The following is a 56,871-nucleotide window of genomic DNA, read 5'->3' on the forward strand; positions in this document are numbered from 1 at the left end:
GTCCGGTACGAAACGCCAGTGCCGGGAACACCCACCGATGTGGTGCGCTGGCCCCTCGTGTTGTACGTGACCCGAGCGCCGGGAGCACCCGCAGATATGCTCGCCGACTTGGCGTTCAGGTTGATCTTGACACCGCCGCCAAGGTTGATTGTCTTACGAAATCTTGCGCCCATACACAGAGCGTAAAGCCCATGTGTGTGAACCGACCCGGGTTTCGTGCCGCTCCTATGCTTGCGACATTTCCGGTCGGGAAGTCGATTGTTGAGCGTAGCGGGCTGCCTCGAAGGCATCGGGGCTGAGGTATCCGAAACGACTGCGGAGACGGCTGGCGTTCAAGCAGTCGACCCACTCCGTGGCGACGGACTCGACCTCCTCGACGGTCTTGAAAGGGTCCGACGTGGAAACGGGTTACTCTTCGCGATTTGCCTCGGTCTTGAACAACCCGATGGTCTCGCCGCGATGGGACTTGGCTTTGATGTCGGTGCAGGTGTAGCACTCCGGAAACACCGCGACGTGGACATTACGAATCATCCTGAACTCGGCACGTTGATCGGCTGGACCGTTGTCGCCGACCGCCGTACTCATCACAGCGGTGGTGACATTGGCTCCCGCAGCGCGCGACCATGTGCTCGACACTTACGGACGAGCCGCGTCCCACCCACCACGACCCGCACTCGCTCCCGGTCAGATCGAGCGCGCGCAACAACCACCAAAAGCGCCGCCGACGTCGTGACAACAGATCAACAACAAACGACCGGGAATCGGATTGAGCACGAATCACACGGACAGATGAGTCACTGCAGGTCACGCCGCTTGGAAGCAACATCGTCGCAGCAGTCCGAAACACGTTCTTAGAGTTTGAGTCTCACGAGGGAACCACAAACCTTGTCTGATCGGTACCTGGGTCGGAGAGTGTCTCTCACTGGGGCGCTTGCAAGGTCGTGAACACCACCGGCGGCAGCCGCAGCGACGTCATCGAGGTGGGCGGCCAACAGCTGCAGGAGCGCAAGAATCGAACGTCGACTCCGACGCGACTCAGGGCATCTCCACCGCCTGCGCGCGGCGGATCTCGTCGACGGCGCGTCCGAGATACGGCTCGGGATCGAGGTCCATATGTGCCGCGAGGTCGGCAGCCACCAGGATGGCAGCAGCAATGATCGCTGTCGGCGGGATGACCGGCGCCGGGGCGTCACGACCCTCGGGTGGCTCGACCACGCCCAACGCACCGGTCAGCACCGTCACGACTGCTTCGGGATCGATTGCCACGTTCCAGCCGCCGGCGCCGGTGACCGTCCGACGGAGTACTTCGGAGACATCCTCGCCGCTCAGGCCGTCCTGGTATGACGTTTCCAGGAGCTCACGCACCAGGTGACTGTGCACGATGCGTGCAGCATCGGCATGGGGCTCCAACTCCTCGACGCATTCGGTGAAACCCTCGAGATCGTGCGCACGTGCCGCTCGGATGCCGCGGCTGGAGGCCTCCGTGACCGTGCGAGCCGCCGACTGCCGTGTCGCCGATGATCCGAACTCGTTGCCCACTGCGCGCTCCCCTCCCGATGTCCGATGGTCAGACACACAGTGCCATGGCGTGCCGACACCCCGCCGGGCCGCCCGCAGAGGACAGCTCCTCCGGCGGCGTGACGACCGGCGGAGAGCGGCAACCCCGGCGTCCGACGGTCGTCTCCTACCGCCGAAACAGTTTGTTGCCCAACCACACCAGCGGGTCGTAGTGACGGTCCACCACCCGTTCCTTCATCGGGATCAGTGCGTTGTCGGTGATCTTGATGTTCTCGGGACACACATCCGTACAGCATTTGGTGATGTTGCACAGCCCCAGACCGTGTTCGGACTGCGCAGAATCGCGGCGCTCGGCGACGTCGAGCGGATGCATGTCGAGTTCGGCGACACGCATGAGGAAACGCGGCCCGGCAAAGTTCTGTTTGTTCTCCTCGTGGTCACGGACCACGTGGCAGGTGTCCTGACAGAGGAAGCACTCGATGCACTTGCGGAATTCCTGGGATCGCTGCACGTCGACCTGCTTCATCCGGTACTCCCCCGCCTTCAGACCGTCGGGCGGCGTGAACGACTGGATCTCGCGGGCCTTCTCGTAGTTGAACGAGACATCGGTGACCAGGTCGCGGATGACCGGGAACGTCCGCATCGGCGTGACGGTGATGACCTCGTCTTCGGTGAATGTGGACATCCGGGTCATACACAGCAGCTTCGGGCGGCCGTTGACCTCGGCCGAGCACGACCCGCATTTGCCTGCCTTGCAGTTCCAGCGCACCGCCAGGTCGGGAGCCTGGGTGGCCTGGAGCCGGTGGATGATGTCGAGCACCACCTCGCCGTCGTTCACGAGCACGGTGTAGTCCTGCAGGTCACCGCCGTCGGTGTCACCACGCCATACCCTGAACTTCGCGTCGTAGCCCATGTCAGCCCTCCTTCTCGCCCCCGGCGTCGGGATGCCCGGCGATCTCACCGGCGGTGTAGTACTTCTCGATCTCGGCGAAATCGAAGAGTTCCAGCAACTCCGGACGCATCGGGATCTGTTCTTCCTTGACCACCGTCACCTCGGGGACCGGCGAATCGTCGCCCAGATCGGCGGTGCAGACCAGTAGCGTGTTGCGCCAATTCGCATCCATCGCAGGATGATCGTCTCGGGTGTGACCACCTCGGCTCTCGGTGCGCAGAAGGGCGGCCTTGGCAACACATTCGCAGACCAACAACATGTTTCGCAGATCAACGGCGAGATGCCACCCGGGGTTGAACTGCCGATGGCCTTCCACCTGCATGCCGGGCAGCCGGCCGCGGATGCCGTCGAGCACCCGGATCGCCTCTTCGACCTCGGCTTCTTTGCGGATGATGCCGACGAGGTCGTTCATCGATTGCTGCAGATCGGTGTGGAGAGTGTACGGATTCTCGGGCTTACCGGGGCTCTTCGACTCGAACGGCGCCAAGGCGAATGCCGCTGCCCGGTCGACGTCTGCGGCGGCGACGGTGGGCCGGGTCGAGAGTGACTCGATGTACGACGCAGCGCCGAGCCCGGCACGTCGTCCGAACACCAGCAGATCGGACAACGAGTTGCCGCCCAACCGATTCGATCCGTGCATGCCGCCTGAGCATTCACCTGCCGCGAACAACCCGGGCACTCGTGCGGCACCGGTGTCCGGGTCGACCTCGATCCCGCCCATCACATAGTGACAGGTCGGTCCCACCTCCATCGGCTCGGCCGTGATGTCGACGTCGGCAAGCTCCTTGAACTGGTGATGCATCGAGGGCAGTCGGCGGATGATCTCGTCCGCAGGCATGCGCGAGGCGATGTCGAGATAGACGCCGCCGTGCTCGGTGCCGCGGCCCGCCTTGACCTCTTCGTTGATCGCCCGGGCGACCTCGTCTCGCGGCAGCAGATCGGGTGTGCGACGGGCGCTGTCGTTGTCGGCGAGCCATTTGTCCGCTTCTTCTTCGGTCTCGGCGTATTGACCCTTGAAGACGGGAGGGATGTAGTCGAACATGAACCGCTTGCCGTCGGTGTTCTTGAGGACACCGCCGTCACCACGAACACCTTCGGTCACCAGGATGCCCTTGACGCTGGGCGGCCAGACCATGCCGGTCGGGTGGAACTGGACGAACTCCATGTTGATCAGGCTGGCACCGGCACGCAGGGCGAGTGCGTGACCGTCGCCGGTGTACTCCCACGAGTTGGACGTCACCTTGAAGGACTTGCCGATTCCGCCGGTCGCCAGCACCACCGCCGGCGCCTCGAACAGCACGAACCGGCCGGATTCACGCCAGTATCCGAACGCCCCCGCGATGGCGTCGCCGTCTTTGAGCAACTCGGTGATGGTGCATTCGGCAAACACCTTGATACGCGCTTCGTAGTCGCCGGTGGCCGCGTAGTCCTCCTGCTGCAGCGAGACGATCTTCTGCTGCATGGTCCTGATCAGTTCGAGGCCGGTACGGTCTCCGACGTGCGCGAGCCTCGGATAGGTGTGACCCCCGAAGTTACGCTGGGCAATTCGTCCGTCAGCCGTCCGATCGAACAGCGCGCCATAGGTTTCCAGCTCCCAGACCCGGTCCGGCGCTTCCTTGGCGTGTAGTTCCGCCATCCGCCAGTTGTTCAGGAACTTGCCACCACGCATGGTGTCCTTGAAATGCGTCTGCCAGCTGTCCTTGGAATTGGCGTTGCCCATCGACGCGGCACAACCACCTTCGGCCATGACCGTGTGCGCCTTGCCGAATAGCGACTTGCACACCACGGCTACGGAGTAGCCCTTCTCGCGGGCCTCGATGACTGCACGCAGACCTGCGCCACCGGCACCGATCACAACTACGTCGTATTGGTGGCGTTCGGTTTCGGTCATCTAGCGATTGCTCCCAGCGTCGAATCGGTTGCGCAACAATCGTTGCGCACATGGCAACGGGTCAACCCACAAATCGGAGGTCGGAGATCGTGTCACTGGCCACCAACATGACGTAGAAATCGGTGAGAACCAATGTGCCGAGGGTGATCCAGGCGAACTGCATGTGTCGGGTGTTGAGCTTGGAGACCTGGCTCCACATCCAGTACCGGACCGGATGTGCCGAGAAGTGCTTGAGGCGACCACCGGTGACATGTCGGCACGAATGACAGGACAGCGTGTAGGTCCAGAGCAGGATGACGTTCACGAGCAGGATCACGTTGCCGAGTCCGAACCCGAAACCTCCACCCTTGCCGTGGAACGCGGTGATGGCGTCGTAGGTGTTGATCAACGAAACGATCACCGCCGCATAGAAGAAGTAGCGGTGTGCGTTCTGGATGATCAACGGAAGACGGGTCTCCCCCGTGTACCGGGAGTGTGGTTCGGCGACCGCACAGGCCGGCGGCGAGAACCAGACCGAACGGTAGTAGGCCTTGCGGTAGTAGTAACAGGTCACCCGAAAGCCGAGGAGGAACGGAAGGACGACGAAGCCGAGTGGAATCCACATCGGGAGTTCGGGGAACGGGGTCCCGAAGTGGCTCGACCCCGGCACACACGACTCGCTCAGACACGGCGAGTAGAACGGCGTCAGGTAGTGATAGTCGGCCACCCAATAGGCGCTGCGCACGAATGACCGCACGGTTGCATAGATGATGAACGCCGACAGACCCAGCACGGTCAACAGTGGCGACAACCACCATCTGTCCACTCGAAGGGTTCGCGCCAGGATGCGCGCCCGTCCCGGAGAAAAGACCCCGGTTGCCTCCCGCTCAGCCGCGGGGGCGCTCACTTCGTTCGCTCACGCGAGTGGAAGCCCAGCCCTTCGTCTTGGGCACCGAGCCACGCTGCCTCGTCTGATTTGCTGTCGGGTACGTAAACCACTTCGTCCTTGCTCACGACCGCCCGGACCACCGGTGGGGGCGCATGTTCGAAGTCGTGCAGGTCGATCTCGAGCCGGTCGAGATCGTTGGTCATCCGCCGGACGGCGTCGACATCCCCGTAGTGCGACTTCAGCGTCAGGATGTGGTGGCGCAGCACTCCGATACTGCGATGGAGTTCCTTCATCTCGGCCGTTATCATGGCGATCCCTCCAAGACCTGTGTGATATGTAACACAGTACTGGCAGGGCACAGTCAGTCAACGGTTTTGGCCGAACGTGTCGGACGACGCGGGACGACTCGACGACCCATCCGGCAGAACCCGAGCGACTGCGAACGCAACCACCTCCCACCCGAACACGCGCAGGTCATCCAGCCTTTCGGCTCGCGTTCACGCGCACGGATGCCGCCATGAGGTCGAGGATCTCGGGCATCTGATCGAGCACCTCACGCTGCCGCGACGTGAGTGCGGTGCCCGCGGCGACCGCGACGATCTCACGCCGCCGAGTCCGATCTCGCTCCAGGACTTCTCCGCCCCGGGCGGTCAGGGAGATCAGCGCACTGCGCGCATCGTCGGGGTGAGCCGCACGCGAGACGAGACCCGCGACCTCCATGTCACGGACCGTGATCCGCATGCTCTGATGCCGGACCCCCCGCTTCCGCGCCAGTGTCGCAACCGACTGGGGCCCGTCGCGGTCGAGTGCTCCGAGCACCTCGCCATGACCGGCCGGTAGCGAATCGCTGACCGACCGCACCGCGCGTACGAAGCTCCCCACCGCCCGGCGGAGATCCTCGGCAAGGTCGAGTCCCGTTGCGCCGTCGGCATTGTCCGAGTCGACAACCATGTCCCAAAGTGTACAGTCGGACTGTATTCATCGACAGCCCAACTGTGCGCCGGAGGTCTCATGCGTCTCACCAAATACACCCACGCCACCGTCACCCTGTCCAAGGGCGACAACACGCTGCTGATCGACCCGGGCACGTTCACCCCCGATGCTGCGGAGCTGCTCGCCGCCGCCGACGCCGTCCTCATCACCCACGAGCACTTCGATCACTTCGACGCCGAGAAGATCGTGGCCGCCATGAAGGACCGGGACGGGTTGCACCTGTACGGTCCCGCGTCGATCGCGGGCGCGTTGTCGGAGGTCGCGGACCGTGTGCACGCGGTCTCGACCGGCGAGTCCTTCGACATCGCCGGGTTCGCGGTCGAGACCTTCGTCGCCGACCACGCGGTGATCCATCCGGAGATCCCCCTGGTCGACAACGCCGGATTCCTGATCGATCACACCGTCTTCCACCCCGGCGACGCGTACCTGAATCCGGGCCGCCCGATCGAGACGCTGTTGCTTCCCGTCAGCGGACCCTGGATCTCCACGGAACAGGCCATCGACTTCGTGCGGGCGGTGGCACCCAAGCTCAGTATCGCCATCCACGACGTCATGCTCAGTGACACCGGAAAGGCGTCGACCGGTATGTTCCTCGGCGCGGACTCGCTGACCGGCACCCCGCTGGAGGTGCTGGCCGTCGGCGAGGACCGGGAGTTGGCGGGCGCGTAGGTCTGGTCGGGGTGGTCGGTTCGGGCTCGGGCCGGCCCTCGACCGGCAGCCGGTCCGCGTAACCTCACCTGCATGACCTTCGAGGGCTTTCCCGAGGCCGCACTCGACTTCTACGACGACCTCGAGATGGACAACACCAAGACCTTCTGGGAGTCGAACCGGGAGGTCTATCGTTCGGCTGTCGCGGACCCGATGCGTGACCTGACGGATGCCCTCGCCGACGAATTCGGCCCGGCCAAGATCTTTCGCCCCTACCGCGACGTGCGATTCTCCAAGGACAAGACGCCGTACAAGACCCATCAGGGAGCATTCGTAGGTCTCGGTCCGGCGACCGGATACTACGTGCAGATCGGCGCACCGGGCGTGCGCGTCGGCGCGGGCTTCTACGAGGCGTCCGGCGAGCGCCTCGCCGCACTGCGGGCCGCGATCGACCATGACCGCCACGGTCGCGAGCTGGAGCGGCTGCTGGAGAAGCTGGTCAAGGCCGGCTGGGAAATCGGCGGCGACACGCTCAAGACCTCCCCACGTGGGTGGGACGCCGACCACCCACGCATCGACCTGCTCCGCCACAAGTCACTCACCGTCGGCCGGGACTACGGATTCGAGAACGTGATCCACACCGCCGCCCTGGTCGATCGCATCCGCACGGACTGGCGCGCCACGACCCCGCTCGTCGACTGGGTCGTGCGGCACGGATCTCCTTAGCCGGAAAGGCCTTCGGCGTCTGGACCGGCGAGCCCGTGCCGCAGGGCGTAGAGGCTCGCGCCCACCCGGTTGGTGGCGCCGATCTTGGTGTAGGTCCGCTCGACGTGATTGCGTACGGTCTTCTCACTCAGTACGAGCCGAGCCGCGATCTCCCGGTTGGACATTCCGCGTGCCACCAGGCCGAGGATCTCGGTCTCGCGGGGAGTGAGCGCATCGTCGCGGCGGATCCGGACCCGCTTGTGTCCGGCGGCGGTCAGAACCGCCTCGACACACTCACCGTCGAGCGCTCCGCGGTCGACGCGCCGCTTGATCCGCGCGACCGCCTCCTCGTCGGACAACTCCGCACGGTACGGCCGGGGCTCGCCCGCCGACCGGAAGGCCACCGCAGCCGCCACCAATCGTTGTCCGCGGCCGAGTGCGGCGCCGCCGATACCCAGCGGATAGCCGGTGCCGTCGAGATGTTCGTGATGCGAACGCGCGATCGCCGCGACGTCGTCAAAACCGGGAATCCGCATGAGGACTCGGTCGGTGAGGTACGGGTGCATCCTGACCCGCTCCCACTCGGCCCCGGTCAAATCTCCCGGTTTCGACCAGATCTGACTCGACACACCGATTCGGCCGACGTCGTGGAGGTACCCTGCACGGCGCACGCCGTCGATCTCGACCGGCGACATCCCGAGCTGTCCGGCAGCGGAGTCCACGATCTCGGCCACCCTCCGCGAATGCCCCAGCGCAAAGGGACATTTGAGGTCACCGAAGTCCCCGATGGCCATCACCAGTGCATCCAGACCGGGCTCGTCGAGACTGATCTCCGAGTCGGGGGCGAGGCTCATCGCACTGCTCCACGGATCATCCCCGACCACCGACAGCACACCCTCGGGGTCGGTGACGAACGCATCGACGACCGCGGGATCGAAATGGCCGCCGCGACGGCTGCGTGCCATCGCGACCGCACCGTCGACCCCATAGGTCCGGTGGTGCACCTCAACCATGTCGGCCAGTTGCGCCACGCGCATCTCGATCGGGATGTCATCGGCCGACACACCGTTCGGCAGTCCTCCGCCGTCGTATCGCTCATAGGTGAAGGCGATCGCACGCTCGACATCCGGGCCCAGCCCGATGTGCCGCGCCAGGGCGGCCGCCGACATACAGTGCGAATGCACCAAGGTCGCGATCTGGCCGCGCGCGTCACGGAACAACGTCGCCATCGTCTTCACGCGGTAGCCGATCGGCTCCCCGCGCGCCACGTTACCGAGCAGGAATCGGAAGTACGGAATCCCCGACCAGTCAACGAGATACGCGTCGCTTCGCACCGCGATATCGTCGCCGAACCACCGTGCGTACTCCTGCGAATCCGCATGGCACCCGATCCACATCAGCAGGGTCGCATAGTAAGTCGTATCGCGCTGGGTCCGGTCCAGACCGAGCCGATCGGACAACCGGCAGGCGATGACCGCCGAACGCAACATGTGCTCGGCAGGCTGGCCGAGCCCGAGGTCGATGGCAACCGAGAGCCCGGCCAACACCTCCACGCGCCGCGGCAGCGGGGATCGCCCGGTCATGAGCCCATTGTCGACCTGTTGACGGTGCGATGTCAGCCGTCTGCCGTGCATCATGTGACCGGCCGATCAGACACGGTGGCGCAGGCCGGGCAGGAGCATGGGCACCCGCTTGCGGTACGCCAGGTAATCGGCACCGAACGCCCGGACCAGGTCCCGCTCCTCCAACTGGATACCGAGGAGGACGAATCCGGTGGTGGCGATGGCGAAGACGAGGTGTCCGACGGTCATCGTCGGAGTCACCCAGAACGCGATGAGGAAGCCGAGATAGATGGGATGGCGAACCATTCCGTACCAAAGCGGTGTGACGAACCGGTACGTCGGCGCCGGACGACCTCGCGCATCGGCGATCACCTGCCGCAGTCCGAAGAGATCGAAGTGGTCGATGAGGAATGTCGACGTCAAGACGAGTAGCCAGCCGGCCAGCGACACCGCGACCAGGACGCCCGACAACAGCTTTCCGGACACGTCCCAGAGCTCGGTGGTCACCGGGCACCACCACCACATGAGTGCGGCGAGGCACAACGAGGCGGCGAGCACATACGTGCTCCGCTCGACCGCGACCGGCACGATACGCGTCCACCATCGTTTGAAGCCGGCACGGGCCATCACGCTGTGCTGCGCGGCGAAGAGCGTCAGCAACACGACATTCACAAGCAGCGCGATCGCCGCTGGGACAGTCGGGCCGCCACGATCGATGGTCCGGGGAACGAGATCAGCGTCGCCGATCGAGATACGGATGTCCTCGACGAAGGCGATTGCCCAGGAGAACACCAGCAGGAAAAGAACATACACGGTTGCGCCGTATCCGACGGCGGCGATCCGCGCGGCAATCGCCGCGGCCCCGGGGGCCGGGCGGCGCATCGTCGTGGTCATGACGCAATCTCCGAACGGGCCGCGATCACATCGTCGGCCGACGGGTTCGGCGACGTGAAACTCGCCTGTCCGACAAAGAACAGACCGCGCTGGGGTAACCAGAAATCGCCGAGGGCCGCCTGGACGTCGAGCGGTCCGGGGGCACCGAGATCCTGCCCGCGATGGGAGGCCTCGGCGGTCGCCACCCGCCAGACCTGGAGCGGGGTGGCCCGGAACCGAGGTCCGTTCGGCGTCCGGCCACACAATCGCATGCGCCCCGCACCCAGCACGGCTCCGGCCATCGGCCCCATGGCAGTCAGGACCGATGGGCTGGTCATGGCCCGTAGGGGCATCATGGCACCCATCGCGGTCAAGATCCTCGTGGCCGGAGACGACGCCAGACCGATCCGCCAGTGCAGGACCCCGCCGAGAGTCACCTCGACATCGGCGTCGCCGGTCCAGGCGATGTCGATGGAGCGAACCCGCCGAACGTCCGCGGCCGCACCGAAGTAGCGGGGACAACTCGCCTCGGGATCGGTTGTCGTGTGTATTGTCCACCTGCCCCGCGGGTCTCGGTGCCAGATCGTCCGGTAGGGAGGGCCGAGCGAGCTGGCGACCATCTCGCGCAGTGCGAGATAGTGGCCCGATGCGAAGGGCATGCCCATGATGCCGTACCCGGCGAACCGTTCGTCGGTGCCACCCGGCAGTTCGGGACGTGTGCGTAAGGCGGTGACCGCTGCGTGTGGAGTGTGGGTGCTCATGGGGTCCAGTGTGTGCCGCAACCCGTCGTCGGTTCGTGGGGCAAATGCCTCAGATCCGGAGCGCGGACGAATTCGCTGAGCTCTCTTAGGAGACAACTCCGTCGACGTACACCCACTGTCCGTCGAGACGTTCGAACCGGCTGCGCTCGTGAAGTGAGCCGCGGATCCCGCCCCGCCTATGGTGCGCGGTGAACACCACCTCGCCGGTGGTGTCGAACGGCGTTCCACCGGAAGTGGATTCGATGTCGAGTCGATACCACTGCAGGGTGTCGTCGAGGTCGAGGACGCGGGGCCGCGTGCGCGGATGCCAGCTCGCCAGCAGGTGATCGCGATCGCCGACCGCGAACGCGGTGAACCGTGACCGCATCAGCGCCTCGGCGGTCGCGGCCTTCCGCTCGCCGGCGAGGATCGGCCCGCAGCATTCGTCGAGGGGCAAGCCCGACATACACGGGCACCGCTCGCTTCCCGATCGGACGTTCGTCGACATGCTCACGGTCGTGAGCCTATGCCCTCGAGACCGTCGACAGCGGATTGACAGCGTGCGCACACGCCGACCGCAGCACCGAACGGTGTGATGACATCATGATCACCACCGAAAACACCTCGACCGACACAGTTCTCGTCGTCATGGACGGCAGTACCCGCGCACATGCCATCGTTCACCAGGTCCTGCGATCGGGGCGCAACGTCGTTCTGACCGGCCCGTCGTCGCACGATGTCGTCCCGTTTGTCGATGCCGCCGTACGCGATCGCGTGTGGGCCGTCGTCTCCGATCCGTCGGATCCCGACCAGGTCGCCGCGGTCATCGAGCGCGCCACCGACATCGTCGGGCCGGTCATCATGATCGTCGACCCGAGTGGTCTGTTGTCCGACGCCCGCTCGGCCGACCGACTGGTCGCCTGACCCGACCGAACCGGTCGACAATGAACCGCCGTACCGATTGCCTGCGTCGAGTAGCTTCGGATTCGTGTCCGGCAACGCCACCGACCCCGATCCCACCGACGACGAGTTGGTCCTGCTCGCCGATGCCGACCGGCGTGCGCGGACGTGGACCGCGGGAATCGGTTCGTCGGCTCGCCGCGTCTTCCCGTCCGCAGAGTCGCTGGCCGGGTTGAGTCGTCTCGACGAGCCGCTCACCACAGCGGGCAGGCCGGCGGGCGAGACGATCGCGATGCTCGACGAGGTGGCCGGTGACTGCGTGGTCGCCTCCAACGATCCGCGCTATTTCGGGTTCGTCGTCGGGTCGACGCTGCCGGTGGCCGCAGCGGCAGAACGCATCGCTCTCGCGTGGGATCAGTGTGCATCGTCGTTCGACAACTCCCCCGCCGCGCACGTCCTGGAGAAGCAGGCGGGCCGATGGGTGCTCGATGCACTGGATCTACCGCGCGCGTCGGCAGTCGGCTTCACCACCAGTGCCACCGCAGGCGCCGTCACCGCATTGACCGCGGCGCGACGGGCGCTCCTGCTCCGCCACGGATGGGACGTCGATCAGCGCGGTCTGCACGGTGCCCCGACCGTCCGGGTCGTCATCGGCGAGTTGGCCCACATCACCGTCGTCCGGGCGTTGCGCATCCTCGGATTCGGGCTGGAGAACATCGAGCGTGCACCCGTCGACGAACACGCCCGAGTCACCGCGGCGGCGATGCCCGACCTCGACGACTTGACCCTCGTGATCCTGCAGGCCGGGGAGGTGAACACCGGCGAGTTCGATCCGTTCGCCGATATCATCCCGGCGGCACGCCGGGCGGGTGCCTGGGTCCACGTCGACGGCGCGTTCGGGCTGTGGGCACGGGCCTCCCAGACGCATCGCGTTCTCACCACCGGGATCGACGCCGCCGACAGTTGGACGACCGACGGGCACAAGTGGCTCAACACGCCGTACGACAGCGCGATGGTGATCGTCCGGGATGCCGACGCGTTGTCGTCGGCGATGAACTCCGATGCCGTGTATCTGGCCGGGTCGGCAGATGCACAGAAGAACCTGACGCTCGAGTTCTCCCGTCGGGCGCGTGGGATACCGATCTGGGCCGTACTGCGCACACTCGGCGCCGATGGTGTCGAGGAGTTGGTCGACCGCTGCGTCGATCTGGCGCGGCATGCCGCGGAAGGCCTGCGCGCCAACGGCTTCACGGTGCTCAACCGATGTGTGCTGAATCAGGTCCTGGTCCGGGGCGAGACCCCGGAGCAGACCGAGACTGTCCGGGACCGACTGCAGCAGAGTGGGCGCGTCTGGTTCGGCCCGACCGTGTGGCAGGGCGAACCGGCATTTCGCGTCTCGGTGTCGTCATGGCGCACGCGACGGGAGCACATCGACGAACTCGTCGAGCTCCTCACCGCGGAGCTCGCACGTTCGCGGTGAGTGCAGATCTGGACACCCATCGGGCTCGCCACGCTCGCATGCGACCACTCGATCATCAGCGAGAAGGGTGCCGCGTCACGATTGGCTACCGCCTTTGCCATCTCTGCGCGCCGGGTCGTCGATCGATATAGCATCGCCAGACGACGTGCACCTGTCGACATCGTCGCGACGGGCTTGGGACAACAACTCAATGGTCGAACCCAGGTACGGGCATTCTCAAGGGAGAGTCATGTCTACGAACTCGGCGAACCAGATCGTTCAGGGTGTCGGTGGACCCGGCAACATCGAGAGTCTCACCCACTGCGCGACCCGGTTGCGGTTCCAGCTCCACGACGCGTCGGGAGTCGAACAATCCGCGCTCGAGGCCATCGACGGTGTGATGGGAGCCGTCCCGCAGGGCGGTGACCGCTACCAGGTGGTCATCGGCGGCGGTGTACAGACCGTCTACAACGAGATCATGGCGCTGCCCGGGATGGGTGGCGGTGGCGCCCCGGTGGACGCAGCCGCCATCAAGGCCGCCGAGCGCGCCAAGGGGCCGCGGGGCAAGTCCGCCTGGCTCGACTCGCTTTTCGAGTACCTCTCCGACTCGTTCCGACCGATCCTCGGGGCTCTGCTCGGCGCCTCACTGTTCATCACATTCATGTCCCTGATGAGCACGCTCGGAGTGATCGGCAACTGGGCCGACCCGCGAACCGAACTGTCGCCGTCCTGGCAGTTCGTCAACCTGTGCTGGCAGTGTGTGTTCGTCTTCCTGCCGCTGATGATCGCGTACAACGCGTCGAAGAAGCTCGACGCCGACCCGTGGGTGGGGTTCGCGATCATGGCCGTCCTGATGCTGCCGACCTATACGAGCTTCGGCGAGAACGCCCAGCAGCACACCGTTTTCGGATTCGACGTCCAGACGATCGACATCTTCGGGGTTCCGCTGACGGTCTTCGACTACAGCTCGCAGGTGTTCCCGCCGCTGCTGATGGCCGCCGTCCTCGGACCGCTGTACAAACTGCTCAAGAAGGTGATCCCGGAGAACGTCCAACTGATCTTCGTGCCATTCCTGGCGATGCTGATCATGATCCCGTTGACGGCATTCCTCATCGGCCCCATCGGCGTCTACGTCGGCGCAGGCCTGGCCGACATCCTCAAGTCCATCAACGACTTCTCGCCGTTCATCTTCGCGATCGTGATCCCGCTCGCATACCCGTTCATGGTGCCGTTGGGCCTGCACTGGCCGATCAACGCGATCATGCTGCTCAACATCCAGACCCTGGGATACGACTTCATCCAAGGCCCGATGGGCGCATGGAACTTCGCCTGTTTCGGCGCCACTGCAGGCGTCCTTCTCATCGCCTGGCGCGAACGCGACGCACAGATGCGACAGACCGCGACCGGCGCTCTCGCCGCCGGTCTGCTCGGCGGCATCTCGGAGCCATCCCTGTACGGCATCCACCTCCGATTCAAACGGATCTATCCGCGAATGCTCGTGGGCTGCTTCGTCGGCGGCCTCATCATCGGCATCGGCGGTGGCGTCACCACGAACGCGTTCGTCTTCACCTCGCTGCTGACCATCCCGGCGTTCGACAGTGTCATCCTGTACTCGATCGCGGTGGCCGCCGCATTCTTCACGGCGATGGTCCTGGTGGTCCTGTCCGGCTACCGCACACCCGAACAACAAGCCGAGTTCGAAGCCGCGCGGGATGCCGGATTGCAATCCCCTGGCCCGATCCCCCTGGACGACTCGGCACACGGGGTCGCGACGGCGGCCGCCCTGGCAGATGCGGAGACCACGTCGGCGACGGCCGGTGGGGTCGCGGTCGCCGAGGCCCCGACCACCACGGGCACGGTCCGTGGCGCGATCACGGAGATCCCGGCCCCGCTCGACGGCACCGTGGTGTCGCTGAGCGAGGTCCCGGATCCGGTGTTCGCGAAAGGCACGATGGGTGGCGGCGTGGCCATCCTGCCGTCCGGCGACACCGTCTATGCCCCGGCCGTCGCGACGATCGTGGCCGCACAGCCGACCGGCCACGCCTTCGGCATGGTCCTCGACGGTGGCATCGAGTTGTTGATCCACATCGGCATCGACACCGTCCAACTCAAGGGCGAAGGCTTCGACGTCAAGGTCAAGGCAGGTCAGAAGGTCGAGGTCGGGACCCCGTTGGTCACCTTCGATCGCAAGGTCATCGAGGCCGCCGGGTATCCGCTGATCACGCCGGTGGTCGTGATGAACACGAAGAAGTTCGCGTCGGTCGAACAGATCGCCGAGGGCGAGACGAAGGTCGGAACCCCCGTCATCGCGGTCGAGGCGAAACCCGCGACGTGATGGCCCTTCTGGCGCCGGATTCTCAGGGACCGGGCCGGAGGACATTCATCGACACGAGGACGAACTGACGCACCTGACCCGCCACCTGCGAACCACACGTCGAGTGCAGTGGGTCGGACATCTGCTCGGCGAGGATCACCTCGACCGGGCCGTCCTGGCCGTCGAGTACGACGCGGATCCGGTGGTCGCCTCGCTGTACGTCCAGCGGCCCCAGCGCGTCGATCCGGTCCTCTCCGGTCTCCTGACGCACGAAATGCTGGGCCGCCTGCACCGGATGCGGCAACGAGGTCCGTCCCCGCAGGTACGCATCATCCAGCCTCCCCGCGTTGTACAACCGGATGAGGGCAGCGGGGTCGTCGCTCGAATCCACCCGCCCATAGCTCAGTCCGTGCGGTAGCACGAGCATCGTCGCAGCGAATCGATCACCGCCCAGATGTGAACATTCCCAGGTCCATTCGGGGAACTCGGTGGCGATGGCAGTGGTCGCCGCCCGGCCGCGCACCGCGCAGCACTGGTCATGTTTGCCGTGCGCGCAGATCGCGATCACCGGGTCCGGTGACGGTTCGCCGTCGGAGCCGTCCAACGCGATATCCAGATAGCCGGTCGGGTCGTCGACCTCTCCCTGCCGGATCGACTCCTCGCCCGGATTCGAGTGCACGACGAACCACCGCCAGCGCGGCGTCGGGGCACGCCTTCCCGGTCGGCGAATGGCGACTATGCGCATCCCCGTCGCCTCCACACGACGGACGACCGATCGGCCGAGCGCGGGATCGATGATCTTGGGTGAGTTGAGGAACACCGACGGTCCCCATGGGCCCGACAGCTCCAGGAGCAGCCAGGAGAATCCGGCCGAGGCCGTGCCGTACATGGGGTCGCCGCGATCCAGCGACTGATCGCTGCACGGGAGACCACCTGTCACTGCGTCGCCCCGGTTGTCGGCGGTTCGGCGGGAACCACAACGGCCTCGCGCAGCAGCCGCCGTACCAGGACGAGGCCGTCGGCGGTATCGAGTCCGGGCAGTGCGCCCGCGTGCACCGGCCACCCGCGGGCCACCGTGTCCAGGGCCTCAGCGCAGTACCCGGGAAAACTGATCGTCCGGCCATGCAGTCGCAGCTCGACACGCTCCCCGGCCCGGGACACCGATCCCACCAGACCGCGCCGCCAGCAGACCGCCGTCGCGGCGTCGAGGTCGGCGATGATGCCGAGTGTGCGCAACGGTCGAACCGAGACCGGTCGGGTCTGTTCGGCGAACCGCGCTCGCAATCGCGTGGCGGTGGCGGCACCGAGATCGGCGCTCCGGTCCCGCAGCACGGCGACGAGGGCCGCCATCGCCTTCGCCGCCATCGCCTCGGTCTCGTCCCGGTCGGTCAGGTCGATGGCCATCGGTAGCGAGGAACGGAACTCCTCGATGTGACCGAGTTCGTCGACGACCGCCCGGGCCAGGTCGACGACGGTCGTCGGGGACACCCCGACGGTGAGATGAATCGAGGTCTCAGCCTGCGCCTGTGCGGAATGAATCCACCCACGGGGCAGGTACAGCACGTCACCCGGGGTCAGCACTGTGTCGATGACCGGGTCGTCACTCGTCCGCGCCTCGATGGCCGCGCGATGATCGGTCCATGGCTGTGAGGCGAGCGGATCCCGGTGAACCGGCTCATGGACCGTCCATCGCTTGCGCCCATCGGTTTGCAGGACGAACACGTCGTGGACGTCGTAGTGCGCGTCGAATCCACGGTTGCTCGCCGGCGTGACGTACGCGTTGGCCTGCACCGGGTGGCCGAGGTCGTCGACCATGCCCCGACCGAAGTCGATCACCGGCGGCCACAGCCGATGCAGCCCCTGCAGCACGATCGTCGCGCCGGCCGCGAACTGGGCGAGAACCTGCGCGGAGTCGACCTGGTCGGGCATCTCCGCACCGAATCCGGCCGGACCCGTATAGCAGTCGCGACCGACGAGATCACCGTCCCTGGCCATCCGGATGAACGGTGTCCGCAGGCCGCGTCGGGAGATCAGTTCGTCGACATCCGATGCCGACAGCAGATCACCGAAACCGCGCGGCAGCGAGTCCGAACGGCTGAGCAGCGGCCGCCTGCCCCAGTATTCGCGCCCGAATATCGCGGGATCGACCGAGATACAGCGGCTGAGCATGGTGGCCCGGTCAGGCGGTTCCGTCGGCACCGCCGTCGTGGCCGTCGGGATTCGAACCGCCATCAGCCGTTCCCTCACCGGCACCAGCAGTTCCGTCGGCACCGCCGTCGTGGCCGTCGGGATTCGAACCGCCATCAGCCGTTCCCTCACCGGCACCAGCAGTTCCGTCGGCACCGCCGTCGTGGCCGTCGGGGTTCGAGCCGCCGTCGGCCACGCCTTCGCCGCCTCCGGAGGTCGTGATGTCATCGTCGTCGAGTGCCATCGGCTTCCTTTCGTCGTCGGAGCTCGTACGTGGCTCCTCTCCCACTATGAAGAGATCTCCCGGCAGTGTCCTGTCATTGCCAGGATCGATCCGCGACCGGCACTCATCCGATCCGAATGATTTCCTCTCACCGGGGACGACATCCGACGTCAGCGGGTGTTTTTCGGCGTAGCCTTGCCCGGTGCAACAGTGGCGCGTCCTGATCATCCTGTGCGCTGCACAGTTCATCATGGTGCTCGACACCACGGTCATGAACGTGTCCGTGTCCAGCGTCGTGGTCGACCTCGACACGACCATCACCCAGGTGCAGTTGGCGATCACGCTCTACACCCTGGTGATGGGTTCGTTCATGCTGTTCGGCGGTCGACTCGGCGACATGTTCGGACGTCGTCGGGTGTTCTCGATCGGCCTGATCGTCTACGGCATCGGTTCGTTGATCACCGCGTTCAGCCCCAACATCGGAGTTCTGCTGGTCGGCTGGTCCTTTGTCGAGGGTGCAGGCGCCGTGATGGTGATGCCGGCGATCATCTCGCTCACCGCAACCAATTACGACGGCAGGGACCGCGCCACCGCGTACAGCGCACTGGGTGGGATCGCCGCCGCCGGCGCCGCGGCCGGCCCGCTGATCGGCGGATGGGTCACCGAGGCACTGACATGGCGGGTCGTCTTCGCGGCCGAGACCGTGGTGTGTCTGGCCGTGATCGCGTGTGTGCGAGTCATCTCGGACACCGACCGGTCGGGCTCGCGGCGGATGGATTGGGGCGGCACCTTCCTCTCGGCCGCAGGTCTCGGCCTGATCGTGTTGGCGTTCTTGCAGTCCGGCACGTGGGGCTTCATCCGGCCGTCCGGGGCATTGACCATCGCGGGCAAGGAGATCACGCCGTTCGGGCTCTCGGTGGTGCCGTTCATGATCGCGACGGGGGTGTTCGTCCTCATCGGATTCTTCCACTGGGAACGTCACGTCATCTCGCGTGGTGAGACACCCTTGATGCATCCCGGTTTGCTGCGAAAACTACAGTTGCGCAACGGGCTCGTCATGATGGTCGCGCAGCAGACGATCATCGGCGGGATCTTCTTCGTGATCCCGATCTACCTCCAGTACGTTCTGCTGAAGAACGCATTCGAGACGGGTGTGAAGCTGGCTCCGATGTCGGTCGCCATGCTGGTCGCCGCCTTCGCGAGCCCGAAACTCGCTGCGACGCAATCGCCACGCCGCATGGTGCGCCTCGGTCTGATACTCGTCATCGCCGGATCGTCCGTCCTGGTGACCACGATCGAACCGCAGCTCAACGGAGTGTTGTTCGCGATCGGGATGGCGATCTTCGGGGCCGGATTCGGTTTCATCGCCTCACAACTCGGCAACGTCATCATGTCATCGGTCGGCGACCGCGACCGAGGTGAGGCCGGCGGCCTCCAGGGCACGGCGCAGAACATCGGGACGTCTGTCGGGGTCGCGCTCCTCGGCGCACTGCTGATCGCGTCGCTCAGCAGCGGATTCAACAATGCCGCACAGGCCGATCCGAACCTGTCCGAGCACAGCAAGGCCCGAGTCGCCGAGCTCTCCGCCGACGGGGTCGAGATCGTGACCGGAGATCAGCTCACCGAGGCGGCCGAGGCGAACGGCTTGTCGGCTCGGGATGTCGAGCAACTCTCTCAGCATTACGGGGAGGCTCAGATCCAGTCGATCAAGGACTCGATCCTGCTCGCCATCCTGCTTGCCGGGCTGGGCCTCGTCGTCGCACAGCGCCTCCCCCGACAACCCGGTGCGGAACTCGGGTCGACGCCGATGGTCGGCACCGAACCCGAGAACCCCTGACAGGCCTCACACCGGCAGTGCCCGAGACGCAGGATTCAGCTGCCGAGGATCTTCGCCTTCTGAGCGGCGAACTCCTGCTCGGTCAGGATGCCTTGCTGGTAGAGCGCACCCAGTTCCTTGAGTTGTTCGATGGTGTCCGGCGCCGGCGACGCGGCAGGCGCGGGAGGTGCGGGAGGTGCTGCTTGCGGCACCGGTTGGGGCTGCGCATAGCGCTGCTGATTCTCGTATTCCTGCTGCGCCCATCGGTTCGACTGACGGCGGGACACACGGTTGCTCACCGACGTCGCAGTTCCGGCGATGACGGCGGTACGCGCGGCCGCGCGGATGAGTCCGGGCATGATGATCTCCTTCTGAGGTTCGGGACGTGATCGCCGAACGGGGCCGTCAGGCCTCCGCGGCGTCCAGGGTTTCGAGGAATTCGTCCATCGGGATACGACCGGCGGACACCATCTGGCCACCGTTTCGTCGCAGTGCTGCAGCAAAGCCTGCAGCCCAGGCATTTTCGTACACAAGGATCGCCGCTGCGGTCCCCGGCTGCAGCACCGATGCTGCTTCGGAGACGTCGTCCGTCGAGATCAGATCGGTGGCAACACCGTCGAAAACCTCGAAATCGGCGCCCAGCTGGTCGAGTTCGATCTGGGTGATCGAGCCGTCCTCGTCCTTCATCACGAAGGCGAGATCGATGATGCGGATGACTCCGCGATCCACCAGGTCGATCAGGTAGGGAATCGCCTCTCCGGTCGGCTGCTTGTCTGGCCATTCCAAAACGACATAGTCGATGGGTCCGAGCTCTTGGGCGGCTTCTTCGGTCATGAAAACCTCGCTGCATCGCGATTGACAGGTGGTGATCGACCCTCCCGCATCGCGCGGAAACGACGACCCTGCGAACGATCCTAGTGCGAAGAGGTGGCTGTGCCGCTGCGTTCGACCGCATTTTCATCCCGGCCGGGTGAGAGGTGGATCCACCACGGGATCAGGGCAGGTCATCGCTAGGCTGTCTGGGTGACGTCCGCCTCGCCCCGACCCAGGCCGGGGCGTGTCGTCGCGGCGGGACTCCTGGTGGCACTCGCCGGTATCTGCTATTCGTCCTGGGTTCTGGAGTTCCTCTGGCCAAGTCCGCTCGATCCGTTCCGCAGTTTCCTGAGCGAACTGGACGCCGCACACCGCCCTCATCGCGAGGTGTACGTCGCGGGCGACATCACCACCTCGTGTTGCGCGATGCTCGCTGCGGTCGTACTGCTCGTGCCGCGACCCGTGTTCCGCGGGTTTCCGGCGATCACCGCGGTGGTGGCGCTTGGCACATTCGGGATGTCGACGATTGCCGACGCCCTCATGCCGATCGAGTGCATTCCCGGGGTCGACGCCGGCTGCCCGAACGAGCCAAGCGGAATCCTCCCGCAGCTACACCACATTCACGCCCTGACGAGCACGCTGGCGGTCTTCTCCATCTTCACCGCGATGATCGCGGCGACGGTCGCCGCCTACCGGTCGGGCACATGGCCGGAACTACGGGTGGTCGGGAGCACCGTGCTGGGCGTGATCGTGGTGTCGACGGTGTGGATGTTGGCGGCCGACAACCTCTCGGGCGATTTTCGTCTCGGTCTCGCCCAGCGCATCCAGGTCGGGGGGATGACGGTGTGGCTGATGATCTGGGGCTGGGCGATCGTCGCGTCGCGGCACGGCCGCGGCGCGGGCCACACACGGATGTCGGACGGGTGACGTCAGCGCAGATCGATGACGTCGCTCCCGGGCGACTCCCCGTACATGCCGCCGATTCGATCCGCGTATTTCGTCGCAATCGGCTTTCGCCGCAACTTCATCGTCGGCGTCAGTTCGTCACCACCCGGGTCCCAGGCGGCAGGCACCATGGTGAAGCGCTTGATCTGTTCGACCCTCGACAGTTTGCCGTTGCCCTCCCGGATCGCGGCGGTGACCTCCTCGATCACCTCGCGCCTACGCGACAGCGTCGCGATGTCCGCATCCGGGATGTTCAGGTTCTTCGCTCGCGCCGCGGCCGCATCGGGATCCAGGACGACGAGCGCGACGATGTACGGCTTGTCGTCCCCGATCGCCACCACCTGTCCGATCAGTGACGACGCCGCCTTCATCGCGTTCTCGATGTTCGTGGGCGACATGTTCTTGCCGGCCTCGTTGATGATCAGTTCCTTCTTACGATCAACAATCGTCACATTGCCCTGGCCGTCGATGGTGGCGATGTCACCGGTGGCGAGCCAGCCGTCGGCATCGATGGCGTCGGCAGTCTTGTCCGGTTGCTTGCGATAGCCGCGCATCACCACCGGACCACGGATGAGGAGCTCACCGTCGGCGGCGAGTTTCGTCTCCACACCGGCGACCGGCTTTCCGACAGTACCGATCGCGAGATTCTCCGCAGTGGTCATCGTGGACACCCCGGTGGTCTCCGACATCCCCCAGACCTCCAACACCGGAACACCGAGGCCGAGGAAGAACTGCAGCACCTCGGGCGGAATCGCCGCCGCGCCGGAACCGGCGAACGTGACCTGGTCCATCCCGATGGCGGCCCGGACCTTGTGCAATACCAGCTTGTCGGCGAGCCCGTGCTGGAGTCCACCGACCAGCCCGTCGCCGCGTCCCTCGAGATGCGCCTTCGCGGAGGCGGCTCCGGCCCCGAGCGCCCACGCCGCCAGGTTCTTCTTCACAGGGCTCGATTCCTCGGCCATCTTCGCCTCGATCCCCGCACGGATCTTCTGCCAGACCCGTGGCACACCGAAGAAGAACGTCGGCCGCACCTCCGGTAGTGCGGCGGCGATCTCGCGCGGGTCCGGAACGGTCGTCACCTGGATACCGCGGACCATGTTCGCCGCATGCGAGGACACGCGGTCGGCGATGTGGGCAGCGGGCAGGTACGAGATGACCCGATCGTCGAAGCCCGCGTCGACATGTTCTTCGAGAGCGGCGAGCTCGGCGATGATGTTGCGGTGGGTGATCTCCACGCCCTTCGGCGGGCCGGTGGTACCCGAGGTGTAGATGAGGGTCGCCAGATCTTCCGGTCGCACGGCGCGCCACGATCTCTCGAAATCGAAGTCATCGGGCGCTTCGGTCTGCTCCAGTTCGGCGAGAGTGATCGCGCCACTCGCGGCCCCGTCCACCACGATCGTCGTCGTGACCGCGGTGTCGGCGGCACGAACCGCCGGCAGGAAGACCTGCTCGGTGACCACCACGGCGTTCTCGGCGTTGCCGAACAGGTACTCGATCTGATCCGGCGAACTCGTGTTGTAGATGGAGAACGGGATCGCCCCGAGGTGCAAGGCCGCGGTGTCGACCAGGTGGAACTCTGGCCGGTTGGTCAGCATGATGCCGACGGTGTCCCCACGTCGGACGCCGACTGCGGCGAGCCCACCGGCGATCGCCTCGACGCGGGCGGCATACTGCGCCCAGGTGATCTCCTGGATTCCGCCGACGGTCCGGATCGCCACGCTGTCCGGACGTACCGTCGTCGTCAGTTGAAACGCCTCCGGCAAGGTCGCCACCGCGGTGCCGCTCTCGTGCGGAAATGTGATCTGCTCTGCGTCCGCCATGACCGGTGTCCTCGTTCCGCCCGACTGTGTGGTCGGCATCACAGTACCCAGTGATCACGCCGCCGGAAGAAGATCCACCACATTGGTAATGAGACAGTAAAATCCGGACGTCAGTGCTGCAGTTCCTGCCGTGTGAACTCGCTCAGGCGCCGACCGGACGAACCTCCCACGAACCTCCGCCGGTCAGCTCGAGAACAGTGGTGTGGTGCTGATCGGTGGTGCTGCGGTGGCTGACGGACACCAAGATCGTCTCGGGTAGTTCCGCCCGGATCAGCGAATACAGCGAGTACTCCAGACCTTCGTCGACGGCCGAGGTCGCCTCGTCCATGAACACCACTTCGGGGCGGGTGAGCAGGATGCGCGCGAATGCCACGCGCTGCTGCTCCCCCGGCGACAGCACCTTCGACCAGTCTTCCTCCTCGTCGAGGCGATCGACGAGGTGCGGTAAGAACACCCGCTCCAACGCGGCCCGGATCGCGTCGTCGCCAACGTCGTCCGGCAGTGCCGGATATGCGACCGCGGTGCGTAGATCTCCGAGCGGGATGTAGGGGATCTGCGACAGGAACAGCGTGCGGTCGCCCGGCGGGCGGGCGAACTCGCCGTCGGCGAACGGCCAGAGCCCGGCCAGTCCGCGCAGCAGGGTCGTCTTGCCCGAACCCGACCGGCCCTTCACCACGATGGCGTCGCCCGGGTCGAGAGAGAGGCTGAGGTCGCGGATGAGTTCGTCGCCATCCGGGGTGGTGATGTCGACATCGGTGAGTCGCACGGCGCGGTCGCGGTCGGTGGTGGCGAGCACCGGCAACTCACGTGACTCGTCGTTGGCGTCCTCGAGCCCGTTGAGTCGGATGAGTGCGGCACGGAAATCGGCGAACGAGTCGTAGGCCTCGCGGAAGAACGACAGCGAGTCGTGGACGTTGCCGAACGCCGACGCCGTCTGGTTCATGTCACCGAGGGTGATCGTGCCTGCGAAGAATCGCGGCGCCTGGATGATGTAGGCGAACACCACCGACAACTGATTGACGACGAAGTTCCAGCCGGTGAACTTCAGGGTCCGGAAGACGATCTGCCAGAAGTTGCCGACCACGGCTCCGAATCGTTCGAGCAGGCCGGCACGTTCGACGCCCTCACCGTGATAGAGCGCGACGTTCTCGGCGCCGTCTCGAACTCGGACGAGTGCATATCGGAAGTTCGCCGTCAGGCGCTCCCGGAGGAAGTACAGGCGGATCAGCGGTCGGCCGATCCAGAACGCGATGACAGTGGTGATCAACACGAACATGTAGACGAACCACACCATCGCGCGCGGCACTTCGGTGCCGAACACGGACATGGGACCGGCGAGGTCCCACAGGATCTTCGTGAACGACACGATGGTGATGATCGCCGGGATCACACCGTTCGTCGATGATCCGTTGTACCCGAAGACGAGCTGGCGGCTCGACGTCGCGACTGTCGTGATGTCCGTCTCGATGCGCTGGTCAGGGTTGTCGACCCCCGGCTGGATCGCCGAATCCGGCCCCTGAGGACGGGCCGCCTCGACAAACCTGTTCCGGTAGAAGGCCTTTCCACCGAGCCAGTCCGTGGTGTTGCGCGTTGTCATGTACTCGCGCAGCTTGATCTCGAAGGCGCTGCCCAGATACAGCTCGATGAGGGTTCGGACGATGTGGATCGCGGCGAGGACGCCGAAGATCCACATGGCCTTCCAGAAGGCCGACTTCCCGGCGTCCAGAGCATCTTGATTTCCCTGCGCAAGACCCTGGGCAGCGGTCTGGAGCGCCGTGAACATGTCGTTGCCCTGATACGAGAACAGGACAGTGACTCTCACTCCGGCAACCGCCAGCAGCAGCAGCACCCCGACCAGGCTCCACGCGAGCAGTCTGGTGTCGGAGTCGGTGAAGAAGCCACCGGCGGTCCGCCAGTACTGCCGGCCCCAGTTGGTGAACCGCGCCAGCAGATAGCCGACGACCAGCACCCCGACGAGAGCGATCACGAACACGATGCCGATCCACCGGAGCGAAGCCAATACCTCGCTGCCCCAGTCGATGCTGTCAGTCACCCTCTCCCCCATCCATCCGAAGGTCACGTGTGGGTCCTGCCCGGAAACCGGCCAGGGTTCACAGAGATCGCCGCAGTCTAACCCGCGCCCTCGCTTACCACCCGTTAAGGCGGATGGTCAGGGAACAGGGCGCAGCACGACTCCCGACGAAAGCGCCGATTCGGACACGGTCTCCTGGAGGACGTCGCCGACGCGGACCACATATCCGTCGCGCCCCGACGCGACGTCGCGGGCACGGAACGGCATCTCGCATTGATTGCCGTCCCCGCTCTCGCGCTGACCCAGTGTGGTCGTCGACAATTCATCGCCGGTCTCGTCGTAGATCCGGACGGGCGCACCCGGAGCGATCCGCAGCGTCTGGCCCTGGGCAGTGGGACAGACCACCACACCGCGGGCGGTGAACGTTGTTCGATTCACCGTGCCGACCAACAGTGCCGCCACGGCGACCGCGGCCAGCGCCATGGCGGCGAGTGAGCTGATGATGATGATCGGCGATCGTGTGCTGCGCTGCCAGGTGCGCTGCGGCAGCATCGGTCCCGACCGCAGCCAGAACTGAGGAGGTTCGGTTGGCCCGGTGTGGGGACCCACCGGGCGGCCGGCGCCGGGGTGTTCCTGCGCCTGCGGCGCCACGTCGCGTCGAGGAGGCTGGGCGGAGGTCATGGCATCAGTCTGCCAGCACGCGGGTGTGGTCTCGATACGCCGACTCGCCTGGCTGCTCGTCGGCCACTCGACCAGCGGTCGGCCGGGGCTCAGTTCTTCGGCGGGAAGTACTTGATCAGGGCCTCTTGGACGACCGAGGTCGCCAGGGTGCCGTCACGCTTCCAGAACCGGCCCGATCCCATGCCGCGACTTCCGGTCGCGACCGGCGACCGAGTGGCGTACAGCAACCAATCGTCGAAGCGGAATTCGCGGTGGAACCACATCGAATGGTTGACGGTGGCGGCGAAGAGCCGGTCGATCCCCCACGAGAGGCCGTGTGTGGTGATGATCGAGTCGAGCACCGTGGTGTCGGAGGCATAGCACATCGCGGCGACGTGCATGATCGGATCGTCGGGCAACACACCGTCGGTCTTCATCCACACCCGGTTGTCCGTGAGGGTGGCCCCGGCGTCGCGCATCTTCCAGGTCGGATCGTTGGCGAACCGGATGTCGATGGGGTGCAACGCATTGACGAACGTGGCAATACGATCCTCGTAACCCTTGAAATGCTCGCCGAGCGGCGGCAAGTCCTCCGGGTAAGGCACCTGCGGGATCTCCACGGCGTGCTCGAGACCGACCGTGTTGTCCTGGAAGGCGACCAGCATCGTGAACACCTCGGAGCCGTCCTGCATCGCGGTCACCTGTCGGTTCGCGAACGACTTCCCGTCACGAAACCGCGCGACGTGATACTCCATGGGCTTACTGACATCGCCACCCCTGATGAAGTGGGCGTGCAACGCGTGAATCGGCGGGTTCCCCCGGGTGATGGTGCGGCCGGCCGCCACCACTCCCTGCGCGAGCAGCTGCCCACCGAACGTGCGCGCCGTCTTCTGCTCCGGGTGCTGGCCGATGAACAGGTCGTCGTCGCGCTGCTCGACGTCGAGCAGCGCGAGCAGTTTGCCGAGATCCTCGGATTGGTCGGTCATGAGAGCACACCCTATGCCCTCGGGGAGAGCGGTCTCGATACGACTCCTCGCCGCGCTCGTCGTCCACTCGACCGACGCGACGACACGACTCCAGCGGCGGAAGGACTACAGCGACCGGGTCAATGGTCCTGCTCGCCGATCCGGTGAACGTGAATCATGTTGGTGGAGCCCACTGTTCCGGGCGGAGCACCCGCGACGATCACCACCACGTCGCCTTCTTTGAGACGTCCGATGCGCAGGAGTTGCAGGTCGACCTGATCGATCATGTGATCTGTGGTGTCGACGTGATCGACGATGAACGTCTCGGTGCCCCAGCTCAGCGCCAGCTGGCTTCGCACCTCCTGGGTCGGCGTGAAGGCCAGCAGCGGGAGCCGCGAGTGCAGTCGGGCCAGCCGGCGGACCGTGTCGCCCGACTGCGTGAACGCCACGAGCGCCTTCACCTCCAGTCGTTCACCGATGTCGCGAGCGGCGTAGGAGATGATGCCGCGCTTGGTACGCGGCACGTGCGACAGCGGCGGGACGTCGCGGGACCCGCCCTCGACCGCACGCGCGATCTTGTCCATCGTCAGCACCGAATCGATCGGCCATTTGCCCACCGAGGTCTCACCGGACAGCATCACGGCGTCGGCACCATCGAGGACCGCGTTGGCGACGTCGGAGGCCTCGGCGCGGGTGGGTCGCGAGTTCTCGATCATCGAGTCCAACATCTGGGTTGCGACGATGACCGGCTTGGCGTTCTCCCGGGCCATCTGGATCGCCCGCTTCTGGACCAGCGGAACCTCTTCGAGGGGCAACTCGACGCCGAGGTCACCACGGGCGACCATGATGGCGTCGAACGCGAGCACGATGGCCTCGAGATTGTCGATGGCCTCAGGCTTCTCCAGCTTCGCGATCACCGGCACGCGCCGCCCCACACGGTCCATGACCTCGTGGACCAGCTCGATGTCGGCCGGACTGCGGACAAAGGACAGGGCGATCATGTCGACACCCAGTTCCAGCGCGAACTCCAGGTCGGCGATGTCTTTCTCGGACATCGCGGGCACCGACACGTTCACGCCTGGCAACGACAGGCCCTTGTTGTTGCTGACCGGTCCGCCCTCGGTCACCGTGCACACCACGTCGTTGCCGTCGACGGCGGTGGCGACCAGGCCGACCTTGCCGTCGTCGACGAGCAGTCGGTCACCGGGTTTGGCGTCGGCGGCCAGGTGTTTGTAGGTGGTCGACACGCGATCGTGCGTACCGACGATGTCGTCGACGGTGACCCGCACTTCCTCGCCCGTCGCCCACAGCACCTCGCCGTTCGGCGCGCCGGTGTCCTCGAACTTTCCGAGGCGGATCTTCGGGCCCTGCAGGTCGGCGAGAATGCCGACGGCCTTCTCGGTGGCATCGCTCGCCTTTCGCACCCTGGCGTAGACCTCGCGGTGCACGTCATGGGTGCCGTGGCTCATGTTCATCCGGGCCACGTCCATCCCGGCCTCGACGAGCTCTTTGAGCTTCTCGTCGCTGCTGGTCGCCGGGCCGAGGGTGCAGACAATCTTTGTTCGCCGCGTCACTGTGTTCACCTTAGTCCCGTTGGATCGCCATCTCTATCCCGGCGCGGATTGGTCACCTGCCGGACAACCACAGTTCGAGCAGGTCAGCGCAGTAACCGGGGTGGTCGCGAACACAATGAAACCAACGCTGCCCGCGCGAGTTGCGGGTCGTGCCGACCTGCTCTGTGGTCCCGTCACCGCACCGACAGCGGCAGAGTCGCCGGCCGCACCGGCGACGGCAGGTCGGACTCGCCCATCAAGAGCTCGTCGACCGCGCGCGCGGTCGATCGGCCCTCGGCAATCGCCCAGACCACCAGAGAGGCGCCACGATGGGCGTCTCCGCACACGAAGACACCGGGGGCGTCTGTTTGCCAGTCACTGCCGCACGACAGCGCACCGCGCCCGTTGGGCTCGAGTTCGAGATCGGTCAGCAGCGGCCCTCGTGTGACGCCGGCGAACCCGATGGCGAACAGGGCCATCTCGCACGGGATCTCGAACTCGTCGCCGACCGGGGTGACCACCCGTCGCCCGTCCGGCTCGCGGACCACCTCTACTTCTGCGAGTACCAGCGTGGTCACGTTGCCGTCCTCGTCGCCGACGAACCGCTGGACTGCGACCTGATACTTCCGCTCACCGCCCTCGGCGTGCGCGGATGATGTCCGCATCACCAACGGCCATGTGGGCCATGGTGACCGGTTCTCGTCGCGGTCGCTGGGCAGTTCGGGGTTGTAGTCGAGCTGAACCACCGAGGCCGCGCCCTGGCGATGGGCGGTCCCGAGGCAGTCGGCACCGGTGTCGCCACCGCCGATGATGACGACATGCTTGCCCGCGGCGGAGATCGGCGACGGACCGTCGCCTTCGCATTCGCGATTGGCGGGTACGAGATGTTCCATCGCGAGATGCACGCCACTCAGCTCGCGACCCGGCACCGGGTTGTCGCGGGCCTCCATCGCGCCGATCGCCAGCACGACAGCGTCATGGCGCGAGCGCAGCTCCTCGACCGACATATCGGTACCGACCTCGCAGCTGGTGACGAACTCGGTTCCCTCGGCGCGCATCTGGGCGATCCGCCGATCGATGTCGGACTTCTGCAGCTTGTACTCGGGGATGCCGTAGCGCAGCAGCCCGCCGAGCCGATCATCGCGTTCGTATACGGTCACCTCGTGGCCGGCTCGCGTGAGTTGCTGTGCGGCAGCAAGTCCTGCAGGGCCCGAACCCACGACCCCCACCGACTTTCCCGACCGCGCGGCGGGCGGCTCCGGTCCGATGATGCCCTCCGCCCACGATTCGTAGGCGATGGTCTTCTCGACACGTTTGATGGTGACGCTGCCCCCGGTGGTGGCCTCCGAGATCGACAACACGCAGGCTGCCTCGCAGGGCGCCGGGCACACCATCCCGGTGAACTCGGGAAAGTTGTTGGTGGCGTGCAGCCGACTACTCGCCGCGTCCCAACGTCCGCGGCGGACCAGGTCGTTCCATTCCGGGATCAGATTTCCCAGCGGACATCCCGCGGTGCCGGAATGGCAGAACGGGATTCCGCAGTCCATGCAGCGGGTGGCCTGTTCGGACACGTCGGCCATCTCCTGCAACGGGTTCTCGCCGTGGTGGTAGACGTCGTGCCAGTCCTGTACCCGCTCGGCGATCGGACGGTACTTCGATTCTCTCTTGGGGATCTCCAGGAACCCGCGCGGATCAGCCACGTGCCGCCTCCATGATCGCTGAATCGACGTCGCGCCCTTCGGCCTCGGCCATCCGGGCCGCGTCGAGCACGCGCTTGTAGTCACTGGGCATGACCTTGGTGAAGCCCAGGCATCGACGCGGCCAGTCGGCCAGCATCGACGCCCCGATCGCCGATCCCGTCAGCTCGGTGTGCTTGGTGATCGTCTCGCGCAGGAATCGCAGGTCGTCGGGGTCGGGGCGCAACAACTCCACCATCGCCATGTTCACCTTGGCGCTGTCGAGGTCATAGACGAAGGCGATGCCCCCGGACATCCCGGCCGCCAGATTGCGCCCGGTGGTCCCGAGGATCACCACCCGTCCGCCGGTCATGTACTCGCAGGCGTGATCGCCCACGCCCTCGACCACCGCCGTTGCGCCGGAATTGCGTACCGAGAACCGCTCACCGACCTTGCCGCGCAGGAACACCTCGCCCGACGTCGCGCCGTAGAGGATGGTATTGCCTGCGATGACCTGATCCTCGGCGACGAACCAGGCTTCCGGATCGGGTGCTACGACGATCTTCCCGCCGCACAGCCCTTTTCCGACATAGTCGTTGGTGTCGCCCCACAGCCGTATCGTCACGCCTGGCGGCAGGAAGGCGCCGAGTGACTGTCCGGCCGATCCGGTCAGCTTCACCACGATGGTGTCCTCGGCGAGGCCTTCGGCTCCGTATCGGCGTGTGACCTCCGACCCCAGGAGAGTGCCGACCGTCCGGTTCACGTTGCGCACCGGCAGCTCCAGCGTCACCGGATGGGCATCCTCGAGCGCACCTTCGGCGAGCTGGATGAAGGTCTGATCGAGCGCACGATCGAGCCCATGGTCCTGGCCGCGCATCCGGCGGGTCGGCCCCTTGTCCTCGTGGGTGCGGAAGATCGGGGTCAGGTCGAGACCCTTGCTCTTCCAATGCGCCACCGCCTCGGCGGTGTGCAGACGCTGCGACTGCCCGATCGCCTCGTCGAGCGTGCGGTAGCCCAGCTGTGCCAAGTGCTTTCGCACGTCCTCGGCAATGAACCGGAAGAAGTTGACGATGTGCTCGGCCTGCCCGGTGAACCGCGCACGCAGCTGAGGATTCTGCGTCGCGACGCCGACAGGGCAGGTGTCGAGGTGACAGACCCGCATCATGATGCACCCGGAGACGATCAGCGGAGCCGTCGAGAAGCCGTACTCCTCGGCACCGAGCAGGGCAGCCATGATCACATCGCGCCCGGTGCGCAGGGCGCCGTCGCACTGCACAGTGATGCGGTCGCGTAAACCGTTGAGCATCAACGTCTGCTGCGCGTCGGCGAGCCCGATCTCCCACGGGGTACCGGCGTGCTTGAGTGACGTCAGCGGCGAGGCTCCGGTGCCTCCGTCGTGGCCCGAGATCAGGACTACGTCGGCATGCGCCTTGGACACGCCCGTTGCCACGGTGCCGACTCCGACCGCACTGACCAGCTTCACGTGGATACGTGCGTCGGAGTTGGCGTTCTTCAGGTCGTGGATCAGCTGTGCGAGATCCTCGATCGAATAGATGTCATGGTGCGGCGGGGGCGAGATCAGGGCGACCCCGGGCGTGGAATGCCGCGTCTTGGCGATCCACGGGTACACCTTGTAGGCCGGGAGCTGTCCTCCTTCACCGGGTTTCGCTCCTTGCGCCATCTTGATCTGGATGTCGGTTGCGTTGATCAGGTAGTCACTGGTGACCCCGAAGCGACCGGACGCCACCTGTTTGACCGCGCTGCGCCGTTCCGGATCGTAGAGTCGATCGACATCTTCGCCACCCTCACCGGAGTTGGAGCGCCCACCGATCCGGTTCATCGCGATGGCGATGGTCTCGTGGGCCTCGGCCGAGATGGACCCGTAGCTCATCGCGCCCGTGTTGAACCGCGTCATGATCGTCTCGACCGGTTCCACCTCCTCGAGCGGGATGGGATCGCGTGCGGCCAGGTCGAAATCGAACAGTCCGCGCAACGTGCCACCCTCACGGGACAGCTTGTCGACCTCGTCGGAGTACTTCTGGAACACCTCGGACCGACCGGTTCTCGTCGCGTGCTGGAGCAAGAAGATCGTCTCGGGGGTGAACAGATGGAGTTCGCCCTCCCTGCGGTACTGGTACTCCCCGCCGACTTCGAGACGCCGGTACACCTGTTCCGTCGGGTTCTCCGGGAATGCCCGGTGATGACGTATCCGGACCTCCTCCGCGAGCTCGTCGAGGCCGACACCTTCGATCCGGGAGACGGTCCGCGTGAAGTACTCCTTGACCACCTCCGACGACAGTCCCACCGCCTCGAAGGCCTGCGCGCCGGTGTACGAGCTGATCGTCGAGATACCCATCTTGCTCATGACCTTGAGCACGCCCTTGCCGAGCGCCTCGAGGTAGTTCCGGCTGGCCTTGGACGACGGGACACCGGTGAGCTCGCCCTCCGCGATCAGATCGTCGATCGACTCGAGCGCGAGGTACGGGTTGACAGCCGCCGCACCGAAACCGATCAGCAGGGCGATGTGGTGGACCTCGCGGGCGTCACCCGACTCCACCACCAACGCGACCTTGGTGCGTTCCTTGGTCCGGACGAGGTGATGGTGTACCGCTGACGTCGCGAGCAACGACGGGATCGGTGCATGATCCCGGTCGGTCCGCCGGTCGGAGATCACCAGCGTGGTGTGTCCCTCGGCGATCGCCTGGCTCGCACGCAACCGGAGATCGTCCAGAGCGGCAGCGAGTCCCGGCCCGCCGTCGGCCACCTCGTAGAGACCGTGCAGCACCTTCGCCGACAATCCCGGATTGTCGCCGTCGTCGTTGATGTGGACGAGCTTGGCGAGGTCGTCGTTGTCGATGACAGGCCAATGCAGCAGGATCTGGCGACATGATGCAGCGGTGGGGTTCAGGAGATTCTGTTCGGGACCCATCACGCGCGCCATCGATGTGACGATCTCTTCGCGGATCGCGTCCAGCGGCGGATTGGTCACCTGGGCGAACAGTTCGACAAAGTAGTCGTAGAGCAGCCGGGACCGCTTGGACAGCACGGCAACCGGGGTGTCGGTGCCCATCGAGCCGAGCGGTTCATAGCCCGACGCGGCCATCGGCGTGAGGAGCACACGCATGTCCTCCTCGGTGTAGCCGAACGAGACCTGGCGTCGGACAACGGTGTCGTGGTTCGGTTTGTAGACCGGCCGGTTCGGCAGGGTTGCGATGTCGAGCAGACCGGCATGGAGCCACTCGTCGTAGGGCTGCGCACCGATCAGGTCGCCCTTGATCTCCTCGTCCGGGATGATCCGGCCCTGTTTGGTGTCCACGAGGAACATCCGGCCCGGTTCGAGCCTGCCCTTGGAGATGACGTCGTCGACGGAAACGTCGAGCACCCCTGCCTCTGACGCGAGGATCACGCGACCGTCGCGGGTCTGCCACCAGCGTCCCGGCCGCAGCCCGTTGCGGTCGAGCACGGCTCCGACGACGGCGCCGTCGGTGAAGGTGACACAGGCCGGGCCGTCCCAGGCCTCCATCAGCGATCCGTGGAACTGGAGGAACGCGTGCCGCTTCGGATCCATGTCCGGCACGTTCTCCCACGCCTCGGGCACCATCATCATCACCGCGTGGGGCACGCTGCGGCCACCGAGGTGCAAGAGTTCGAGGACCTCGTCGAGCGAGGCGGAATCCGATGCCTCCGGCGTGCAGATCGGGAATGCACGTTTCAGGTCCCCGGGGATGAGGTCGGTCTCGAGAAGTGCTTCACGTGCACGCATCCTGTTGCGGTTGCCGCGGACGGTGTTGATCTCGCCGTTGTGGGCGACGAATCGGAAGGGGTGGGCCAGCGGCCACGACGGGAACGTGTTGGTCGAGAAGCGGGAGTGCACGATGGCGATCGCGCTGTGGCACCGCTCGTCGCGCAGGTCGTCGTAGTACAGCGGCAGCTGCATCGTGGTGAGCATGCCCTTGTAGACCATCGTGCGAGTCGACAACGACGGGAAGTAGATGCCCGTTCCCGCCTCCTCGACCTCCGGGGTGACCCGCTCGGCCTGCTTGCGGAACGGGTAGATGAAGCGATCGAGTTCGAGGCCGCCGATCCGCTTCGCGCCTGCAGGTGGGTCGACGGTGACGAAGAGCTGCATCATGTAGGGCATGCAGCCGAGCGCTGTCTCTCCGATGTCCGCGCGTTCGGCATCGACCGGTAGCTCACGCCATCCCAGGATGGTGATGCCCTCGGCGTCGGCCAACGCACAAACCCGTTCGACGGCGCGCTCGCGCAAGACGGGATCGACGGGCAGGAAACAGATTCCGGCGGCGTAGGTGTTCTCACCATCCGCAGTCGGCGCGGGAAGGTCGAAACCCGCCACCGCGCGGAGCAATTCGTCGGGGAGCTGGATGAGGATTCCTGCACCGTCACCGCTGTTGACCTCGGCGCCGGCGGCCCCGCGATGTTCGAGGTTCTCCAGCGCCAGCAAGCCGTCGGCCACGATCGAGTGGGAACGTCGGCCGTAGACGTCGGCCACCATCGCGACACCGCACGAATCGACTTCGGCCTCGGGGTCGTACAGGCCCTGCTTGGCCGGGAGCGCGGAAAACAACATCTCGAACCTCCACTCGACTCGGTGACGAATCGCAATGCTCGATGTCCTCAGGGACAGCGCTGGCCCGTGGAGCAGTTATCCGGTGACCGAGTTCGATGGGCTGATCCCGGTCATCGTGAATCTTCACTCTATCGGACCGAATCAGAGGGTGCCGCGTACTCGGCTGTGATCAGCACCGGAACGGGTTCGTTCCGCGTGACGGGAGTGTCGATGCCCGACTAGGTGTGTTCGGGGTCGTCGGGGGTGCCGTCGGCGTCGTCGGCGGTGCCGTTGGCGTCCTCGGCGGTGCCGTTGGCGACATCCGTGGTGCTGTCAGCGTCGTCGGCGGTGCTGTCGGCGGCATCCGTGGTGCTGTCAGCGTCCTCGGCGGTGCTGTCGGCGACATCCGTGGTGCTGTCGACGTCCTCGGCGGTGCTCTCGGCGGCATCCGTGGTGCTGTCATCAGCGTCGTCGGCGGTGCTCTCGGCGGCATCCGTGGTGCTGTCGACGTCCTCGGCGGTGCTCTCGGCGGCATCCGTGGTGCTGTCCGCGTCGCCTACCTCCGACTCGAGCACCCAGTCCTCGGTGGAGGATTCCGCCGTCAGCGGCTCCCCGTCGTCGGCCCGGGGCGTGTGGCGCGCGATCGCGGCCGCGAGTGCGGCCTCGGCGGGACTGTCGCCGGGCTCCTCGGCCACACGTCGGGCCCGGCCACGTCTCGTGTCCGCGTCGCCGCTGTCGCGAGCGTCATCGGCGTCTGCGTCGTAGCGGTCGTCGATGTAACCGGCGACCCCGAGCTCCTCGAGTTCTTCGGCCCGCTGCGGGTGATAGATCTCCAGGCCCTGCTCACGGCCGCGCGGTGCGAGAACGAAGTAGGCTGCCGCACAGGCGAGCACCAGCACCGCGGTGAACACGTTGATCCGGGTTCCGAAGATGTGGGTGGCCGGATCGGAACGCATCAGCTCGACACCGAAACGGCCGACGCAATAGCCGGCCACATACAGCGCGAACAGACGTCCGTGGCCGATCCGGAAACGCCTGTCGACGACGACGAGCAGGATCACCACGAGGACGTTCCACAGCAGCTCGTAGAGGAAGGTCGGATGCACGATGGCAACCACATGGCCGTTGGAGGTACCGCTGATCAGGCCGGGATCGGCGACCCCGTTCGCATCGACGCGCTCGTAGATCTTCAAGCCCCACCGCACGGTCGTCTCGCGACCATAGAGCTCCTGGTTGAAGTAGTTCCCGAGGCGGCCGATGGCCTGGGCCAGCAGGATGGCCGGTGCGAGCGCGTCCCCGAATGGGGGCAACCGGATGCCGTGTCGTCGCGCACCGATCCAGGCGCCGAGCGCGCCGAGCAGTACGGCACCCCAGATACCCAGGCCGCCATCCCAGATCTTCAGTGCGTCGATCGGCTCCTTCGGGCCGTCGCCGAAGTAGGTCTGCCAGTCGGTGGCCACGTGGTAGAGCCGCCCGCCGACGAGGCCGAAGGGCACCGCCCAGATCGCGACGTCGAGGACCTCACCCTCTTGCCCGCCGCGGGCCTTCCAGCGGCGATTGCCCCACCAGACCGCGACGATGATGCCGACGATGATGCAGAGGGCGTATGCGCGGACGGGAAACGGTCCCAGATGCCAGACGCCCTCCGGCGGGCTCGGGAGGTAGGCCAGGACCATCGATCCTGCGGATCCAGTCCCGTCGAGAGTTGTCGGCCCAGCAAGGGGTGTCGGCACCGTCACGCTGCCACCCTAACCGACCGACCGATCCGGACCGTGGACCGGCGGTGGGACGCTTATGCTCCGCGTGGAGCCGAGCCGGCAGGAGTCGCCGCACGCACGCCCTCGGCGAGTTCGCCGACCAGCGCCGCGAGCTCGGTCGTGCCGACCTTGGCCGCCGACACGAGCGCCGAGCCAACGATCACGCCGTCGGCGTAACTCGCGATCTCGGCGGCCTGCGCTCCGCTGCGAACGCCCAGACCGACACCGATCGGGATGTCGCTGTGCGCCCGCACCCGCGCGCACAGCTCCGGCGCGGCGTCGGACACCGCGTCACGGGCGCCCGTGACACCCATCGTCGAGGCCGCGTAGACGAACCCGCGCGAGGCATCGACGGTGAGGGCCAATCGTTCGGTTGTCGATGACGGCGCGACGAGATAGATGCGGTCGAGGTCGTGTGCGTCGGACGCGGCCTCCCAGGCGGCGCCCTCCTCGGGAATGAGGTTCGGGGTGATCAGGCCGGCACCGCCCGCGCTCGCCAGATCGTGGGCGAACCGGTCCACGCCGTACTGCAGCACCGGATTCCAGTAGCTCATGACGACGGCCTGGCCGCCTGCCGCGGCGATGGCCTCCACGGCCGTGAAGACGTCGCGGACCCGCACGCCGTTGGCGAGCGCCAGGTCGGCGGCCTCCTGGATGGTTGGTCCGTCCATCACCGGATCGGAGTACGGCACGCCGACCTCGATGATGTCGCAGCCGGCCTCGACCATCGTTCGGAAATACTCCACCGACTTCTCGACCGTGGGGTAACCCACGGGCAGGTATCCGATCAGGGCGCTACGACCCTCGTCACGGCATCGGGCGAAGGTCGGGCCGAGCTTCGAGCGCGCCGTGTGGGTCACGGCGGCCGCTTCCTGGGCACTCATACCGTCTCCCCTGTCTGTTCGCCGCCTGCCGCCGCCTCGTCCTGTGATGGGGGCTTGTCGAACAGGTGGAACCATTCCGCTGCGGTGTCGACGTCCTTGTCACCACGACCGGACAGGCTCACGACGATGATCGCGCCGTCACCGAGTTCCCGGCCGAGTTCGAGCGCACCGGCAACCGCGTGCGCGGACTCGATGGCCGGGATGATGCCCTCGCGCCGGCTCAGCAACGCGAGCGCGTCCATCGCCTCCGTGTCGGTGATCGGCCGGTAATCGGCGCGGCCGATGTCCTTCAGATACGCGTGCTCGGGTCCGACGCCGGGATAGTCGAGACCTGCAGAGATCGAATGCGATTCGATGGTCTGCCCATCCTCGTCCTGCAACAGGTAGGAATAGGCCCCCTGGAACGCACCCGGTGTTCCGCCGGTGAAAGTCGCGGCGTGCCGGCCTGTCTCGACACCGTCGCCCGCGGCCTCGTAACCGATGAGTCGCACGCTCGCGTCGTCGATGAACGGATGGAAGATCCCGATCGCGTTGGAACCGCCACCGACACACGCGACCACAGCGTCGGGCAGGCGCCCGACCTGCTCCTGGATCTGCGCGCGCGCCTCCAACCCGACGACACGCTGAAAGTCGCGGACCATCGCAGGGAACGGATGCGGCCCGGCCGCCGTACCGAAGCAGTAATAAGTGTTGTGCGCGTTGGTCACCCAGTCGCGCATCGCCTCGTTGATGGCATCCTTGAGGGTCGCCGACCCGTTGTCGACAGCGATCACCTCGGCGCCGAGGAGCCGCATCCGGGCCACGTTCAGGGCCTGCCGATCGGTGTCGACCCGGCCCATGTAGACGACGCATTCGAGACCGAGCAATGCGCAGGCGGTCGCGGTGGCGACACCGTGCTGACCGGCGCCGGTCTCGGCGATCACCCGTGACTTGCCCATGCGCTGCGCCAGCAATGCCTGTCCGAGCACATTGTTGATCTTGTGCGAGCCGGTGTGGTTCAGATCCTCACGCTTGAGGAAAAGCCTTGCGCCGCCGGCATCTTCACGAAGTCGCGCCGCTTCGTACAGCGGCGACGGCCGTCCGGTGTAGTCCCGCTGCAACCGGTCGAGCTCGGCAAGGTAGTCGTCGTCGCGACGCAGTTTCTGGTACGTCGTGGTGACCTCGTCGATCACCGCCATCAATGCCTCGGGGACGTGCCGTCCGCCGTAGACACCGAAATGGCCGCTCTCGTCGGGTTCGATCGATGTACGCGTGGTGAGCCCGACGCTCATGGCCGGGTAGGGAACGTTGGGAGAATCGGTATTCGCGCTCACGGTCTCTTGTCGTCGGCTATCGGGGTCAGCGGGCGGAAATGCCGTCAGCGAACCGGTTTCGGGCAGGAAGGGTGCGTCCCGGCGGTGACCAACTCGGAGACGGCAGCCCGCGGGTTGCCACTGGTGACGAGGCCCTCACCGACGAGCACCGCATCTGCACCTGCACCTGCATAGGCCAGCAGGTCGGCGGTGCCGCGAACGCCGGATTCGGCAACCCGGATCACCCGGGTCGGCAGTCCGGGAGCGATGCGGGCAAAGGAGTCGCGGTCGACTTCGAGGGTCTTCAGATTGCGTGCGTTGACACCCACCACCGAGGCACCTGCCTCGAGCGCGCGATCGGCCTCTTCCTCGGTGTGCACCTCGACGAGTGCGGTCATGCCGAGACTCTCGGTGCGGTCGAGCAACGACGCGAGGACGTTCTGCTCGAGTGCCGCGACGATCAGCAGGATCACGTCGGCACCGTGGGCGCGGGCCTCATGGATTTGATAGGGCCCGACGATGAAGTCCTTGCGCAGCACCGGGATGTTCACCGCTGCGCGCACACTGTCGAGATCAGCGAGCGACCCGCGAAAGCGTCGCTGCTCGGTCAACACGCTGATGATGCGAGCGCCACCGGCCTCATAGGCGGCGGCGAGTTCGGCGGGATCGGCGATGGTCGCCAGATCGCCCTTGGACGGGCTGGCGCGCTTCACCTCGGCGATGACCCCGATGCCCGGCTTGTTGAACGCGGCCATGGCATCGATGGGTTCGGGAGCCTGCACGGACGCCGCCTTGATCGCCGCGTAGTCGACCACGGCTTCACGCGCGGCGACGTCAGCTTTCACTCCCTCGAGGATGGAGTCGAGGACAGTCGGCGTACTCACGACGTGTGGGCCCCCTTTCGATGTTCGTGTGCTCTCAGGGTAGACCGGTGCCCGAATCGTCCTGTGGCCGGGTTGGCCGCTCACGGCCGTCGTCCGCAGGGGTCTCCGGGACATCGGTGGGATCGATCCCGGTGTCGAGTGCGTCCCACATCATGCGTTCGTTCGCGGCGGGTCCTTCGTTACGCCCATCCGCCCGTGAGGCGTCGTCGGACGCCGTGTCACCGGTGGTCGCGGTGCCGGTTGTGGCACCGGTGGTGCGCTCGTGCTCGGCGAAGATCTGACGCTCCAGTTCCGCTCGCCGCGCGCCTGGGCTCTTGTACTTCGACGACATCCCGGCCCCACCGGCCACCCGGAGCAGGAGCACGCCTGCCAGGACCGCACACACGGTGCCGGCGAGCGCGACCACCGCCGCCCAGGAGTTGGTGGTGATCAGCAGTACCTGGAAACGGCCGGGAAGATTGGCGGCGTCGGCGGCGTAACCCGAGTCGGCACCACCGGTCATCAGTGAGATGGCGGGGATGGCAGCGAGGACACCGCCCGCCGCGACGAGTATCGCGATCACGCGTAGACCCCAGCCGCGCACCGAGAACGCTGCGAGGATGGCCGCGAGAAGAACCAGCGCGAGTGGTGTCAGCCACGGACTCCAGTCCGAACCCTTGACGTCGAAATCCCGTGCCGGGGCCAGTCCGTCCGCGGCGAGTACCCGGCACCACACCAACCGAGACGCCGACCAGAAGGCCAGTGCCGCGAGCGCCAGCAGGATGGCGGCGAGCATCTGGCGTCGCCGCATGAACGACTTCGCGGCGGCCGCCGGATCGGTGCTCGAGGGAGTCGGCGCGTTCATCGGGTCCCGCTCTCCACGGTGACCCCGTCGTCGGCGTCCGATCCGACGCGGCGCATGGTGCCGGCCGCGGCGACCGCGTTGAGGACGGCGGTCGCCTTGTTGCGCGCCTCGTTGTACTCGTATTCGGGTTCGCTGTCGGCGACCACGCCGCCGCCTGCCTGTACGAAGGCACGCCCGCCCGACATCAGCGCGGTGCGGATCGCGATCGCGGTGTCAGCGTTGCCGGCGAAATCCAGATACCCGACGATCCCGCCATAGAGGCCGCGCCGCGTCAGCTCGTGTTCGTCGATGAGTTCCATGGCACGCACCTTCGGTGCGCCGGTGAGCGTGCCCGCCGGGAAACACGCGGTGACCGCGTCGAGCGCGTGTTTGTCCTCGCGCAGCGTCCCCGACACCGTCGAGACGAGATGCATGACATGGCTGTACCGCTCGACATGGCGGTAATCGCCGACCTTGACCGTGCCGGGGCGGCAGACCCGACCGAGGTCGTTACGGCCCAGATCGACGAGCATCAGATGCTCGGCGTTCTCCTTCTCGTCTTCCACCAGGCCCTTGGCGAGGAGCTGATCCTCTTCCTCGGTGGCACCGCGCCAGCGCGTCCCTGCGATGGGATGGGTGGTCGCCACTCCGTCGGACACGGTGACGAGCGCTTCGGGGCTGCTGCCGACGATGGTGAACGGACCACTGCCGGCACCGTCGTGACCGGGCATCCGAAGGAGATACATGTACGGACTCGGATTGGACGCGCGCAGCACCCGGTAGACGTCGACCGGATCGGCCTCGGTCTCCATCTCGAATCGCTGCGACGGAACCACCTGGAACGCCTCGCCCGCTTCGATCTCACCGACGAGGGTCGTGACGATCTCGCTGTACTCCGCGAGCGTCCGTTGTGACCGGTACTCCGGCGTCGGACGGTCGAAATGCGACACCGTGGACGGTGACGGGGCGGCCAGGGCCTGGGTCATGCGGTCGAGCCGCGCGACCGCGTCGTGATATGCCTGCTCGGCCCGCTCGGATGAGCCGTCCCAGTTCACCGCGTTGGCGATCAAGGTGATGGTGCCCTCGTGGTGATCGACAGCGGCGAGGTCGGTCGCCAGCAGCATCATCATGTCCGGCAGTCCGAGGTCGTCGGTGGTGGTCTCCGGGAGCCGCTCGAGCCGGCGCACCATGTCGTAGGCGAAGAATCCGACGAAACCACCGGTCAGCGGTGGCATGTCAGGGAACGGATCGGTGGCCAGCAGGCGCAACGACTCGGCCAGCGCCTCGACCGGGTCGCCCCCGTCGGGCGCACCGGTGGGGACCTCGCCCCACCAGCGGGCCTCACCGTCGACGACGGTGAGCGCCGAGGGCGACTGCACACCGATGAACGACCAGCGCGACCAGGAGCGGCCGTTCTCCGCCGACTCCAGCAGGAAGGTGCCCTCCCGGTCGCCTGCGAGCTTCCGGTACGCCGACAAGGGCGTCTCGGAGTCGGCGAGCACCTTGCGGGTGACGGGGACGACGCGGTGATCGGCCGCGAGGTCGAGGAACTCCGCGAGTGTGGTCGTGTCGGGGCTCATCCCAGCGGCTCGCCGCCGACGCCCCACTGCTGCCGGGGAATCTCGGTGATGGTCACCCACACCGAGTCGGGATTCTTACCGGTCGCCTTCGCGTAGGCATCGGTCACCGCCGCGATGGTCTCCCGTTTGACCCGGTCGGACAGGCCCGGGGTCTGCGAGATCTGGATCAATGGCATCGGCGCCGTCACCGCCTTTCTTCTCGACTGGTCGCGTTCATTGTCCCCCGCCGCCGGCAGATGCCTCCCCCGCCGGGGGTGCGTCGGATGCCGCGAACGGCAGTGAGGGGGTGTCGAAACAACTGTGATTACCCGTGTGGCAGGCGGCGCCGACCTGGTCGACCACCAACAGCACGGTGTCTCCGTCGCAGTCGAGCCGGACATCGTGCACGAATTGGGTGTGGCCGCTGGTCTCGCCCTTCACCCAGTACTGCTGACGGGAGCGCGAATAGTAGGTGGCCCGTCGGGTTGCCAGAGTCTGTTCGAGCGCGGCGTCGTCCATCCACGCCATCATCAGGACGGTGCCGGTCTCGCGTTCCTGGGCGATCGCTGCGAACAACCCGTCGTCGTTGCGTTTCAGGCGGGCGGCGATGTCGTGGTCGAGAGCCATCTTCGGGGTCCTGTCGTGTTGTCGAGTGCGTACGGGGAACGTCGCGTCAACGGACGATGATTCCCTCGGCCGCCATCGCGGCCTTCACGTCGGGAATGGTCAGCTCTCCGAAGTGGAACACCGACGCAGCCAGAACCGCGTCGGCGCCGGCCGCCACGGCGGGCGCGAAGTCGGCGATCGCGCCGGCGCCGCCACTTGCGATCACCGGGACGTCGACCTCTGCGCGGACCGCGGCCAGCATGCGCAGATCGAAGCCCCGCTTGGTGCCGTCGGCATCCATCGAGTTCAGCAGGATCTCACCGACGCCGAGTTCCTGCCCGCGCCGGGCCCACTCGACGGCGTCGATACCGGTGCCGCGGCGGCCTCCATGGGTGGTGACCTCCCATCCCGACGGTGTGGGTTCGTCGCCGTCCGGAACGGTTCGCGCATCCACCGACAACACGATGCACTGCGATCCGAACCGACGGCTCATCTCGGCGAGCACCTCGGGACGCGCGATCGCCGCGGTGTTGACGCTGACCTTGTCCGCGCCTGCCCTCAGCATGGTGTCGACGTCGTCGACGGTCCGGATCCCTCCCCCCACGGTCAGCGGGATGAAGATCTGATCCGCCGTCCGTTTGACGACCTCGATCATCGTCGACCGGCCCGAACTCGACGCCGTGACGTCGAGGAAGGTCAGTTCGTCGGCCCCCTCGCCGTCATAGCGGGCCGCGAGTTCGACGGGGTCGCCTGCGTCGCGCAGGTTCTGGAAGTTGACTCCCTTGACGACCCGCCCGTCGTCCACGTCGAGACAAGGGATGACTCGCACCGCAACAGTCATCGAACAGTCCTCCCGGTCGAGACGGCCCCGACAACACCGTCGAGACAAGGGATCACTCGCACCGCAACAGTCATCGGCGACCTCCTGAGTCCTCTGGGTTGGTGGCATTGGTGGGCTGTGAACCCCATTCGTCGCCGACCACGCCGTCGATGACCGTCATCAGTTCCGCATGCAGCCCTGGGGCGGCGCACACCAGCGACGGCGACGCGGCCGTCCACGGTTGGCCTGCGAGGTCGGTCGCAACCCCGCCGGCGGCGCGAACCAGTGCCGCACCCGCCGCGTTGTCCCACGCGTGGCGGCCGAAAGCAATTGCGCCGCCGAAGATCCCCGCGGCGGTGTAGGCCATGTCGACGCCCGTGCTGCCCGTCATCCGCAAACGGGCGACCCGAGAACTCAACGCCCGGAGGACATCGACGCGGCGTGCACCGGGATAACGCCCCTTCGCCCGTTCGTTGAACGGACCGTAGGCGATGGCCGAGGTCTGCAGGTCGACCGGGACCAGCGGTGGCATGGGCTCGCCGTCGACGAGGAGCGGGCCGTCGACGTGACCGGCGTACCGACGTCCCAACAGCGGCAGCCAGGTCAGCCCGAGGACCGGGTCGCCGTCGACGAGCAGGCCGAGCAGGATGCCCGCCAGTGGGACACCTGTCGAGTAGTTGTAGGTGCCGTCGACCGGATCGAGCACCCAGACGGCTCCCTCGGTGACCGACGGCCCACCGAATTCCTCACCGTGAACGGGGATCTGGGTGCGGTCGGCGAGTTCACCGGCGATCCGCCGTTCCAGATCGAGGTCGACCTGTGTGGCAAAGTCCGTGGGGCCCTTGGTGACTGCGCTCGGAGCACCGAGCCCGGCCACGAACTCGGCGGACACCGAGTCGAGGATGGTGCTCGCCGTGTCCAGCAGTCGTGAGTGGTCCATCACTTCCCGGTGACTACTTCCCGGCAACGGCGGACAGGGCCTGCGGCAGCGTGAACCGGCCGGCGTAGAGGGCCTTGCCGACGATCGCCCCTTCCACGCCGCGGTCGACGAGTCCGGCGATCGCGACCAGGTCGTCGAGGGCCGACACCCCGCCGGAGGCGACGACCGGTGCCGACGTGGCCGCGGCGACCTCCCCCAGCAGCTCCAGATTCGGCCCGGCCAGTGTGCCGTCCTTGGAGACGTCGGTGACGACGTACCGTGCACAACCGTCGCGGTCGAGGCGCTCGAGAACCTCCCACAGGTCGCCGCCGTCGGTGACCCAGCCGCGACCACGCAGACGGTAGGACTCCCCTTCTCGGATGACGTCGAGCCCGACCGCGATCCGGTCGCCGTAGCGTTCGATCGCCCGTGCGCACCACTCCGGGTTCTCCAGCGCAGCCGTGCCGAGATTCACGCGGGTGCAACCGGTTCCGAGCGCAGCGGAGAGGGAGTCATCGTCGCGGATACCGCCGGAGAGTTCGACCTTCACGTCGAGTTCGCCGACGACATCGGCGAGCAGTTCACGGTTGTTGCCGCGTCCGAACGCGGCGTCGAGGTCGACCAGATGGATCCACTCGGCCCCGTCGGTCTGCCAGGCCAGCGCGGCCTCCCGCGGCGAACCGTATGAGGTCTCGGTGCCTGCCGCGCCTTGGACGAGTCGGACGGCCTGCCCGTCGGCGACGTCGACGGCGGGGAGGAGTTCAAGGGTGTTACCCATCGGTGGATGTGTTCCTGTCTGTCGGATCGGACGTATGGGGCCGGTCAGAGCGCGCGGCCAGGATCTCATGCTCGGCGCGGGCGATCATGCGCCGGGAGACGCCGCCGATCACCCAGATCATCGCCAGCACCGCGATCAGCGCGATGACCAGGCCTGCGATGGGTGACCACTGCGCCACCAGCAGGATCACCGGGATGGACACCAGCAGTACGACGACACCCGCGCCGAGCGAGTACAGGACCAGCTTGCCGTAGGAGAATCGGGTGTCGTCGACGTTCATGCCAGGGACCGGACCCAGTTGCGGAGCAGGTGCGCGCCGGCATCCCCGGACTTCTCCGGGTGGAACTGGGTCGCAGCGAGTGCGCCGTTCTCGACCGCCGCAAGGAACGGGCCGCCATGTGTGGCCCAGGTCAGCTTGGGCGGATCGATCCGCGAACCGTCGGTGTCCATACTCCAGTCCTGAACGGCGTAGGAGTGCACGAAGTAGAAACGGGTATCGGAATCCAGACCGTCGAACAGCGTCGTGCCGGCCGCCGCGTCCACCGTGTTCCAGCCCATGTGCGGGAGCACCTCGGCGGGGAGCCGGCTGACGGTACCGGGCCACTCGCCACAGCCCTGCGCCTCGACGCCGAACTCGACACCGCGCTCGAACAGGATCTGCATGCCGACGCAGATGCCGAGTACCGGTCGCCCGCCGGCCAGGCGCTGGTCGATGATGCGGTGGCCCTTGACCGCGTTGAGCCCCTCCATGCAGGCGGCGAAGGCGCCCACCCCGGGGACCACCAGACCGTCGCAGTTGGTTGCGATGTCGCGATCGTCGGTGACCGTCACCTCGGCCCCGGCCCGTTCGAGCGCACGCTGCGCCGACCGCAGATTGCCCGATCCGTAGTCGAGTACGGCGACTGCGGGTGCACCGCTCATCGGGTGCGCCCCATCAGAGCGCTCCCTTGGTGGACGGCACACCACTCACCCGCGGATCATTCTCGGTCGCAGCACGCAACGCGCGGGCCACCGCCTTGAACTCGGCCTCGGTGATGTGGTGCTGATCTCGCCCGTACAGCACTCGCACATGCAGAGCGATGCGAGCGTTGAGTGCGATCGCCTCGAAGACGTGACGGTTGATCACGGTCGAATACGGCACGCCCGGATATCCGCCGATCACCGCGGTGAGCAGGTGCTCGGGTTCACCGGTGTGCACGCAGTAGGGTCGCCCCGACACGTCGACGGCCGCGTGCGCGAGGGTCTCGTCCATCGGTATCCAGGCATCGCCGAACCGCCGGATGCCCTTCTTGTCGCCGAGCGCCTGACCCAACGCCTGGCCGAGCACGATCGACGTGTCCTCGATGGTGTGGTGCCCCTCGACCTCGACGTCGCCTTTCGCCTCGACGGTGAGGTCGAAGCTGCCGTGCTGACCGAAGGCGGTGAGCATGTGGTCGAAGAACGCGATACCGGTCGAGATATGGGTGACGCCGGTGCCGTCGAGGTTCAACTCGACGGTGATCGACGACTCCCTGGTGGTTCGTTCGACGCGTGCCGTGCGAGCGGAGCGACGGGGGTCTTCATCAGGCGGCTGTGCGGTGGTCACTTACCCATTCTCCAGATCTGTAGACGCGAGCGTCCGGCTGACGTCGAGGAAGGCGTCGTTCTCGGCTGCCAGCCCGATGGTGACACGCAGGTGGCCGGCGATCCCGACGTCTCGGATCAACACGCCGTGGTCGAGATAGCGTTGCCAACTCGCCGGTGCATCGGTGAAATGACCGAACAGCAGGAAGTTGGCATCGGAATCCACGACCCGGAAGCCGGCGGCGGACAGTTCCTGCGCGACGCGTCTGCGTTCGGCGATGATCGCGGCGACACCCGCGAGCGTGTCGTCGCGATGCCGCAGCGCGGCGCGGGCGGCGGCCTGGGTGAGCACCGACAGGTGGTACGGCAGGCGGACCAGGAGCAGCGCCTCGACGATCGCGGGCGCGGCGGCCAGGTAGCCAAGGCGCCCGCCGGCAAACGCGAACGCCTTGCTCATGGTCCGGCTGACGACGACCTTGGCCGGGAACTCGTCGATGAGCTCGACCGCGCTGGGCCGATCGGAGAACTCGCCGTACGCCTCGTCGACGATCACGATGCCGGGCGCCGCCTCGACGATGCGCCGGAGATCGTCGGGGGTCACCGAACCGCCGGTCGGGTTGTTGGGCGACGTCACGAACACCACGTCGGGTCGCCGTGCCTCGACCTCGGCGACCGCGTAATCGATGTCGAGGCCGAAATCGGCGGCGCGATGCGCGGCGAGCCATGTGGTGTCGGTGCCGTCCGAGATGATCGGGTGCATCGAGTACGAGGGCACGAACCCGAGTGAACTGCGCCCGGGGCCCGCGAAGGCCTGCAGCAGCTGCTGGAGGATCTCGTTGGAACCGTTGGCCGCCCAGAGGTTCTCGACGCCCAGGGACACACCGGTCGCGGTCGAGAGATAGTCCGCGAGATCGCTCCGCAGGGCGACGGCGTCGCGGTCCGGATACCGGTGCAGCGCCGCTGCCACGACACGCGTCGACTCGGCGACGTCGTCGATCAGCGCCGCCGACGGCGGGTGCGGGTTCTCGTTGGTGTTGAGGACCACCGGAACCTCGAGTTGCGGTGCGCCATAAGCACTCTTGCCACGGAGGTTGTCGCGCAGCGGCAGATCGTCGACGCTGATGCCGGAGCCGGGGATCAGCTTGTCGGGCGCACTCATCGCCCACCTCCGGCAAACCGCTGCTTCACGGCGTCACCGTGACCCGGCAGGTCTTCGGCGTCGGCGAGGGTCACCACCTGATCCGCGACGTCACGCAGGGCTGCCTCGTCGTAGTCGATGACGTGCACGCCCTTGAGGAAGGTCTGTACCGACAGGCCCGAGGCGAAACGTGCCGAACCCGACGTCGGGAGAACGTGATTGGACCCGGCGCAGTAGTCGCCCAGACTGACCGGCGCATAGGGGCCGACGAAGATCGCGCCTGCGTTGTGCACCCGGTCGGCCACCGCCGCCGCGTCGCGGGTCTGGATCTCGAGGTGCTCGGCGGCGTACGCGTCCACGACGGCCAGACCGGCCTCGAGATCGTCCACCAGCACGATGCCGGACTGCTTGCCCGACAGCGCGGTGGTCACGCGCTCGCGGTGCTTGGTGGTCGCGACCTGCGCATCGAGGGCGGTGTCCACGGCGTCGGCGAGGTCGGCGCTGTCGGTCACGAGCACCGAGGCAGCGAGGACGTCGTGCTCGGCCTGACTGATCAGGTCGGACGCCAGGATGCCTGCGTCGGCGCTGTCGTCGGCGAGGATGGCGATCTCGGTCGGCCCCGCCTCGGAGTCGATGCCGACGACGCCGCGACACAACCGCTTGGCGGCGGTCACGTAGATGTTGCCCGGTCCGGTGATGAGGTCGACCGGGTCCAGGACGGCCCCCGGGTCGTCGGCGGCGTCGGTGTCGGTCCCGCCGTAGGTGAGCAGGGCCACGCCCTGTGCACCGCCGACCGCCCACACCTCCTCGACATCGAGCAGCGCACACGCGGCCAGGATGGTCGGGTGCGGCCATCCGCCGAAGTCCTTCTGCGGCGGCGAGGCGATCACCAGCGAACCGACACCCGCCTCCTGGGCGGGCACCACGTTCATGATCACCGACGACGGGTAGACCGCGTTGCCACCGGGCACGTACAGGCCGACGCGCCGCACCGGGATCCACTTCTCGCTGACGACCCCACCATCGACCACCTGCGTGCGGGAGGTCTCGCGACGCTGATCGGCGTGGACCTTGCGGGCCCGGGTGATCGATTCGCGCAACGCGTCGGCGACCGTCGGGTCGAGTCGCGCCAGTGCGTCGGCGATCACCGCGGCAGGGACACGGACCGAGGTCGGCCGGACACCGTCGAACCTGGCGCCGAACTCGAGGGCGGCATCGACCCCGCGCTCGGCGATCTCGTGAACCACCGGCGCCACCGTGTCGAGGACGGCATTGACGTCGGTGCCCCCGCGCGGCAGCGCACGACGCAATTCGGCGAGCGTCGGGGTGGCACCGCGCAGGTCGGTTCGGGCGAGCATCGGGTTCTCCTGTGAGCTGGGGAGGGTGCGCACCATGCGCACACGTCACAACCAGTTTATGGGGTCGGGAGAAGTGGTTTTCACACGGTGGCCGTCCGCCGCGATTCCGGCCGCCCAACATGTCGGTACACCGACTTATTGTTCGACCTCACTGGACGGACGAAGGGCGGCACGGGGTGGTCAAAGCGAATACCGGCGCGGAAACCGGACAACCGTGCGGCCGCTGCGGCAAGAGCACCTTTGTGAGTCGTTCGGCGGCGCGGCGGGCGGCGCGGCGCTACTCGATGCGGCGGGTCCATGTCTATCGCTGCCCGAATGGCAGCGGCTTCCATCTCGGCCACTCACCACCCTCGGTGAGTCGCGGTGAGATCGGCGGCAGCGAGTACGTCGCATGGCGCGAGACGTTCGCGCCACACCGGCGTCGTCGCCACCATCCGCTGGTCGAGGAGACCTTCGCCGTCGTCGTCGACGACGACGTCACCCTCGACGGTCTCGGGCTCGCACTCGCGGTCCACATCGCATTCTGGCAACGAGTCCACGCCGAGAACCCGACGTGGCGCGAGGCGATCGGACCACTCCGGGGCGACGCCTTCGATATCGGCGAACTGCTCCGGGTTCCGACCGCATGGACCGGTGAGAGGTCCGCATGGGAGAACGAGGCAATCGCCAAGCTGATGGAAGAGTTGCGCGAGCGCGGCTGGATATCGTTCGACCGCAGAGAACGATCACTTCGGCCCGGACCGCGCGCCCGTGGCGATCGGGATCAGCGAGCCGGGATGTCGAGCCCGAGGTCGAGCACGGTGACCGAATGGGTCAGTGCACCGACGGCGAGATAGTCGACACCGGTCCGTGCATAGTCGGCGGCCATGTCGAGTGAGAGCCCACCGGAACTCTCGAGCTTCGTCTGCGGCGACCGCGTGTTGCGACGCTGCACCGCCATCTGCGTCTCCCACAAGGCGAAGTTGTCGAGCAGCACCAGCTGCGGTTCCAGCGGCAGCACCTCGTCGAGCTGCGCCAGTGAGTCGACCTCCACCTCGACGGGGAGGTCGGGAGCCGCCGCCCGCACGGCACTCAACGCCGCGCTCACCGAGCCGGCGGCGACCACGTGGTTGTCCTTGATGAGGGCGGCATCGCCGAGGCCCATCCGGTGATTGACGCCGCCGCCTGCGCGCACTGCGTACTTCTGCAGATACCGCATGCCCGGCAATGTCTTCCGCGAATCGCGCACCTTGGCGTCGGTCCCCTCGACCGCGGCCACCCAGCGGGCGGTGGCGGTGGCGATGCCGGAGAGATGCGACACCAGATTGAGCGCCGTCCGCTCGGCGGTGAGGAGTGCGCCGGTGGGCGCATGCACGCGCAGCACCACATCGCCGGGGCCGACCGTGGCACCATCGGGCACAGCGGCCGTCACCTCATAGGCGCCTGCACCGATCACCTCGTCGAACACCGCGACAACCACCGGGACCCCGGCGATCACGCCGTCGGCCCTGCTGACGACGGCCGCATCGCTGCGCGCGCCGTCCGGGACGGTCGCCGATGTCGTCACGTCGGGTCCGTGACGCAGGTCCTCGTCGAGAGCGGTCCTGATCAGTGCCCGGACCTCGTCGGTGATGGTCAGGTCCAGGTCTGCAGCGGCCCGGACCTGACCGACGAATGCCTCACTCACCGGAACCGGGATTCCCGATCGAGATCATCCGCTCGACGCTCTTGCGCGCACGCTCGGCGACGTCGGGCGCGACATGGACCTCGTCGCGGCCCTCACGGAGCGAACGAAGCAACGCGGCCGGGGTGATCATCTTCATGTACGGGCATGACGCGCGGTCGTTGACGGCTTGGAAATCGACTGCCGGCGCAGCTTTGCGGAGCTGGTGCAGCATGCCGATCTCGGTGGCCACCAGGACCTGCTTGGCGCCGGTCTCGCGCGCGGCATCGAGCATTCCGCCGGTGGAGAGGATCTTGACCTTGTCCTCCGGCACGAACCCCTCACCGGCGAGGTAGAGCGCCGACGTGGCGCACCCGCACTCGGGGTGGATGAAGAGATCGGCGTCCGGGTGTGAACTCGCCTGCTGCGCCAGTTCATCGCCGTTGATCCCCGCGTGGACGTGACATTCGCCCGCCCAGATGTGGATGTTGTCGCGGCCGGTCTCGCGCTTGACGTGCGCCCCGAGGAATTGGTCCGGGAGGAACAACACGTCACGGTCGGGATCGATCGATGCGACGACGTCCACGGCGTTCGACGACGTGCAGCAGATGTCGGTGAGACCCTTCACCTCCGCGGTCGTGTTCACATAGGAGACCACCACGGCGTCGGGGAACTCGGACTTCCATTCACGCAGCTCGTCGGCGGTGATGGAGTCCGCGAGAGAACATCCGGCGCGGGCGTCCGGGATCAGCACCCGCTTGTCGGGGCTGAGGATCTTCGCGGTCTCGGCCATGAAATGCACGCCGCAGAAGATGATCTCGTCGGCGTCCACCTCGGCGGCGATCCGCGAGAGGGCGAGCGAGTCGCCGACGTGGTCGGCGACGTCCTGGATCGCGGGGAGCTGGTAATTGTGGGCGAGCAGCGTCGCGTTGCGGGCGCGGGCAAGCCGTCGAACCTCGTCGGCCCATTCGGGTGTCGGCTCCACGCCGGTGTACCCACCGGGTCCGTCGGTCCACACGGCATCCATCAGACCCAGGTCGGCGCTCGCCGCGGCCGGACGATCGCTGGTGATGCTCATCTGCCACTCCTCTACCGGTCACGCTCGGTGCACGGGTCATGCGGCCGAGCCGGGTTTTCGACTGGTGATCGAAAACGCTGTCCATCGTAACACCGGTCACATCTGCGGCATTCCCTGCCGCAATTCGAGTAGTCCACTACGCGTTCGCTCGCGCGCGCCGAACCTTAGCGTCGGCCGTGTACAGACCTCATCCGGCCAGTCCAGACCGCGGCCCCGGACCAGATTGCGAGCAACGCGATGACCGTCTCCCCCTCCGAGAGCTTGAGCCCTGCCCCCGTATCGACCGGCCCCCGGCCGATTCCGCCCGGCACCGGCCGCGCGGATGCGGCCGCACAACGTCGTGAAGCCGCCCTCGCCCGCCTGGCCGCCCGGCGGATGCCACTCCCCGGCCAGCCCGTCGCGATGCCGGTCACGCCATCAGCGGCCCACGTGATCCCCAACGCTCACTCGGTGCAACGACCCCACCCGACCGACGGGCGGAACGGGCGTTCGCACATGCGGCTGATTCCGAGCACCACCCCGATTCCCGCCGGCACATCGACGTCACTCACGGTCACGCCTGCACCGCGGTCATCGTCGCCGGCGCTGCGTCCGCATCCCGAGAATCCGACGCGCAGACGCCCCGGCCTCACCGACCGCGAGATCCAGGTGCTCCGCACGTGGCTGCTGACCGATTCGAAGATCTGCGTGGCGGAGGAACTCTCGATCTCGATCGGCACGGTGAACACCCACCTCACGCGCATCCGGGCCAAGTACACGGCGGTCGAACGGACCGCCCGCACGAAGGCGGCGCTGGCCGCACGCGCCATCCAAGACGGGATTCTCGCTCTCGACGAACTCTGAGCCACGGCGTGGCGACGGGCAGGCAGGCGGTCCGACCACCCATACAATCGACGCCATGCCACCGCCCCAGCCGTCGACGCCCACCGCCGTCCAGGCACCGTCGGGCGTCCGAGTCGAGGTGCTGACCGCGGTCTTCCAGGTGCGCGAGGTGGGGCCGGAATCGGCACCCGCACTGTGCGTCCTCCTCGAGAAGGCGGCCACCGCGGGCACCTGGTCGCTGCCGGGTGGCGATGTGGCGGACGACGAAACCCTCCAGACCAGTGCGCGACGACTCGTCGCCGACAAGGTCGGGTCCGGAAACATCGCCCACCTCGAACAGCTGGCCGTGTTCTCCGCTCCCCATCGGGTTCCCGATGTGCGCACCATCGCGTCGACCTACCTCGGACTGGTTCGAAGCGACGTGCAGGCATCACTTCCCGAGACGGCGGCCTGGCACGGCGTCGATGCGCTCGGGCACCTCGCCTTCGACCATGGCGACATCGTCGCCGCGGCGCGGCATCGGCTGGCCGCCAAGCTGTCCTACACCAACATCGCCTTCGCGCTGGCCCCGACCCGTTTCCCGATGTCGAAACTGTCCGAGATCTATTGTGCGGCACTGGGTTACCCGGTCGACACGACGAATCTCCTCCGCATCCTCAGCCGCCGCGCCGTGGTGGTCGCGACCGGCACGGTCGGCAAAACCGGACGGTCCGGTGGACGCCCGCCTGCCCTCTACGCGTTCGCCGACACCCGATTACGGGTCACCGACGAGTTCGCGACCCTTCGACCGCCTATGTGACCACGGCCCCGTCATCGACGAGAAGAACCCAGGACGGCCTCGAGCCCGGTACGGATCGTCCGCGGTACCCAACCGATTGAGTTCACCCGAGGTCGGATCGTGCCGGAGCCGATCATCTGCTGCACCCAGTCCGTCGCCGACGCGGACACGGCGCCGACGTCAGAGGGCTGTCAACACCTCGGCGTCGCCGTCGGTGATCGCGATCGTGTGTTCGCTGTGGGCCGTGCGTGAGCCGTCGGCGGACCGGATCGTCCAGCCGTCGGGGTCATAGACGATCTGCGACGTGCGCTGAGCGAGCCAGGGTTCCAGCGCCAGGGTGAGCCCGGGACGCAGCCGCATCCCGTGCCCGGCGCGCCCGAGATTGGGGACATGCGGGTCCTCATGCATGGTGCGACCCAGCCCATGCCCGCCGAACTCGGTGTTCACGAGATAGCCGCGGGACGTGCAGATCTCGCCGATGGCGGCGGAGATGTCGCCGAGGCGATTGCCCGCCCGGGCCGCGGCGATACCGGCCACCAGAGCCGCTCTGGTCGTCTCGACCAGACGCTCGTCGTCACTGCGCGGGGTCCCGACGATCACCGTGCGCGCCGAGTCGGCCACCCAGCCGTCGATCGCCACGGCGATGTCCATGCTGAGCACGTCGCCGTCGGCGAGGACGTGGTGATGCGGCAGGCCGTGCAACACGGCGTCGTTGACCGAGAGGCAGATGACGTTTCGGAACGGCCCGCGACCGAAGGACGGCTCGTAGTCCCAGTAGCAGGAGACGGCACCACGCTCTTCGATCAGCTGACGCGCACGCATCTCGAGATCGAGCAGGTCGACACCGATCTGCGCACGACCGGCCAGGTCGTCGAGCAGCTCCGCGATGAACCGCCCGGTCACCCGCATCGCCGCAACCTCTTCCGGTGACTTGAGTTCGATCACTGCGGCCTCCTGCATCCAGCTCCTGCGGTATTTGAATACCACCCTACGGAACGCGGTCGGTATTTTCATACCGAGGTCGCTAGAGTGTGCTCATGGTTCGTGCACCACTGACCGCAGAGCAGATCGCCGCCGGCCGCAGGCTCGGGGCGCTGCTGCGCGACTCTCGCGGCAACCGCACGACGCATGAGGTGGCAGGTGCGGCGGGGATCTCCCCGGAGACGCTGCGCAAGATCGAAACCGGCCGGCTGCTGACGCCGTCGTTCGCGACCGTCGTGGCACTCAGCCGGGTCCTGGATGTCTCGGTGGAGACGCTCGCCACGGCGATGAATGGCGAGGTGACAGCTCACATCGGCTGAGCCGTGGGCCGCAGCTGCTCCTCGCTGCGTGCGTCGAGCAGGTCCCCGACGCCCAGGTCACCGTGGCGCGAGGCGAGCGCGAGACCGAGATAGACCAGCGATGCGGCCAGCGGCGCGCTCACGAACAGGACCCAAGGACCGGCGATCCCACCCCGCACGGCACCGTCGAGCCACAGGTCCGGGACCACCTCGAAGGTCGAGCCCACCGGCGACGACCTCGGGTCGTCGAAACGCCAGTCGGCCACCATCGTGCCGACCCAGGCCGCGAGGAGCGAGCCGATCACCGTCGAGATCACCACGGCGCCGAATCCCAGCGGGCCCCGCCACCGACGACTCGCGAACCATGCGATCACCACCGCGACCACCCCATAGCCGAACAAGAGCAGCGCGAATGTTCCGACGCCCGCGAACTCCTCCGGGAACTCACCTGCCGGGATGAGCGCCGAGTCGGCATCGACCACCCGGCCCGACATCGCCGGGGTCACCTCCGCCCAGATCATCCCGACCACCGAACCGAGCAGGACCACCACACCGATCACCGCGATCAGTGGCCCGACGGCACGCCCGCGTCCGGCGTCGGTCATCGCAGGCCCAGTTCGGTCGAATCGATCGTCCCGTGCCGGGAGCACCGGGCACCCCATCCGTCCGGACGTACCTGCACCACCATGCGTCGACCACACTGCCCGCAGAACCGGGGTGGTTCCAGCCCCATCCGGGCGGCCGTCGGCACCGCATCGGCCGACTCCAGTTCGAGCTCGAGTCCGGTGTGGACACCGAACCGGCAGGGCTGGGCCAGGGGGCCCGGGATCTCATGCAGCGCGTCCGGAATGCCCGAGGGCCCCGGCGTCGTCATCGGAGACGTCACGTCGTCGAGCCTAGATGCTGTCGTTGAGTGCTTTGATCGGCATCGACAGATCCGACAGGAGATCGAGGTCGTCTTCGGCCGGTCGGCCCAGCGTGGTGAGGTAATTGCCGACGATGACGGCGTTGATGCCGCCGAGGATGCCCTGCTGGGCGCCGAGATCGCCGAGTGTGATCTCGCGACCACCCGCGAACCGCAGGATCGTGCGCGGCAGCGCGAGACGGAACGCCGCGACCGACCGCAGCGCCTCCGAGGCCGGCAGGACGTCGAGGTCGCCGAAGGGGGTGCCCGGGCGCGGGTTGAGGAAGTTGAGGGGTACTTCGTCGGGCTCCAGCGACGCGAGGTCGGCGGCGAACTCAGCGCGCTGCTCCAGGCTCTCCCCCATGCCGAGGATGCCGCCGCAGCAGACCTCCATACCGGCGTCGCGGACCATCCGCAGCGTGTCCCAGCGCTCCTCCCAGGTGTGGGTCGTCACCACATTCGGGAAATGGCTGCGGGCCGTCTCCAGATTGTGGTTGTACCGGTGGACGCCCATGTCCTTGAGCTGATCCACCTGCTCCTGGGTGAGCATGCCGAGGCTGCAGGCGATCTGGATGTCGACCTCGTTGCGGATCGCCTCGATGCCTGCCGCGACCTGGCTCAGCAGCCGCTTGTCGGGCCCGCGGACCGCCGCGACGATGCAGAACTCGGTGGCGCCGGTCTTCGCGGTCTGCTTGGCGGCCTCCACGAGCGACGGGATGTCGATCCACGCGCTGCGCACGGGCGACGCGAAGAGGCCGGACTGCGAACAGAAGTGGCAATCCTCGGGGCAGCCGCCGGTCTTGAGCGAGATGATGCCCTCGACCTCGACCTCGGGGCCGCACCACCGCATCCGGACATCGTGGGCCAGCTGCAGCAGTTCGATCAGACGCTCTTCGGGCAGCCGCAGCACCTCGAGGACCTGGTCGCGGCTCAGCGGCTCCCCGCGGTCGAGGACCTGTGCGCGCGCGACGTCGAGGATATCGCCGGTTGTCGGTTCGGATACGACGGGTGCCTGGGTCACGAGTGAACTCCTTCGGTGGACTGGCTCTCAGGGTGGGCGGACGGTGCCGCCGCGGAAATCTCGGTTGCTGTCGGCGCGAATTCGGTTGCTGTCGAGGCGAATTCGGTTGCTGTCGGCGGGCGGGCGGTCTCGCGCCGAAGCCAGTCGGTGTCGATCCACGACGGCGCGCGGCGACGGAACTCCGTCCGATCGAGAGCCCCCGCGCCTGCGGGGATCACGCCGACGATCGGCACCCCGGTGACACGTGGCAGATCAGTGCGGTTACAGGTCATCGCGAGATCGGGG

At 66.7% G+C, this 56,871-nt stretch carries 58 protein-coding genes and 1 pseudogene (2 of these 59 running past the window's edge); 11 read left to right on the forward strand and 48 right to left on the reverse strand.

The window, feature by feature from the left end; genetic code table 11:
• The 9 genes and pseudogenes from IDF66_RS00260 to IDF66_RS00295 form a co-directional block, all read right to left on the reverse strand.
• On the reverse strand, positions 1-173 hold the 5' end (the start) of the coding sequence (locus tag IDF66_RS00260) for a DUF4236 domain-containing protein (protein WP_190265351.1). 832 nt of this gene lie to the left of the window's left edge; the window shows 173 of its 1,005 coding nt (coding positions 1-173); the start codon lies at positions 171-173; its stop codon lies beyond the left edge, outside the window.
• Between the two features lie 52 nt (positions 174-225).
• Positions 226-378 (reverse strand): annotated as a pseudogene (locus IDF66_RS24090) (hypothetical protein); the annotation flags it as partial.
• Between the two features lie 30 nt (positions 379-408).
• Positions 409-585: a hypothetical protein gene (locus IDF66_RS00265; protein ID WP_190265352.1), complete on the reverse strand. Its 177-nt coding sequence runs from the start codon at positions 583-585 to the stop codon at positions 409-411.
• Between the two features lie 450 nt (positions 586-1,035).
• Entirely contained in the window at positions 1,036-1,539 is a 504-nt protein-coding gene (locus IDF66_RS00270; RefSeq protein WP_190265353.1) for a hypothetical protein, read from the reverse strand.
• Between the two features lie 145 nt (positions 1,540-1,684).
• A complete protein-coding gene (locus tag IDF66_RS00275) occupies positions 1,685-2,431 on the reverse strand; it encodes a succinate dehydrogenase/fumarate reductase iron-sulfur subunit (protein ID WP_164309463.1) in 747 nt (248 codons plus the stop codon).
• A gap of 1 nt (position 2,432) precedes the next feature.
• The gene (locus IDF66_RS00280; protein ID WP_190265354.1) at positions 2,433-4,361 is read right to left on the reverse strand and encodes a fumarate reductase/succinate dehydrogenase flavoprotein subunit; all 1,929 of its coding nucleotides are present in this window, start codon (positions 4,359-4,361) and stop codon (positions 2,433-2,435) included.
• Positions 4,362-4,422: 61 nt separating this feature from the next.
• Complete coding sequence (locus IDF66_RS00285; RefSeq protein ID WP_164309465.1) at positions 4,423-5,247, reverse strand: hypothetical protein; 825 nt, start codon at positions 5,245-5,247, stop codon at positions 4,423-4,425.
• Entirely contained in the window at positions 5,244-5,537 is a 294-nt protein-coding gene (locus IDF66_RS00290; RefSeq protein WP_164309466.1) for a hypothetical protein, read from the reverse strand. Before IDF66_RS00290 ends, IDF66_RS00285 begins: the two co-directional genes overlap by 4 nt.
• 166 nt (positions 5,538-5,703) lie before the next feature.
• On the reverse strand, positions 5,704-6,180 hold the full coding sequence (locus tag IDF66_RS00295) for a MarR family winged helix-turn-helix transcriptional regulator (RefSeq protein ID WP_164309467.1): 477 nt from the start codon (positions 6,178-6,180) through the stop codon (positions 5,704-5,706).
• Positions 6,181-6,240: 60 nt separating this feature from the next.
• On the opposite strand from IDF66_RS00295, the gene IDF66_RS00300 reads away from it, so the two are divergent.
• Together IDF66_RS00300 and IDF66_RS00305 are read left to right on the forward strand one after the other, a co-directional pair.
• Positions 6,241-6,891, forward strand: a complete 651-nt coding sequence (locus IDF66_RS00300) for an MBL fold metallo-hydrolase (RefSeq protein ID WP_190265355.1) — start codon at positions 6,241-6,243, stop codon at positions 6,889-6,891.
• A 72-nt stretch (positions 6,892-6,963) separates the two neighbouring features.
• A complete protein-coding gene (locus tag IDF66_RS00305) occupies positions 6,964-7,596 on the forward strand; it encodes a DUF2461 domain-containing protein (RefSeq protein ID WP_190265356.1) in 633 nt (210 codons plus the stop codon).
• On the opposite strand, the gene IDF66_RS00310 is transcribed toward IDF66_RS00305, so the two are convergent.
• The 4 genes from IDF66_RS00310 to IDF66_RS00325 all read right to left on the reverse strand — a co-directional run bounded on the left by IDF66_RS00310 (position 7,593) and on the right by IDF66_RS00325 (position 11,216).
• Positions 7,593-9,158: an HD domain-containing phosphohydrolase gene (locus IDF66_RS00310; protein WP_190265357.1), complete on the reverse strand. Its 1,566-nt coding sequence runs from the start codon at positions 9,156-9,158 to the stop codon at positions 7,593-7,595. The two genes, IDF66_RS00305 and IDF66_RS00310, sit on opposite strands and share 4 nt — an antisense overlap.
• Before the next feature lie 66 nt (positions 9,159-9,224).
• Positions 9,225-10,031: a methanethiol S-methyltransferase gene (gene mddA, locus IDF66_RS00315; protein ID WP_223309074.1), complete on the reverse strand. Its 807-nt coding sequence runs from the start codon at positions 10,029-10,031 to the stop codon at positions 9,225-9,227.
• Positions 10,028-10,771 carry a hypothetical protein gene (locus tag IDF66_RS00320; protein ID WP_190265358.1) on the reverse strand — a complete coding sequence of 248 codons (744 nt, stop codon included), beginning with the start codon at positions 10,769-10,771 and terminating at the stop codon, positions 10,028-10,030. The genes mddA and IDF66_RS00320 overlap by 4 nt, the downstream gene beginning before the upstream one ends.
• Positions 10,772-10,856: 85 nt before the next feature.
• Positions 10,857-11,216 (reverse strand): YchJ family protein, encoded by a 360-nt coding sequence (locus IDF66_RS00325; protein ID WP_388000468.1) that lies wholly within the window; start codon positions 11,214-11,216, stop codon positions 10,857-10,859.
• Between the two features lie 137 nt (positions 11,217-11,353).
• Between IDF66_RS00325 and IDF66_RS00330 the strand changes: the two genes are divergently transcribed.
• From IDF66_RS00330 to IDF66_RS00340, 3 genes are all read left to right on the forward strand, one after another.
• A complete protein-coding gene (locus IDF66_RS00330; protein WP_190265359.1) occupies positions 11,354-11,674 on the forward strand; it encodes a Rossmann-fold NAD(P)-binding domain-containing protein in 321 nt (106 codons plus the stop codon).
• A gap of 64 nt (positions 11,675-11,738) precedes the next feature.
• Positions 11,739-13,130: a pyridoxal phosphate-dependent decarboxylase family protein gene (locus tag IDF66_RS00335; protein ID WP_190265360.1), complete on the forward strand. Its 1,392-nt coding sequence runs from the start codon at positions 11,739-11,741 to the stop codon at positions 13,128-13,130.
• A gap of 229 nt (positions 13,131-13,359) precedes the next feature.
• A complete protein-coding gene (locus IDF66_RS00340; protein WP_190265361.1) occupies positions 13,360-15,444 on the forward strand; it encodes a glucose PTS transporter subunit IIA in 2,085 nt (694 codons plus the stop codon).
• 22 nt (positions 15,445-15,466) lie between these two features.
• Here the strand turns inward: IDF66_RS00340 and IDF66_RS00345 are convergent, their stop codons facing one another.
• From IDF66_RS00345 to IDF66_RS00355, 3 genes are read right to left on the reverse strand one after another with little or no spacing between them, the layout of a single operon-like run.
• Positions 15,467-16,363 (reverse strand): sucrase ferredoxin, encoded by an 897-nt coding sequence (locus IDF66_RS00345; RefSeq protein ID WP_317628528.1) that lies wholly within the window; start codon positions 16,361-16,363, stop codon positions 15,467-15,469.
• The gene (locus IDF66_RS00350) at positions 16,360-17,592 is read right to left on the reverse strand and encodes a cupin domain-containing protein (RefSeq protein WP_190266223.1); all 1,233 of its coding nucleotides are present in this window, start codon (positions 17,590-17,592) and stop codon (positions 16,360-16,362) included. The genes IDF66_RS00345 and IDF66_RS00350 overlap by 4 nt, the downstream gene beginning before the upstream one ends.
• A 10-nt stretch (positions 17,593-17,602) precedes the next feature.
• Positions 17,603-17,854, reverse strand: a complete 252-nt coding sequence (locus IDF66_RS00355; protein WP_164309475.1) for a BatC protein — start codon at positions 17,852-17,854, stop codon at positions 17,603-17,605.
• Between the two features lie 181 nt (positions 17,855-18,035).
• Between IDF66_RS00355 and IDF66_RS00360 the strand changes: the two genes are divergently transcribed.
• Complete coding sequence (locus tag IDF66_RS00360) at positions 18,036-19,670, forward strand: MFS transporter (RefSeq protein WP_190265362.1); 1,635 nt, start codon at positions 18,036-18,038, stop codon at positions 19,668-19,670.
• 35 nt (positions 19,671-19,705) lie between these two features.
• Here the strand turns inward: IDF66_RS00360 and IDF66_RS00365 are convergent, their stop codons facing one another.
• Positions 19,706-20,008 (reverse strand): SHOCT domain-containing protein, encoded by a 303-nt coding sequence (locus tag IDF66_RS00365; RefSeq protein ID WP_190265363.1) that lies wholly within the window; start codon positions 20,006-20,008, stop codon positions 19,706-19,708.
• 46 nt (positions 20,009-20,054) lie between these two features.
• Positions 20,055-20,483 (reverse strand): DUF6325 family protein, encoded by a 429-nt coding sequence (locus IDF66_RS00370; RefSeq protein WP_190265364.1) that lies wholly within the window; start codon positions 20,481-20,483, stop codon positions 20,055-20,057.
• A gap of 189 nt (positions 20,484-20,672) precedes the next feature.
• Here IDF66_RS00370 and IDF66_RS00375 point away from each other — a divergent pair, with 189 nt between their 5' ends.
• Positions 20,673-21,389, forward strand: coding sequence for a DUF998 domain-containing protein (locus IDF66_RS00375; RefSeq protein ID WP_317628529.1), 717 nt, complete (start codon positions 20,673-20,675; stop codon positions 21,387-21,389).
• A gap of 2 nt (positions 21,390-21,391) precedes the next feature.
• On the opposite strand, the gene IDF66_RS00380 is transcribed toward IDF66_RS00375, so the two are convergent.
• From IDF66_RS00380 to hisD, 23 genes are all read right to left on the reverse strand, one after another.
• Positions 21,392-23,227, reverse strand: a complete 1,836-nt coding sequence (locus IDF66_RS00380) for an AMP-dependent synthetase/ligase (RefSeq protein WP_190265365.1) — start codon at positions 23,225-23,227, stop codon at positions 21,392-21,394.
• Positions 23,228-23,369: 142 nt separating this feature from the next.
• Positions 23,370-25,280 (reverse strand): ABC transporter ATP-binding protein/permease, encoded by a 1,911-nt coding sequence (locus IDF66_RS00385; protein ID WP_317628530.1) that lies wholly within the window; start codon positions 25,278-25,280, stop codon positions 23,370-23,372.
• Positions 25,281-25,397: 117 nt separating this feature from the next.
• Positions 25,398-25,940, reverse strand: coding sequence for a hypothetical protein (locus tag IDF66_RS00390; RefSeq protein ID WP_190265366.1), 543 nt, complete (start codon positions 25,938-25,940; stop codon positions 25,398-25,400).
• A gap of 89 nt (positions 25,941-26,029) precedes the next feature.
• A complete protein-coding gene (locus IDF66_RS00395) occupies positions 26,030-26,905 on the reverse strand; it encodes an acyl-CoA thioesterase (protein WP_190265367.1) in 876 nt (291 codons plus the stop codon).
• Between the two features lie 119 nt (positions 26,906-27,024).
• Positions 27,025-28,458 carry a pyruvate kinase gene (gene pyk / locus IDF66_RS00400; protein WP_164309484.1) on the reverse strand — a complete coding sequence of 478 codons (1,434 nt, stop codon included), beginning with the start codon at positions 28,456-28,458 and terminating at the stop codon, positions 27,025-27,027.
• 173 nt (positions 28,459-28,631) lie between these two features.
• Positions 28,632-30,137 (reverse strand): glutamate synthase subunit beta, encoded by a 1,506-nt coding sequence (locus IDF66_RS00405; protein WP_190265368.1) that lies wholly within the window; start codon positions 30,135-30,137, stop codon positions 28,632-28,634.
• Entirely contained in the window at positions 30,130-34,701 is a 4,572-nt protein-coding gene (gene gltB, locus IDF66_RS00410) for a glutamate synthase large subunit (protein WP_190265369.1), read from the reverse strand. The genes IDF66_RS00405 and gltB overlap by 8 nt, the downstream gene beginning before the upstream one ends.
• Positions 34,702-34,919: 218 nt before the next feature.
• Positions 34,920-36,419, reverse strand: coding sequence for a prolipoprotein diacylglyceryl transferase (gene lgt, locus IDF66_RS23735; protein WP_317628531.1), 1,500 nt, complete (start codon positions 36,417-36,419; stop codon positions 34,920-34,922).
• 53 nt (positions 36,420-36,472) lie between these two features.
• On the reverse strand, positions 36,473-37,321 hold the full coding sequence (gene trpA, locus IDF66_RS00420; protein ID WP_190265370.1) for a tryptophan synthase subunit alpha: 849 nt from the start codon (positions 37,319-37,321) through the stop codon (positions 36,473-36,475).
• Positions 37,318-38,592 carry a tryptophan synthase subunit beta gene (gene trpB, locus IDF66_RS00425; RefSeq protein WP_190265371.1) on the reverse strand — a complete coding sequence of 425 codons (1,275 nt, stop codon included), beginning with the start codon at positions 38,590-38,592 and terminating at the stop codon, positions 37,318-37,320. The genes trpA and trpB overlap by 4 nt, the downstream gene beginning before the upstream one ends.
• An 86-nt stretch (positions 38,593-38,678) precedes the next feature.
• Positions 38,679-39,497, reverse strand: coding sequence for an indole-3-glycerol phosphate synthase TrpC (gene trpC / locus IDF66_RS00430; RefSeq protein ID WP_164309489.1), 819 nt, complete (start codon positions 39,495-39,497; stop codon positions 38,679-38,681).
• A 34-nt stretch (positions 39,498-39,531) separates the two neighbouring features.
• Complete coding sequence (locus IDF66_RS00435; RefSeq protein WP_190265372.1) at positions 39,532-40,341, reverse strand: TIGR02234 family membrane protein; 810 nt, start codon at positions 40,339-40,341, stop codon at positions 39,532-39,534.
• Complete coding sequence (locus tag IDF66_RS00440; protein ID WP_223309075.1) at positions 40,338-41,900, reverse strand: anthranilate synthase component I; 1,563 nt, start codon at positions 41,898-41,900, stop codon at positions 40,338-40,340. The genes IDF66_RS00435 and IDF66_RS00440 overlap by 4 nt, the downstream gene beginning before the upstream one ends.
• A complete protein-coding gene (locus tag IDF66_RS00445) occupies positions 41,897-42,076 on the reverse strand; it encodes a tautomerase family protein (RefSeq protein ID WP_164309492.1) in 180 nt (59 codons plus the stop codon). Before IDF66_RS00445 ends, IDF66_RS00440 begins: the two co-directional genes overlap by 4 nt.
• 37 nt (positions 42,077-42,113) lie before the next feature.
• On the reverse strand, positions 42,114-42,506 hold the full coding sequence (hisI, locus tag IDF66_RS00450; RefSeq protein WP_190265374.1) for a phosphoribosyl-AMP cyclohydrolase: 393 nt from the start codon (positions 42,504-42,506) through the stop codon (positions 42,114-42,116).
• 46 nt (positions 42,507-42,552) lie between these two features.
• A complete protein-coding gene (gene hisF, locus IDF66_RS00455; protein ID WP_164309494.1) occupies positions 42,553-43,326 on the reverse strand; it encodes an imidazole glycerol phosphate synthase subunit HisF in 774 nt (257 codons plus the stop codon).
• 70 nt (positions 43,327-43,396) lie between these two features.
• A complete protein-coding gene (locus IDF66_RS00460) occupies positions 43,397-44,245 on the reverse strand; it encodes an inositol monophosphatase family protein (protein WP_190265375.1) in 849 nt (282 codons plus the stop codon).
• A 13-nt stretch (positions 44,246-44,258) separates the two neighbouring features.
• Positions 44,259-45,002 (reverse strand): bifunctional 1-(5-phosphoribosyl)-5-((5-phosphoribosylamino)methylideneamino)imidazole-4-carboxamide isomerase/phosphoribosylanthranilate isomerase PriA, encoded by a 744-nt coding sequence (priA, locus tag IDF66_RS00465; RefSeq protein WP_190265376.1) that lies wholly within the window; start codon positions 45,000-45,002, stop codon positions 44,259-44,261.
• Positions 44,995-45,282, reverse strand: a complete 288-nt coding sequence (locus tag IDF66_RS00470) for a hypothetical protein (protein WP_190265377.1) — start codon at positions 45,280-45,282, stop codon at positions 44,995-44,997. The genes priA and IDF66_RS00470 overlap by 8 nt, the downstream gene beginning before the upstream one ends.
• Positions 45,279-45,923 (reverse strand): imidazole glycerol phosphate synthase subunit HisH, encoded by a 645-nt coding sequence (gene hisH, locus IDF66_RS00475; protein WP_190265378.1) that lies wholly within the window; start codon positions 45,921-45,923, stop codon positions 45,279-45,281. Before hisH ends, IDF66_RS00470 begins: the two co-directional genes overlap by 4 nt.
• 13 nt (positions 45,924-45,936) lie before the next feature.
• Entirely contained in the window at positions 45,937-46,587 is a 651-nt protein-coding gene (hisB, locus tag IDF66_RS00480; RefSeq protein WP_164309499.1) for an imidazoleglycerol-phosphate dehydratase HisB, read from the reverse strand.
• Positions 46,588-47,724, reverse strand: a complete 1,137-nt coding sequence (locus IDF66_RS00485; protein ID WP_164309500.1) for a histidinol-phosphate transaminase — start codon at positions 47,722-47,724, stop codon at positions 46,588-46,590.
• Positions 47,721-49,061 carry a histidinol dehydrogenase gene (gene hisD / locus IDF66_RS00490; protein WP_164309518.1) on the reverse strand — a complete coding sequence of 447 codons (1,341 nt, stop codon included), beginning with the start codon at positions 49,059-49,061 and terminating at the stop codon, positions 47,721-47,723. Before hisD ends, IDF66_RS00485 begins: the two co-directional genes overlap by 4 nt.
• Positions 49,062-49,303: 242 nt before the next feature.
• Here hisD and IDF66_RS00495 point away from each other — a divergent pair, with 242 nt between their 5' ends.
• A complete protein-coding gene (locus IDF66_RS00495; protein ID WP_190265379.1) occupies positions 49,304-49,897 on the forward strand; it encodes a hypothetical protein in 594 nt (197 codons plus the stop codon).
• On the opposite strand, the gene nadC is transcribed toward IDF66_RS00495, so the two are convergent.
• Both nadC and nadA read right to left on the reverse strand, forming a co-directional pair.
• Positions 49,825-50,727, reverse strand: coding sequence for a carboxylating nicotinate-nucleotide diphosphorylase (nadC, locus tag IDF66_RS00500; protein WP_190265380.1), 903 nt, complete (start codon positions 50,725-50,727; stop codon positions 49,825-49,827). The two genes, IDF66_RS00495 and nadC, sit on opposite strands and share 73 nt — an antisense overlap.
• Positions 50,720-51,781, reverse strand: coding sequence for a quinolinate synthase NadA (gene nadA, locus IDF66_RS00505; protein WP_190265381.1), 1,062 nt, complete (start codon positions 51,779-51,781; stop codon positions 50,720-50,722). Before nadA ends, nadC begins: the two co-directional genes overlap by 8 nt.
• A 237-nt stretch (positions 51,782-52,018) precedes the next feature.
• Here nadA and IDF66_RS00510 point away from each other — a divergent pair, with 237 nt between their 5' ends.
• On the forward strand, positions 52,019-52,624 hold the full coding sequence (locus IDF66_RS00510; protein ID WP_190265382.1) for a response regulator transcription factor: 606 nt from the start codon (positions 52,019-52,021) through the stop codon (positions 52,622-52,624).
• Between the two features lie 55 nt (positions 52,625-52,679).
• Positions 52,680-53,402 carry an NUDIX hydrolase gene (locus IDF66_RS00515; protein ID WP_223309076.1) on the forward strand — a complete coding sequence of 241 codons (723 nt, stop codon included), beginning with the start codon at positions 52,680-52,682 and terminating at the stop codon, positions 53,400-53,402.
• A 159-nt stretch (positions 53,403-53,561) separates the two neighbouring features.
• Here IDF66_RS00515 and map read toward each other — a convergent pair whose 3' ends face one another.
• The gene (map, locus tag IDF66_RS00520) at positions 53,562-54,326 is read right to left on the reverse strand and encodes a type I methionyl aminopeptidase (RefSeq protein ID WP_164309519.1); all 765 of its coding nucleotides are present in this window, start codon (positions 54,324-54,326) and stop codon (positions 53,562-53,564) included.
• Positions 54,327-54,418: 92 nt separating this feature from the next.
• On the opposite strand from map, the gene IDF66_RS00525 reads away from it, so the two are divergent.
• Positions 54,419-54,682, forward strand: coding sequence for a helix-turn-helix domain-containing protein (locus IDF66_RS00525; RefSeq protein WP_190265383.1), 264 nt, complete (start codon positions 54,419-54,421; stop codon positions 54,680-54,682).
• On the opposite strand, the gene IDF66_RS00530 is transcribed toward IDF66_RS00525, so the two are convergent.
• The 4 genes in view from IDF66_RS00530 to bioD are tightly spaced (at most 22 nt apart) and all read right to left on the reverse strand, a layout consistent with a single transcriptional unit that may run on beyond the window.
• Positions 54,670-55,266 (reverse strand): DUF2567 domain-containing protein, encoded by a 597-nt coding sequence (locus tag IDF66_RS00530; protein WP_190265384.1) that lies wholly within the window; start codon positions 55,264-55,266, stop codon positions 54,670-54,672. The genes IDF66_RS00525 and IDF66_RS00530 overlap by 13 nt on opposite strands.
• Positions 55,263-55,535, reverse strand: a complete 273-nt coding sequence (gene bsaP, locus IDF66_RS00535) for a biotin synthase auxiliary protein BsaP (protein ID WP_164309520.1) — start codon at positions 55,533-55,535, stop codon at positions 55,263-55,265. Before bsaP ends, IDF66_RS00530 begins: the two co-directional genes overlap by 4 nt.
• A gap of 22 nt (positions 55,536-55,557) precedes the next feature.
• Positions 55,558-56,586, reverse strand: coding sequence for a biotin synthase BioB (gene bioB, locus IDF66_RS00540; protein WP_190265385.1), 1,029 nt, complete (start codon positions 56,584-56,586; stop codon positions 55,558-55,560).
• On the reverse strand, positions 56,583-56,871 hold the end of the coding sequence (gene bioD, locus IDF66_RS00545; protein ID WP_190265386.1) for a dethiobiotin synthase. The gene runs 527 nt beyond the window's last position; only the last 289 of its 816 coding nucleotides appear in the window; its start codon lies off the right edge, out of view — the gene reads right to left on this strand; it ends in the stop codon at positions 56,583-56,585. Before bioD ends, bioB begins: the two co-directional genes overlap by 4 nt.

Source organism: Gordonia hankookensis (assembly GCF_014673215.1).
In the GTDB taxonomy this organism is placed as follows: domain Bacteria; phylum Actinomycetota; class Actinomycetes; order Mycobacteriales; family Mycobacteriaceae; genus Gordonia; species Gordonia hankookensis.

Bases quoted from the DNA above. Each gene is read 5' to 3' on its own strand.
- IDF66_RS00485 (WP_164309500.1), bottom strand. From the start codon at position 47,724: ATGAGTGCGCCCGACAAGCTGATCCCCGGCTCCGGCATCAGCGTCGAC.
- hisI (WP_190265374.1), bottom strand. From the start codon at position 42,506: ATGGCTCTCGACCACGACATCGCCGCCCGCCTGAAACGCAACGACGAC.
- mddA (WP_223309074.1), bottom strand. From the start codon at position 10,031: ATGACCACGACGATGCGCCGCCCGGCCCCCGGGGCCGCGGCGATTGCC.
- trpA (WP_190265370.1), bottom strand. From the start codon at position 37,321: ATGAGTGCCCAGGAAGCGGCCGCCGTGACCCACACGGCGCGCTCGAAG.
- IDF66_RS00295 (WP_164309467.1), bottom strand. From the start codon at position 6,180: ATGGTTGTCGACTCGGACAATGCCGACGGCGCAACGGGACTCGACCTT.
- IDF66_RS00525 (WP_190265383.1), top strand. From the start codon at position 54,419: ATGGTTCGTGCACCACTGACCGCAGAGCAGATCGCCGCCGGCCGCAGG.
- IDF66_RS00515 (WP_223309076.1), top strand. From the start codon at position 52,680: ATGCCACCGCCCCAGCCGTCGACGCCCACCGCCGTCCAGGCACCGTCG.
- IDF66_RS00365 (WP_190265363.1), bottom strand. From the start codon at position 20,008: ATGCCCGGACTCATCCGCGCGGCCGCGCGTACCGCCGTCATCGCCGGA.
- IDF66_RS00390 (WP_190265366.1), bottom strand. From the start codon at position 25,940: ATGACCTCCGCCCAGCCTCCTCGACGCGACGTGGCGCCGCAGGCGCAG.
- IDF66_RS00310 (WP_190265357.1), bottom strand. From the start codon at position 9,158: ATGACCGGGCGATCCCCGCTGCCGCGGCGCGTGGAGGTGTTGGCCGGG.
- hisF (WP_164309494.1), bottom strand. From the start codon at position 43,326: ATGACTGTTGCGGTGCGAGTCATCCCTTGTCTCGACGTGGACGACGGG.
- IDF66_RS00275 (WP_164309463.1), bottom strand. From the start codon at position 2,431: ATGGGCTACGACGCGAAGTTCAGGGTATGGCGTGGTGACACCGACGGC.
- IDF66_RS00320 (WP_190265358.1), bottom strand. From the start codon at position 10,771: ATGAGCACCCACACTCCACACGCAGCGGTCACCGCCTTACGCACACGT.
- IDF66_RS00395 (WP_190265367.1), bottom strand. From the start codon at position 26,905: ATGACCGACCAATCCGAGGATCTCGGCAAACTGCTCGCGCTGCTCGAC.
- IDF66_RS00530 (WP_190265384.1), bottom strand. From the start codon at position 55,266: ATGACCGACGCCGGACGCGGGCGTGCCGTCGGGCCACTGATCGCGGTG.
- bsaP (WP_164309520.1), bottom strand. From the start codon at position 55,535: ATGACGACGCCGGGGCCCTCGGGCATTCCGGACGCGCTGCATGAGATC.
- IDF66_RS00510 (WP_190265382.1), top strand. From the start codon at position 52,019: ATGACCGTCTCCCCCTCCGAGAGCTTGAGCCCTGCCCCCGTATCGACC.
- hisD (WP_164309518.1), bottom strand. From the start codon at position 49,061: ATGCTCGCCCGAACCGACCTGCGCGGTGCCACCCCGACGCTCGCCGAA.
- IDF66_RS00460 (WP_190265375.1), bottom strand. From the start codon at position 44,245: ATGGACCACTCACGACTGCTGGACACGGCGAGCACCATCCTCGACTCG.
- IDF66_RS00325 (WP_388000468.1), bottom strand. From the start codon at position 11,216: ATGTCGGGCTTGCCCCTCGACGAATGCTGCGGGCCGATCCTCGCCGGC.
- IDF66_RS00340 (WP_190265361.1), top strand. From the start codon at position 13,360: ATGTCTACGAACTCGGCGAACCAGATCGTTCAGGGTGTCGGTGGACCC.
- nadA (WP_190265381.1), bottom strand. From the start codon at position 51,781: ATGAGCATCACCAGCGATCGTCCGGCCGCGGCGAGCGCCGACCTGGGT.
- IDF66_RS00370 (WP_190265364.1), bottom strand. From the start codon at position 20,483: ATGACCGAAGAAGCCGCCCAAGAGCTCGGACCCATCGACTATGTCGTT.
- IDF66_RS00305 (WP_190265356.1), top strand. From the start codon at position 6,964: ATGACCTTCGAGGGCTTTCCCGAGGCCGCACTCGACTTCTACGACGAC.
- IDF66_RS00280 (WP_190265354.1), bottom strand. From the start codon at position 4,361: ATGACCGAAACCGAACGCCACCAATACGACGTAGTTGTGATCGGTGCC.
- IDF66_RS00350 (WP_190266223.1), bottom strand. From the start codon at position 17,592: ATGCTCAGCCGCTGTATCTCGGTCGATCCCGCGATATTCGGGCGCGAA.
- hisH (WP_190265378.1), bottom strand. From the start codon at position 45,923: ATGAGCGGTGCACCCGCAGTCGCCGTACTCGACTACGGATCGGGCAAT.
- IDF66_RS00435 (WP_190265372.1), bottom strand. From the start codon at position 40,341: ATGAACGCGCCGACTCCCTCGAGCACCGATCCGGCGGCCGCCGCGAAG.
- IDF66_RS00330 (WP_190265359.1), top strand. From the start codon at position 11,354: ATGATCACCACCGAAAACACCTCGACCGACACAGTTCTCGTCGTCATG.
- IDF66_RS00300 (WP_190265355.1), top strand. From the start codon at position 6,241: ATGCGTCTCACCAAATACACCCACGCCACCGTCACCCTGTCCAAGGGC.
- gltB (WP_190265369.1), bottom strand. From the start codon at position 34,701: ATGTTGTTTTCCGCGCTCCCGGCCAAGCAGGGCCTGTACGACCCCGAG.
- trpB (WP_190265371.1), bottom strand. From the start codon at position 38,592: ATGAGCGTCGGGCTCACCACGCGTACATCGATCGAACCCGACGAGAGC.
- IDF66_RS00440 (WP_223309075.1), bottom strand. From the start codon at position 41,900: ATGAGCCCCGACACGACCACACTCGCGGAGTTCCTCGACCTCGCGGCC.
- priA (WP_190265376.1), bottom strand. From the start codon at position 45,002: ATGGGTAACACCCTTGAACTCCTCCCCGCCGTCGACGTCGCCGACGGG.
- IDF66_RS00445 (WP_164309492.1), bottom strand. From the start codon at position 42,076: ATGCCATTGATCCAGATCTCGCAGACCCCGGGCCTGTCCGACCGGGTC.
- IDF66_RS00290 (WP_164309466.1), bottom strand. From the start codon at position 5,537: ATGATAACGGCCGAGATGAAGGAACTCCATCGCAGTATCGGAGTGCTG.
- IDF66_RS00355 (WP_164309475.1), bottom strand. From the start codon at position 17,854: ATGGCACTCGACGACGATGACATCACGACCTCCGGAGGCGGCGAAGGC.
- IDF66_RS00380 (WP_190265365.1), bottom strand. From the start codon at position 23,227: ATGGCGGACGCAGAGCAGATCACATTTCCGCACGAGAGCGGCACCGCG.
- IDF66_RS00470 (WP_190265377.1), bottom strand. From the start codon at position 45,282: ATGAACGTCGACGACACCCGATTCTCCTACGGCAAGCTGGTCCTGTAC.
- IDF66_RS00265 (WP_190265352.1), bottom strand. From the start codon at position 585: ATGAGTACGGCGGTCGGCGACAACGGTCCAGCCGATCAACGTGCCGAG.